At 46.9% G+C, this 56,457-nt stretch carries 57 protein-coding genes and 1 pseudogene (1 of these 58 only partly in view); 16 read left to right on the plus strand and 42 right to left on the minus strand.

Annotated elements, in window-relative coordinates:
* The 11 genes and pseudogenes from AC5SLM_RS05620 to AC5SLM_RS05670 form a co-directional block, all read right to left on the minus strand.
* Positions 1–652: pseudogene (locus tag AC5SLM_RS05620) on the minus strand (hypothetical protein); the annotation flags it as partial.
* A gap of 41 nt (positions 653–693) precedes the next feature.
* Complete coding sequence (locus AC5SLM_RS05625; RefSeq protein ID WP_495249956.1) at positions 694–1,767, minus strand: bifunctional 3,4-dihydroxy-2-butanone 4-phosphate synthase/GTP cyclohydrolase II; 1,074 nt, start codon at positions 1,765–1,767, stop codon at positions 694–696.
* A gap of 14 nt (positions 1,768–1,781) precedes the next feature.
* Entirely contained in the window at positions 1,782–2,345 is a 564-nt protein-coding gene (gene ribA, locus AC5SLM_RS05630) for a GTP cyclohydrolase II (RefSeq protein WP_495249957.1), read from the minus strand.
* Positions 2,342–3,016 carry a winged helix-turn-helix domain-containing protein gene (locus tag AC5SLM_RS05635; protein ID WP_495249958.1) on the minus strand — a complete coding sequence of 225 codons (675 nt, stop codon included), beginning with the start codon at positions 3,014–3,016 and terminating at the stop codon, positions 2,342–2,344. The genes ribA and AC5SLM_RS05635 overlap by 4 nt, the downstream gene beginning before the upstream one ends.
* Before the next feature lie 24 nt (positions 3,017–3,040).
* Positions 3,041–4,927 (minus strand): methyl-accepting chemotaxis protein, encoded by a 1,887-nt coding sequence (locus AC5SLM_RS05640; RefSeq protein ID WP_495249959.1) that lies wholly within the window; start codon positions 4,925–4,927, stop codon positions 3,041–3,043.
* A gap of 158 nt (positions 4,928–5,085) precedes the next feature.
* The gene (locus AC5SLM_RS05645) at positions 5,086–6,342 is read right to left on the minus strand and encodes an OprD family outer membrane porin (RefSeq protein WP_495249960.1); all 1,257 of its coding nucleotides are present in this window, start codon (positions 6,340–6,342) and stop codon (positions 5,086–5,088) included.
* A 185-nt stretch (positions 6,343–6,527) separates the two neighbouring features.
* Positions 6,528–7,190 carry a winged helix-turn-helix domain-containing protein gene (locus AC5SLM_RS05650; protein WP_495249961.1) on the minus strand — a complete coding sequence of 221 codons (663 nt, stop codon included), beginning with the start codon at positions 7,188–7,190 and terminating at the stop codon, positions 6,528–6,530.
* Positions 7,191–7,193: 3 nt separating this feature from the next.
* Positions 7,194–7,814: a cytochrome c3 family protein gene (locus AC5SLM_RS05655; protein WP_495249962.1), complete on the minus strand. Its 621-nt coding sequence runs from the start codon at positions 7,812–7,814 to the stop codon at positions 7,194–7,196.
* Complete coding sequence (locus AC5SLM_RS05660) at positions 7,811–8,245, minus strand: cytochrome c3 family protein (RefSeq protein ID WP_495249963.1); 435 nt, start codon at positions 8,243–8,245, stop codon at positions 7,811–7,813. The genes AC5SLM_RS05655 and AC5SLM_RS05660 overlap by 4 nt, the downstream gene beginning before the upstream one ends.
* Positions 8,246–8,247: 2 nt before the next feature.
* Entirely contained in the window at positions 8,248–9,801 is a 1,554-nt protein-coding gene (locus tag AC5SLM_RS05665) for a flavocytochrome c (protein ID WP_495249964.1), read from the minus strand.
* A 349-nt stretch (positions 9,802–10,150) separates the two neighbouring features.
* Entirely contained in the window at positions 10,151–11,701 is a 1,551-nt protein-coding gene (locus AC5SLM_RS05670; RefSeq protein WP_495249965.1) for a flavocytochrome c, read from the minus strand.
* 303 nt (positions 11,702–12,004) lie between these two features.
* Here AC5SLM_RS05670 and AC5SLM_RS05675 point away from each other — a divergent pair, with 303 nt between their 5' ends.
* The 5 genes from AC5SLM_RS05675 (at position 12,005) to AC5SLM_RS05695 (ending at position 16,638) form a co-directional block, all read left to right on the plus strand.
* Positions 12,005–13,123 (plus strand): ABC transporter substrate-binding protein, encoded by a 1,119-nt coding sequence (locus AC5SLM_RS05675; RefSeq protein ID WP_495249966.1) that lies wholly within the window; start codon positions 12,005–12,007, stop codon positions 13,121–13,123.
* A gap of 121 nt (positions 13,124–13,244) precedes the next feature.
* Complete coding sequence (locus AC5SLM_RS05680; RefSeq protein ID WP_495249967.1) at positions 13,245–14,141, plus strand: branched-chain amino acid ABC transporter permease; 897 nt, start codon at positions 13,245–13,247, stop codon at positions 14,139–14,141.
* Positions 14,142–14,154: 13 nt separating this feature from the next.
* Entirely contained in the window at positions 14,155–15,186 is a 1,032-nt protein-coding gene (locus AC5SLM_RS05685) for a branched-chain amino acid ABC transporter permease (protein WP_495250377.1), read from the plus strand.
* Positions 15,183–15,950, plus strand: a complete 768-nt coding sequence (locus AC5SLM_RS05690; protein ID WP_495249968.1) for an ABC transporter ATP-binding protein — start codon at positions 15,183–15,185, stop codon at positions 15,948–15,950. Before AC5SLM_RS05685 ends, AC5SLM_RS05690 begins: the two co-directional genes overlap by 4 nt.
* Entirely contained in the window at positions 15,943–16,638 is a 696-nt protein-coding gene (locus AC5SLM_RS05695) for an ABC transporter ATP-binding protein (protein WP_495249969.1), read from the plus strand. The genes AC5SLM_RS05690 and AC5SLM_RS05695 overlap by 8 nt, the downstream gene beginning before the upstream one ends.
* 9 nt (positions 16,639–16,647) lie before the next feature.
* Here AC5SLM_RS05695 and AC5SLM_RS05700 read toward each other — a convergent pair whose 3' ends face one another.
* Positions 16,648–17,199: a 6-carboxytetrahydropterin synthase gene (locus tag AC5SLM_RS05700; protein ID WP_495249970.1), complete on the minus strand. Its 552-nt coding sequence runs from the start codon at positions 17,197–17,199 to the stop codon at positions 16,648–16,650.
* Positions 17,200–17,280: 81 nt separating this feature from the next.
* Complete coding sequence (locus tag AC5SLM_RS05705) at positions 17,281–18,105, minus strand: virulence RhuM family protein (RefSeq protein WP_495249971.1); 825 nt, start codon at positions 18,103–18,105, stop codon at positions 17,281–17,283.
* A 203-nt stretch (positions 18,106–18,308) separates the two neighbouring features.
* On the opposite strand from AC5SLM_RS05705, the gene AC5SLM_RS05710 reads away from it, so the two are divergent.
* The 3 genes from AC5SLM_RS05710 to queC all read left to right on the plus strand — a co-directional run bounded on the left by AC5SLM_RS05710 (position 18,309) and on the right by queC (position 20,140).
* Entirely contained in the window at positions 18,309–18,758 is a 450-nt protein-coding gene (locus AC5SLM_RS05710) for a hypothetical protein (protein ID WP_495249972.1), read from the plus strand.
* A gap of 126 nt (positions 18,759–18,884) precedes the next feature.
* On the plus strand, positions 18,885–19,463 hold the full coding sequence (locus AC5SLM_RS05715; protein WP_495249973.1) for a 7-carboxy-7-deazaguanine synthase QueE: 579 nt from the start codon (positions 18,885–18,887) through the stop codon (positions 19,461–19,463).
* Positions 19,463–20,140, plus strand: a complete 678-nt coding sequence (gene queC / locus AC5SLM_RS05720) for a 7-cyano-7-deazaguanine synthase QueC (RefSeq protein WP_495249974.1) — start codon at positions 19,463–19,465, stop codon at positions 20,138–20,140. The genes AC5SLM_RS05715 and queC overlap by 1 nt, the downstream gene beginning before the upstream one ends.
* A 55-nt stretch (positions 20,141–20,195) precedes the next feature.
* On the opposite strand, the gene AC5SLM_RS05725 is transcribed toward queC, so the two are convergent.
* Positions 20,196–21,149 carry a Cj0814-related protein gene (locus tag AC5SLM_RS05725; protein WP_495249975.1) on the minus strand — a complete coding sequence of 318 codons (954 nt, stop codon included), beginning with the start codon at positions 21,147–21,149 and terminating at the stop codon, positions 20,196–20,198.
* A gap of 1,578 nt (positions 21,150–22,727) precedes the next feature.
* On the opposite strand from AC5SLM_RS05725, the gene AC5SLM_RS05730 reads away from it, so the two are divergent.
* The 3 genes from AC5SLM_RS05730 to AC5SLM_RS05740 all read left to right on the plus strand — a co-directional run bounded on the left by AC5SLM_RS05730 (position 22,728) and on the right by AC5SLM_RS05740 (position 27,534).
* On the plus strand, positions 22,728–23,192 hold the full coding sequence (locus AC5SLM_RS05730) for a methyl-accepting chemotaxis protein (RefSeq protein WP_495250378.1): 465 nt from the start codon (positions 22,728–22,730) through the stop codon (positions 23,190–23,192).
* Positions 23,193–23,390: 198 nt separating this feature from the next.
* Entirely contained in the window at positions 23,391–24,473 is a 1,083-nt protein-coding gene (locus tag AC5SLM_RS05735; protein WP_495249976.1) for an efflux RND transporter periplasmic adaptor subunit, read from the plus strand.
* 1 nt (position 24,474) lies between these two features.
* Entirely contained in the window at positions 24,475–27,534 is a 3,060-nt protein-coding gene (locus tag AC5SLM_RS05740; RefSeq protein WP_495249977.1) for an efflux RND transporter permease subunit, read from the plus strand.
* On the opposite strand, the gene AC5SLM_RS05745 is transcribed toward AC5SLM_RS05740, so the two are convergent.
* On the minus strand, positions 27,506–27,778 hold the full coding sequence (locus tag AC5SLM_RS05745) for a metal/formaldehyde-sensitive transcriptional repressor (RefSeq protein WP_495249978.1): 273 nt from the start codon (positions 27,776–27,778) through the stop codon (positions 27,506–27,508). The genes AC5SLM_RS05740 and AC5SLM_RS05745 overlap by 29 nt on opposite strands.
* Positions 27,779–27,849: 71 nt before the next feature.
* On the opposite strand from AC5SLM_RS05745, the gene dmeF reads away from it, so the two are divergent.
* Complete coding sequence (gene dmeF / locus AC5SLM_RS05750) at positions 27,850–28,773, plus strand: CDF family Co(II)/Ni(II) efflux transporter DmeF (RefSeq protein WP_495249979.1); 924 nt, start codon at positions 27,850–27,852, stop codon at positions 28,771–28,773.
* 60 nt (positions 28,774–28,833) lie between these two features.
* Here the strand turns inward: dmeF and AC5SLM_RS05755 are convergent, their stop codons facing one another.
* Positions 28,834–29,274, minus strand: a complete 441-nt coding sequence (locus AC5SLM_RS05755; RefSeq protein WP_495249980.1) for a hypothetical protein — start codon at positions 29,272–29,274, stop codon at positions 28,834–28,836.
* A gap of 155 nt (positions 29,275–29,429) precedes the next feature.
* Here AC5SLM_RS05755 and nudC point away from each other — a divergent pair, with 155 nt between their 5' ends.
* A complete protein-coding gene (nudC, locus tag AC5SLM_RS05760; RefSeq protein ID WP_495249981.1) occupies positions 29,430–30,317 on the plus strand; it encodes an NAD(+) diphosphatase in 888 nt (295 codons plus the stop codon).
* Between the two features lie 16 nt (positions 30,318–30,333).
* On the opposite strand, the gene AC5SLM_RS05765 is transcribed toward nudC, so the two are convergent.
* From AC5SLM_RS05765 to AC5SLM_RS05780, 4 genes are read right to left on the minus strand one after another with little or no spacing between them, the layout of a single operon-like run.
* Positions 30,334–31,389 (minus strand): hypothetical protein, encoded by a 1,056-nt coding sequence (locus AC5SLM_RS05765; RefSeq protein ID WP_495249982.1) that lies wholly within the window; start codon positions 31,387–31,389, stop codon positions 30,334–30,336.
* A gap of 22 nt (positions 31,390–31,411) precedes the next feature.
* Positions 31,412–31,807 carry a VOC family protein gene (locus AC5SLM_RS05770; protein ID WP_495249983.1) on the minus strand — a complete coding sequence of 132 codons (396 nt, stop codon included), beginning with the start codon at positions 31,805–31,807 and terminating at the stop codon, positions 31,412–31,414.
* 47 nt (positions 31,808–31,854) lie between these two features.
* Positions 31,855–32,436, minus strand: a complete 582-nt coding sequence (locus tag AC5SLM_RS05775; RefSeq protein WP_495249984.1) for an NAD(P)H-dependent oxidoreductase — start codon at positions 32,434–32,436, stop codon at positions 31,855–31,857.
* Entirely contained in the window at positions 32,433–33,104 is a 672-nt protein-coding gene (locus tag AC5SLM_RS05780) for a dienelactone hydrolase family protein (protein WP_495249985.1), read from the minus strand. The genes AC5SLM_RS05775 and AC5SLM_RS05780 overlap by 4 nt, the downstream gene beginning before the upstream one ends.
* 153 nt (positions 33,105–33,257) lie before the next feature.
* Between AC5SLM_RS05780 and AC5SLM_RS05785 the strand changes: the two genes are divergently transcribed.
* Positions 33,258–34,232 (plus strand): hypothetical protein, encoded by a 975-nt coding sequence (locus tag AC5SLM_RS05785; RefSeq protein WP_495249986.1) that lies wholly within the window; start codon positions 33,258–33,260, stop codon positions 34,230–34,232.
* A 152-nt stretch (positions 34,233–34,384) separates the two neighbouring features.
* Here the strand turns inward: AC5SLM_RS05785 and AC5SLM_RS05790 are convergent, their stop codons facing one another.
* The 9 genes from AC5SLM_RS05790 to soxC all read right to left on the minus strand — a co-directional run bounded on the left by AC5SLM_RS05790 (position 34,385) and on the right by soxC (position 42,292).
* The gene (locus AC5SLM_RS05790; protein ID WP_495249987.1) at positions 34,385–36,268 is read right to left on the minus strand and encodes a methyl-accepting chemotaxis protein; all 1,884 of its coding nucleotides are present in this window, start codon (positions 36,266–36,268) and stop codon (positions 34,385–34,387) included.
* Positions 36,269–36,391: 123 nt separating this feature from the next.
* Positions 36,392–36,835, minus strand: a complete 444-nt coding sequence (locus AC5SLM_RS05795) for an MOSC domain-containing protein (protein ID WP_495249988.1) — start codon at positions 36,833–36,835, stop codon at positions 36,392–36,394.
* Complete coding sequence (locus AC5SLM_RS05800; RefSeq protein ID WP_495249989.1) at positions 36,832–37,302, minus strand: hypothetical protein; 471 nt, start codon at positions 37,300–37,302, stop codon at positions 36,832–36,834. Before AC5SLM_RS05800 ends, AC5SLM_RS05795 begins: the two co-directional genes overlap by 4 nt.
* A 17-nt stretch (positions 37,303–37,319) precedes the next feature.
* Positions 37,320–37,862, minus strand: coding sequence for a thioredoxin family protein (locus AC5SLM_RS05805; protein ID WP_495249990.1), 543 nt, complete (start codon positions 37,860–37,862; stop codon positions 37,320–37,322).
* A gap of 6 nt (positions 37,863–37,868) precedes the next feature.
* The gene (locus AC5SLM_RS05810) at positions 37,869–38,846 is read right to left on the minus strand and encodes a DUF302 domain-containing protein (RefSeq protein ID WP_495249991.1); all 978 of its coding nucleotides are present in this window, start codon (positions 38,844–38,846) and stop codon (positions 37,869–37,871) included.
* Between the two features lie 13 nt (positions 38,847–38,859).
* Complete coding sequence (locus tag AC5SLM_RS05815) at positions 38,860–39,255, minus strand: thiosulfate oxidation carrier complex protein SoxZ (RefSeq protein ID WP_495249992.1); 396 nt, start codon at positions 39,253–39,255, stop codon at positions 38,860–38,862.
* A 3-nt stretch (positions 39,256–39,258) separates the two neighbouring features.
* Positions 39,259–39,714, minus strand: coding sequence for a thiosulfate oxidation carrier protein SoxY (locus AC5SLM_RS05820; protein WP_495249993.1), 456 nt, complete (start codon positions 39,712–39,714; stop codon positions 39,259–39,261).
* 12 nt (positions 39,715–39,726) lie between these two features.
* Positions 39,727–40,908 carry a c-type cytochrome gene (locus AC5SLM_RS05825; RefSeq protein ID WP_495249994.1) on the minus strand — a complete coding sequence of 394 codons (1,182 nt, stop codon included), beginning with the start codon at positions 40,906–40,908 and terminating at the stop codon, positions 39,727–39,729.
* Positions 40,886–42,292 carry a sulfite dehydrogenase gene (gene soxC, locus AC5SLM_RS05830; RefSeq protein WP_495249995.1) on the minus strand — a complete coding sequence of 469 codons (1,407 nt, stop codon included), beginning with the start codon at positions 42,290–42,292 and terminating at the stop codon, positions 40,886–40,888. Before soxC ends, AC5SLM_RS05825 begins: the two co-directional genes overlap by 23 nt.
* Before the next feature lie 473 nt (positions 42,293–42,765).
* Between soxC and AC5SLM_RS05835 the strand changes: the two genes are divergently transcribed.
* The gene (locus tag AC5SLM_RS05835) at positions 42,766–43,596 is read left to right on the plus strand and encodes a DUF4197 domain-containing protein (RefSeq protein WP_495249996.1); all 831 of its coding nucleotides are present in this window, start codon (positions 42,766–42,768) and stop codon (positions 43,594–43,596) included.
* A gap of 29 nt (positions 43,597–43,625) precedes the next feature.
* Here AC5SLM_RS05835 and AC5SLM_RS05840 read toward each other — a convergent pair whose 3' ends face one another.
* The 13 genes from AC5SLM_RS05840 to AC5SLM_RS05900 form a co-directional block, all read right to left on the minus strand.
* Positions 43,626–43,829 carry a YgaP family membrane protein gene (locus AC5SLM_RS05840; RefSeq protein ID WP_495249997.1) on the minus strand — a complete coding sequence of 68 codons (204 nt, stop codon included), beginning with the start codon at positions 43,827–43,829 and terminating at the stop codon, positions 43,626–43,628.
* Between the two features lie 227 nt (positions 43,830–44,056).
* Entirely contained in the window at positions 44,057–44,635 is a 579-nt protein-coding gene (locus AC5SLM_RS05845; protein WP_495249998.1) for a hypothetical protein, read from the minus strand.
* Between the two features lie 555 nt (positions 44,636–45,190).
* A complete protein-coding gene (gene mnmA, locus AC5SLM_RS05850; RefSeq protein ID WP_495249999.1) occupies positions 45,191–46,216 on the minus strand; it encodes a tRNA 2-thiouridine(34) synthase MnmA in 1,026 nt (341 codons plus the stop codon).
* Positions 46,213–47,412 carry an aminotransferase class I/II-fold pyridoxal phosphate-dependent enzyme gene (locus AC5SLM_RS05855; RefSeq protein WP_495250000.1) on the minus strand — a complete coding sequence of 400 codons (1,200 nt, stop codon included), beginning with the start codon at positions 47,410–47,412 and terminating at the stop codon, positions 46,213–46,215. The genes mnmA and AC5SLM_RS05855 overlap by 4 nt, the downstream gene beginning before the upstream one ends.
* Before the next feature lie 162 nt (positions 47,413–47,574).
* Positions 47,575–48,837, minus strand: a complete 1,263-nt coding sequence (cobA, locus tag AC5SLM_RS05860; RefSeq protein ID WP_495250001.1) for a uroporphyrinogen-III C-methyltransferase — start codon at positions 48,835–48,837, stop codon at positions 47,575–47,577.
* Positions 48,810–51,089, minus strand: coding sequence for a ferredoxin-like domain-containing protein (locus AC5SLM_RS05865; protein WP_495250002.1), 2,280 nt, complete (start codon positions 51,087–51,089; stop codon positions 48,810–48,812). The genes cobA and AC5SLM_RS05865 overlap by 28 nt, the downstream gene beginning before the upstream one ends.
* Positions 51,086–51,484 (minus strand): M67 family metallopeptidase, encoded by a 399-nt coding sequence (locus AC5SLM_RS05870; RefSeq protein ID WP_495250003.1) that lies wholly within the window; start codon positions 51,482–51,484, stop codon positions 51,086–51,088. Before AC5SLM_RS05870 ends, AC5SLM_RS05865 begins: the two co-directional genes overlap by 4 nt.
* Positions 51,481–52,287: a HesA/MoeB/ThiF family protein gene (locus AC5SLM_RS05875; protein ID WP_205458939.1), complete on the minus strand. Its 807-nt coding sequence runs from the start codon at positions 52,285–52,287 to the stop codon at positions 51,481–51,483. Before AC5SLM_RS05875 ends, AC5SLM_RS05870 begins: the two co-directional genes overlap by 4 nt.
* On the minus strand, positions 52,284–52,490 hold the full coding sequence (gene thiS / locus AC5SLM_RS05880) for a sulfur carrier protein ThiS (protein ID WP_495250004.1): 207 nt from the start codon (positions 52,488–52,490) through the stop codon (positions 52,284–52,286). Before thiS ends, AC5SLM_RS05875 begins: the two co-directional genes overlap by 4 nt.
* A gap of 132 nt (positions 52,491–52,622) precedes the next feature.
* Positions 52,623–54,038, minus strand: coding sequence for a sulfate adenylyltransferase subunit CysN (gene cysN, locus AC5SLM_RS05885; protein ID WP_495250005.1), 1,416 nt, complete (start codon positions 54,036–54,038; stop codon positions 52,623–52,625).
* A gap of 1 nt (position 54,039) precedes the next feature.
* Positions 54,040–54,948: a sulfate adenylyltransferase subunit CysD gene (gene cysD, locus AC5SLM_RS05890; protein WP_495250006.1), complete on the minus strand. Its 909-nt coding sequence runs from the start codon at positions 54,946–54,948 to the stop codon at positions 54,040–54,042.
* A 145-nt stretch (positions 54,949–55,093) separates the two neighbouring features.
* Complete coding sequence (locus tag AC5SLM_RS05895; RefSeq protein WP_495250007.1) at positions 55,094–55,795, minus strand: phosphoadenylyl-sulfate reductase; 702 nt, start codon at positions 55,793–55,795, stop codon at positions 55,094–55,096.
* A gap of 10 nt (positions 55,796–55,805) precedes the next feature.
* On the minus strand, positions 55,806–56,030 hold the full coding sequence (locus tag AC5SLM_RS05900; protein WP_495250008.1) for a DUF2061 domain-containing protein: 225 nt from the start codon (positions 56,028–56,030) through the stop codon (positions 55,806–55,808).
* 148 nt (positions 56,031–56,178) lie between these two features.
* Here AC5SLM_RS05900 and AC5SLM_RS05905 point away from each other — a divergent pair, with 148 nt between their 5' ends.
* Positions 56,179–56,457, plus strand: partial view of a hydrolase gene (locus AC5SLM_RS05905; protein WP_495250009.1) — the 5' end (the start) only. 291 nt of this gene lie beyond the right edge of the window; only the first 279 of its 570 coding nucleotides appear in the window; its start codon is at positions 56,179–56,181; its stop codon lies off the right edge, out of view.

A 56,457-nucleotide genomic window follows, 5' to 3' on the forward strand; every position in this document is an offset into this window, starting at 1 on the left:
TTTGGAACAAGCTTTGCACGCGCGCGGCTTCCTCTTTGGGAAAGTGGCTTGAAGCGACATTGGGATTAAACCACGTTTTTTGCGGGTCGTCGATGCGCGGGATGATGCGGAAAATATACCACCCGTACACCATAAAGCAAACGTTGAGCCGCTCATCCACTTTCAACACATCCTTGTCAAACAAGTTACGTTCAGCGGGTTTTTTACGGTTAGCCAGTTCGGCGTGCTTGGCGAGTTTGTACGCTCCTTCTGGGGTATTTTCAAAAAAATCCCGATAGGCCGCGTGTTTTGCTTTTCCCTCAACCCCTAAAATCTTTTTAAGCTCGAGATGGGACACTGCAATCATGGGCTGGGCTTTCCATGCTGCAGGGGCACTGACCATCCCTAAGACTACCTGATTGGCCCCCATGCCCTCATAACTGCTCTTACGGTACACCTTGTTAAGCACATCATGGGCGATGGTGTCGATGGGTTTCATGCGCCCATCGGCTCCTTGAACGACGATGGTGCCAAAGTGGTTCGCGTGAGTAAGGTCAAAGCTTTTAAGAAACGGGAGGTGTTCTTTGTACTCTTGGGCGGAAAGAGAACATGGAATACCAAGGAGCCCAACAAGAATAATAGTGCCAAACAAAGCTTTGATACGTGCGCTCATGGGGTTCCTTGGATACAAACTGGGTGCCCCCTTGGGGGGGCTTAGTAGGCGAGGGTCTTGGCTGGCTCGAGGTGGTTGATAATTTCTAATCCAAATCCACCAATACCCACGAACTCTTTTGCACCACTCGTACTTAAGAGTTCTATTTTTGAAATGCCCATCTTTTTGATAATCTGTGCTCCGATGCCGTATTCTCGCATTTGGCGCATGTTTTGGGCACCCCCTTCCATAAACACGACGATTCCCCCGTATTGTTGCACATACGCGATGCTCTCAAGAAGCGTGGTGCGCTTTTCATCGTTTTCCAAGAGGGCAATATCGGATGTAATGGTGTGAAATTTTACCGCCATACTCTCTTTAGGCTCACCAAAGGCGTAGACAGTGTGTTGGTTGTCGAAATGGTCTAAAAAATCCACCTTCCGCGCAAGTACTCCCATGAATTCCACCCGCGATTCGCACACCTGACGGATGAGTGACTCGTGCATCATGCGGTACTCCACAAGGTCGGAAATATAGACCATATTTAGGCCGTATTTGCCGCAAAAAAGATCCAAATCGGGGCGCCTTGCCATGTTGCCATCTTCTTTCATGATTTCACAAATCACCGCGGATTCTTTAAGTCCTGCTAACGCGCACAAATCAATCGAACCCTCCGTGTGGCCTATGCGCGCTAACACCCCGCCCTCTTTGGCGATGAGGGGAAAAATGTGACCAGGACGCACCAATTCCGTGGGTTTTGAATGCGCATCGGCAAGGATTTTTATCGTCATGTCGCGCTCAAAAGCAGAGATGCCCGTCGCCGCGCTTTTGGCATCCACAGAAATAGTAAAGGCTGTCTCGTAGGAAGAGTCGTTTTCTTTGACCATGGGCACAAGTGCCAGCCTCTTGGCAATCTCCCCAGACACAGACACGCAAATGAGCCCTTTGGCGTGGCTCGCCATGAAATTGACTTTTTCGGGGGTTGAAAGCTCTGCAGCATAGACCAAGTCCCCTTCGTTTTCGCGGTCTTCATCGTCCACCATCACGACCATCTTGCCTTGCTTGATGTCTTGAATAGCTTGGTTGACGCGTTTGAGCGCTTGGAGTGATTTTTGGTCATTTAAAATTGCATTCATTGAGTCGTTCTCCTTTAGAGCATGTGCCCCATTTTTTCTTTTTTGGTAGAAAGGTAGTGTGCATTGTGGTTATTGGAGGGCATGATGATGGGCCACCGTTCCACAATGGTGATGCCCTTAAGGGCGCTTATTTTTTTGGGATTATTGGTCAAAAGCCTGATTTTATCAATGCCAAAATGGCCCAAGATGATTTCCGCCATTTCGTAGGTGCGCTCGTCATTTAAAAAGCCAAGTTGGTGGTTTGCCTCGATAGTATCAAGGCCTTGGTCTTGGAGTGCGTACGCATTGACCTTATTGAAAAGGCCGATGTTGCGCCCTTCTTGACGCAAGTAAATGACCATGCCGCCGCGCTTTCCAATGGCCGCAAGAGCGTATTCGAGTTGGTCTTTGCAGTCGCACTTAAGAGACCCTAAGGCATCGCCTGTGAGGCATTCGCTGTGGATACGCACCAAAGGAATCTCCCCAAAAGGTTCTTTGAAAATCGCTAAATGCTCCTTGCCACCCTCTTTAAAAGCTTGAATCTGAAAGGTTCCAAAGCGTGAGGGAAGATGAGCAACGTGAGAATGGGTCGGGTTCATGGGTTTGCCTTAAATGTAGAAAGATGGGTAATCTGATACCCCTCACCCCGCACGGTACCGATGAGGTCGATGGGAAGCTTGGCCCGAAGCTGTTTCACAAGGGCTCGGATGCTCTCAGGACTGACAATTTCATCGTTATAAACAAGCGAAATAATTTCATCACACGTCATGAGGTTGGGGGATTTGAGAAAAAGATGCTTCAGTAAAGTTGCCTCTTTTTTTCCCAAGGAAATGGCTTGGTCGTGGTAATGAAACATCCATTTTTTGCAATCAAAATAGACATCTTGCGCTAAAAAGAAACGCTCGTCATTCCACACATTGCAAAGCTTGTAAATCTTCCATGTCATCTCTTGGGTGTAAAAATCTTTCGCAATAAAATCGTCATAAGAAAGATAATAAAGGGCTTTGAGCGTGTCGGGGTCAAAATCTTTCTCCAAAATGAGCAAAATCGGCGCAACGCCTCCGTTGGCGCGGATAAAATTTAGGATGCGCGGATTGGTAGGCTCTTTGAGGTTTAAAATAAACAGCGCATACGCATCCAAAAATTCCTCTTTAAAAACCTCTTCTTCGGTTTCCACGCACTTAAACTCCAACTTTTGACGGTACATATTCATGCGCTCAATGATGGCAGCGTGAAGGCTAACATCAGGTTCTTGGAGAAAAATATGCATCATCCACCTCGTCTGCATGGCGTCTTAATAGACTTTAAATTGGCTAAGTTCACTATCGAGTTTATTTGCCATGGTCGCCAAATGTTCACTCGCTTGCGCGACTTCTTCGATGCTTCTCGCGTTCGCACTGGCGATGGTTTCTATCTCTTTAATCTTGGCAATCATCGCGCTCACTGACGTGTTTACATGTAAGGCATCTTGAACGTTTTTTTGGTTACTTTGGATGTTGTGTTGCAAGATAGTAGCATTTTCATTGACCACGCCTTCCAAGCTTGAAGAAATCTCCGAAAGGGAAAGGATTTCTTTGGAATTGCTGTCCATTTGCCCTGAGGCATCGGCGATGGATTGGACGACGATGTTGATGGTCGTGTTAATTTCCCCAAGGCTTTTTTGGGTACGCTCGGCCAGTTTTCGCACCTCATCGGCTACCACCGCGAACCCACGCCCATGGTCTCCTGCGCGCGCGGCTTCGATGGCGGCGTTAAGGGCAAGCAGGTTAGTCTGGTCGGCAATATCGGCGATGACCGTTAAAACATTTTTAATCTCTTCGGTATTTTGGCTTGTTTTTTGAAGCTGTGAAGCAAGCTCTAACTCCTTACGAGAGCTTTCTTGAAGCTGGGTATTAAGCGTGTCCATTTGCGCTTGGATTTGCTGGAAGTTGTTGCTAACGGTGCCAAGTTGTGCGCTGTTGTGCTGCATGGTTTCAACGGAAGTTTTCATCCCATCAAGCACGGTTTGTCCCGTATTAACACCCTCGCAAACCAACGAAACCTCATCCTCAGAGCGCTTTCCAACCGATAAGGAAGTGGAGGAGAGTTCTTGGGAGATGGCCGTATTTTCCGAACTGCTCTCTTTGGCGCGAATGAGTAAATTTTGAATTTGTTCGATGAAATGATTCACCGAAGCGGCGATGTCGCCTAGTTCATCTTTACTCTTTACATGTAAGCGTTGGGTCAAATCTCCCTCGCCAGAGGCCAAGCTTTGCACCATGGCACGCAAGGCTTGCAAGGGTTTAAATTGCCATGTGAGCAACCCGTACAATCCCAAAATACCCACCACAAAAAAGAGTAAGCTAACCCATAAAAGTTTATTGGTTTGGGCGTTAAGGTTGGCAAACGCTACGTTTTGATCAAGGTTAACAAGCACCTTCCATCCTGTTGCTTCTACGGTGTCAAAGGCTAAAATCTTCGCACTGCCATCAATAGTAAAGGTAATAACGCCCGATTTTTTACTGTAGATTTCATCCTCAGCCCACTGTAATTCTTTTCTTACCTCACCCAACTTTTTCCCCTTAAACTCTGCAATAGGGTGAAAAATATTGTTGCGCTCAGCATCTGAGATGGAGGAAAATCCCCCCTCAAATTTTGTTTCGAGTACTTTTTTCTCAATATCTGCTAAGGGCACCACTAAAAAAGCGATATTTTCACCCTCAATAGGGGCCGAAACTGTGATGATAGGCATGCCAGGGCGCACAGGGTTATCATGGGGTGGCGAATACGAAGGCTTAAAGCCGTTGGCTTTGGTGGTGCGGTAGACCAACTCTCTTTCCATGACCTCGGCACTGATTTTTACCTGAGGCATGACATGCACCGCTTCTTCGCCCTTAAAATAGGCGATGCTCACCGCAACCCCCGCAGTATCTTTAGCTTGCGCCAAATGTTCCCGCACGCGTGCAGGTGTTTTTTCCTCCAACGCAAGGATGCTTTTACCAAGCGCTACGGAGATATCTTTTCTGTGCACAAGCCAATCATCGATAATATGCGCCAACGCACCAACTCTTCCTTTAAGGGCTTCATGAATTTCAACCGTTGCCGTTTTTTCCATCATGGCATGATTAATCACCAAAAATACACCAAACCCCGTCACTATCCCGCCCATAATAGAAAGAATAATCTTTTGCTGCAACCTCATCCATGCCCCTTTTTTTAATTTTACAAGAGTTCTTGCAAAAATGGATTTGCAAGAAGTTTCACTATTTTATCACCATTTCGTGACCAAATAGTGACCTTGCACGTAACGGATGCAAGGTCACCCTCTTCTAGGATACGTTTACATGTAACGCAAATTTTCTAAAACCGGTACGTCACGTACCACTTTGCATAGGTAAAATCATCTTTGTCTACATTATCATCGTACTTGGCATACCCTGCCCAAACCCGCGTGCTAAACCCTTTTAGCAATCCTGCAAAAGCGTAGTTCACATCGATATTTACTTCGGTTGCTTTACCCAGCTTAGTACCAGAATTCGCTTTACCCTCACTGCTTTGTTTAAAATGACCCACTTTTACAGCACTGCGCAAGGCTTTGATGCCAAAATTGTGCGAAGCCTCCAAAGAGATAGCCTCCGTGCCTGCAAAAATAGCGTTATTAACCAGCATGGAGGTATCCAAAAGCGCATCAGGCACGTGGCCTAAAGTACTAGGAAAATCCGCGTCATCGTCCACAGACGTATAAGCAGCTTTTAGTGCTACATCAGCAAGGGTCGTCATAGCCCTCATGCCATAAAAAGAGGTATCTTTTTTACCTGCCGCGTCAAAATCCGCGCCACCCCACAGCACACCCAGCGTCAAAGGAAGTTCAATGGGTAGCTTGTAATCCGCACGGGCGTAGTATTGGTCAAACCCGCCAGCAGTCATCACAGGCGCGTCACCGTTGTTGGTTTTTTCGTTGGTAGTGAGGTATTGGCCCTCAAAGGTCACGCCCTTAAGGCTCGTGTTTTTAACAAACACGCTGTAGAGAGGTTTTTTATAGTGCACATCTTCTTGCACGATACCGCCGTTTGAATCGCTCCCGTAGCGCTTGTTCCACTCTTTAATGTAAACCAATTTCACCATCGTATCGGGAATTTCATTGACCGTAAGCACCGCGCCTGTGAAATAATCTTCCAAAGGCCACGCCGCACTGCTCATCAACAACGGAAGCTTAATGCCTTGACGACCCACCATAATGTTTGAATTCAAGAAAGAGTATTGCAAGTAAAAGTTATGCAAGTGGGACGCACTAACAGAGTTGCGCGTATCGTCTTCGGTGGTGTTTTTTTTGTGAATCTTTAAATCATGGCCTGATTGAAACCCAAGGCCCAATTTAAACCCGTAAAAATCATCGGTGAGGTATTTCATCTCCACGGCAACAGAGCCAACATTGGAGTTATTGGCCGGGTCATTGGGTTTTAGTGCCGCCGCGTCCGAATCGGTACCCGCAGAATAAACAAATTTAAAGGCCCCGCTAAATTTTCCATTTTTAAACGCATCTTCTAAGGATTCACCCGCTTGCGCCATGGTGCCCAGAGCCACGAGCGCTGCTAAGGATAAATGTATCGCTTTCATAATTTCCCCTTTGTATTACCTACATGTACACCCCAAAGCCCGTGTTGGCCCATGGCCCCAAGGGCTTTGGTGGTATGACATTTTTGGCCCTCTTTTACAAGAGAGCGCCTGTGCCGATAGCCCATTGAACAAAACACTCATGTGAATCTTACCCACGACGCAAGGGCGTTTTGAGACGCAAAAGGCTATTCGCCCCGTTTCACGACCCGATACCCTTCGCCCTTGACGGTTTCGATAAAATTCAAAGGAATCTTTCCTCTAAGTTGGCGTACCAGTGAGCGTATACACTCTTCGCTCACGCTTTCTCCACGGTAGATGTAATACACAATGTCCGCGTAAGAGATCACGCACGGCGACTTGACCAGTAAAAATTTCAACAACAACGCCTCTTTTTTACCCAACGTTATCTCCTCTTCCCCGTGGATAAACTGCAAATGTTTGCAATCAAAATAGGTCTCTTGGGAGAAGAAAAATTTATCATCGTTCCAAATGTCACACAGTTTATAAATCCTAAACATAATCTCTTCAGGAAAAAACGGTTTAAAAATAATGTCGTTATACGAGTGGTAGTAAAGGGTTTTGAGCTTTGGAGGGTCAAAGGTGGGCTCCAAAATGAGCAAAATGGGGGCATCGCCCCCATTGTTGCGCAAAAAATGCATCAAAGATGGGTCGAGAGGATTAGAAAGATTTAAGGCAAACAGCGCATACTCGGACAATACCTCAGCATGGTCTAAAAGTGCCTCTTCGTGTTGCACTTTATGCACATAGATTCTCAATCGGTACCGATTTAAACACGCCTCAATCCGCTCTTGCAATGCCCTGTCTGACTCAAGAAGAAAAATTTTCATTTTTCACTCTCCCTTTTTAAACGCCTTTGCCAATCCTTTTTCTACTGCCTCTTTTTCTTCGTCGAACTTACCCTCATAGTATTGGTACTCAGGCTTATAATAATTCAACACGCTTCGTAGCCCTTTGTGCCCTGCGCTTATATGGCAAGACGCACAGCTAATCTGCTTGTCGCTCCCTAGTAGCGCGTGGTAATGGGCATGCATTTCTTGCCCTTTGGGGCTAATAAAGGCATTGGTTTTGTAGTTACTGTGGCATGACGTGCACCCATCGTCGTAGACAAATTTCTCACGGTGTGCGCGTTTTTCGTACCAGTCAATGCCATCCACATCTCCAAAAAAGTGAATCGCCCCTTCCACAACACCATTTTTCGCTTTGGTGAAGATGTAGTTAAAGACATTATCATGGGGCATGTGACAGCTCACACAACTTGCCTTAAACCCGCTCTCACCCGCTCCACCGTGCACGTCTGCGTGGTAAGCTGATACCATCGGCGCCATCTCGTGGCACACGATACAAAACTTATCATCACTCGTGCGATGAAGCCCTTCATAGGTTACCCATGAACCAAAAAGTCCTAAAAACACGCCGATTGCTCCTGCGGCTATGAGTATGCGTTTTTTCATGGTGTTGGCCTCATCCACAAATCGATATCGTGCTCATGGCACTCGGTACACATATTGGTCGAGGGTTTATGCTCATTGTGACACTCATCACAATACAAGGTAGGCCCATCGTGGATAGAGTTGTGAGGGTTCACCTTAAGCTTATCCATAAACGCTAACCGCTCCGCCATATGTACTTTACTTTGATGACAGGAAGTACATCCCTCATCACCTATATACGTAAACTCCTTGGGGTTATCCCCTTGGCCCACATGGCAAAACGTACACTCAAAAGAGAGTTTTCCATGGTGGGATTTGAGGGGATATTCTTCTCTAAGCTCAGGCGTAACGACCACGGGAGTCAGGGAGGAGCTTGGCTCACTCCCGACTAAGGCCATCACGCCCAGCATGAGAAAAACCCCAGCAATTGCTAATATTTTTCCGCCACGCATTGTTAAATATTTTCTCCTGCAATCATGCCGAAGGTCAAGCAATCTGTCACCGCGCAACTCCCTAGGCGACTCGCACCATGGGTTCCACCAGTCACTTCTCCTGCGGCATAAAGGCCGGGGATTGGTTTGTTGGTGTTGGCTGAAATCACTTGGGCCTTGGTATTAATTTTTACGCCGCCCATCGTGTGGTGAGGTTTTGGAGAAAGGCGCACACTGTAAAAGGGCCCTTTCATGTCGATACACTCACCATTAAACGCTGCAACAGGCTTACCAAATTCATCTACGCCTTTTTTTACACCTTCGTTAAACTTCGCAACACTCTCTTTGAGCGCCGCCGCGGGAATCTTGCGATCTGCTGCGAGCTCATCAAGGGTGTTGTATTTTTTCATCACACCCGAGGTCAACCCTTTTTCCACTTGAGGAATGATTTGGGGATCAAAGGTGTTATACGTGCCAATAGCCACAGGGAAGGCTTCTGGGGCTTCTTTTAAGATGCGATACTGTGCATCTGCACGGGTTTTACGGTCAGCTAGTTCGTTCATAAAGCGCTTTCCGTTACGCACGTCTACGGCGATACCAAATTTAAACAACCCTTGCTGGGTAAGTTGTGGTGCTACGCCAAACCCACGCTCATCTGGGCTCGCCCAAGGGCCTTCTTGAATCCAATCCACTTGCACAGGAAGGGCACCAATTTGAAACGCTTTGAGCATGGCACCCGCGGTGGCACCTGCGTGGTTAGTGGTATCTGAATTATCAGGAATCTGTGGGTTTTGAAGCTTGCGGTACATGCGGTCTGCACTAAAGCCACCCGAAGCTAGCACAACGCCTTTTTTCGCTTTGAACGCTTTTTTCTCACCTGTTTTGTTTTCAAGGTCATCACTAAAAAGCTTCGTATCAAAGCGATAATTTGTGCGTGCCACAACACCGACAACGCCACCTTTAGCATCTAACACAAAATCATCAAACTTAGTACGGCGGTAGATTTTGCACCCAGGCAATTTTTCTACAAATTCGCTCATGGGTTTAATGATACCCGCACCCGTCATGTCGCTTGTAACAATCGTTCGTGGCACAGAGTGCCCGCCAAACCAAGAGGGTTTTTCGCCCAATTTATACTCAGCACCACACTCTTGCGAGAAGGCAAACGCATCGCTTGCGCGTGCTGCGATGACTTCCAAAAGCTCTACGTGATTGATGCCAAGGCCCGCCTTAAGGCTATCGGCGATAAAACGCTCCGCCGAGTCTTCGATGCCAAATTTCTTTTGGTCCGCATTGTTTGGAACCGCAAACGCGCCTCCATTGATGGCGGAGTTGCCCCCAATGCGTCCCATTTTTTCAAGGATAAGCACGCTAAGTCCGCGCTGTGCCGCCTTGGCAGCAGCTGCGAGACCCGCAAACCCTGTACCAATCACAATGACGTCATATTCTTCGTCAAATTTGACCTCTTTTTCTACAGGGGCAGCTGCATAAGCATTGCTTGCACCAAAGACGGCTAACCCTGTGCCAAGTGCGCCAAGTTTAAGGGCATCTCTTCTGGATAATGTTTCTTTCTTCATCTGTAACTCCTTTTGTGTGGTCGTGCTTTGTTCGTTAACAATTTTAACGCCACACTGTGAGATGTTACGTGAGATTTTGAAAGTTTATTGAATTGATAAACTATATTATAATCATCAGATAATTATAAGTTAAAATCTCACATCTCCCTAAATAGAGCCATTTGAACAAATTTTAATCTTCCAAATATAGAAGAAAATGCCTCTCTTTAGAAATCTTCTTTTTATTTTCTTGCATTAAATGCACTATTTTTACGAATTACCATATTAATTTATTGGTAAAAGTTTATTTTCATAAATAGCCACTTGCGCCATTTTTTTCGCAAGTGGCCTCGGGCTTTTTGGAGCCTAATTAGATGCTTTCACCCGCAATCATGCCAAAGACAAGGCAGTCCGTTACTGCCACTGTGCCCAAACGGCTAGCCCCGTGGGTGCCGCCTGTTATCTCTCCCGCAGCATAAAGGCCGGGGATTGGCTTGTTGGTATTGGCCGAAATGACCTGTGCTTTGGTGTTAATTTTTACGCCACCCATCGTGTGGTGAGGCTTGGGTGTAAGGCGCACACAATAGTATGGGCCCTTCTCTTCGATGCCTTTTCCTTCAAAGGTTTCAACGGGCTTGCCAAATTCATCGACTCCTTTTTTAACCCCTTCGTTAAACTTCGCCACGCTCTCTTTGAGCGCCGCTGCAGGGATGCCATAGGCCGCCGCCACTTGGTCAAGGGTGTCAAATTTTTGCATCACTTTGGTTTGCAAGGCTTTGTCGATTAAAGGATAGAGTTGTTCCCCAAAGGTATTGTAGGTGCCAAACGTCACAGGAAAGGCCTTGGGGTCTTCGCGAAGAATCTTAAACTCTGCGTCCGCACGGGTTTTACGGTCGGCTAGCTCGTTCATAAAGCGTTTTCCGTTGCGCACATCCACGGCGATACCGTGCTTAAATAACCCTTGTTGGGTCATAAGTGGCGCGATGCCAAACCCGCGCTCATCGGGGCTTGCCCATGGGCCAAACTGAATCCAATCTACCTGCACAGGAAGAGCGCCGATTTGAAACGCTTTGAGCATCGCGCCCGCGGTGGCACCCGAATGGTTGGTCGCATCCGCGTCGTCTGCGATGCGGGGGTCTTGGAGTTTTCGGTAGATTTTGTCTGAACCAAAACCGCCAGCGGCTAATACAACGCCTTTTTTGGCTCTATATGCTTTTTTCTCACCTGTTTTGTTTTCAAGGTCATCGCTGTAAAGGTTGGCATCAAAACGGTAATTTGTGCGTGCCACAACCCCAATGACCCCACCCTGTGCATCTAGCACAAAATCATCAAACTTGGTACGGCGGTAGATTTTGCACCCAGGGAGTTTTTCTACAAACTCTACCATAGGTTGAATCACCCCTGAACCGCTCATGTTTTCTGTTACTAGGGTGCGTGCAACGGAGTGGCCGCCAAACCATGCAGGTTTTACATCTTGCCACTTGGCACCGCATTGAATCGAAAACTGCAACGCATCATCCGCGCGCGCTGCGATGGTCTCTAAAAGTTCTACGTGGTTAATGCCAAGACCCGCTTTTAAGCAGTCTGCGATAAAGCGCTCATTGGAATCCTCGATGCCGTGTTTCTTTTGAAGGGCCATGTTAGGCACCGCCATCCCGCCACCATTGATGACCGAGTTGCCTCCGATGCGTCCCATTTTTTCAAGGACAAGCACTGAAAGCCCACGCTGTGCCGCTTTAGCCGCTGCAGCAAGTCCCGCAAAGCCTGTACCGATGATGATGACGTCAACTTCTTCGTCAAATTTGACCTCTTTTTCTGTTGGAGCCGCTGCGTAGGCATTGCTTGCACCAAATACGGCCAATCCCGCACCAAGTGCACCAAATTTGAGCGCGTCTCTACGCGATAAGGTTTCCTTCTTCATGTGTAACTCCTTTTGTGTGGTAGTGTTTTGTTCAGTTAAAATTGTAACAACCCATCGTGATATTTAATGTGTTATTTAATTTATAAACTACTATATTTTATTAAGTAAATCACAAAAATCACTTTTACATGTAAGAAGGAAAGCGAAAAGGGAAAAAAGGGGCTGTTTTAGTGCGCGTGGGGCAAAAAGAGTTATGTGTGAGCTTGTAGCATTTTTAAGCAACTGGGCGTTTTTTGTGCATAAAAACGCCATCAACAAGGCTTGGCTTGTGTAAAATACAAAAAACTTTATTAAGGAGCGTCAATGAAACGATTGAGTGTTCTTGCTACTTCGGTTGCATTAGTGTCCTCTTTGGCTGTGGCTAAGGAGATTAAAATTGGTGCAGTTATGCCCATGAGTGGCCCGCTAGCAGCTTACGGTCAAACCACCTACGAGGGGATCGAACTCGCCAACAAACTTCAACCAACGCTTAAAAACGGCGACACCATTAAATTGGTTTTGGTAGACAACAAAGGCGACAAAGTAGAAACCGCTACGGCAACAACACGTCTCTTGAGTTCTGATGGCGTGGTGGGTATTTTGGGCGCATTAACCAGTACTAACACCGCTCAGGTTATCGCTGTGGCAGAAAAACGCGAAGTGCCCATCATCGCCGCAGTGGCGACCAATGACCAACTCACTGAGCGGAGAAAATTTGCCAACCGTGTGTGCTTTATGGACTCCTTTCAAGGGGCCGTGGTAGCCAACTATGCCTTTAAAGATTTGGGCCTTAAAACCGCCGCAATCATCACCGACCAAGCACAGGTATACTCCTTGGGACTCTCAAAAGCGTTTGAGGAAGCCTTTAAAGCAGCAGGTGGAACGGTCGTGAAAAAGGTTACCATCAGTTCGGGAGACAAAGATTTCCGTGCAGCCGTTTCCCAGATGAAAGGGGCTAATCCTGAGTTTATGTTCCTACCTCTTTACCACCCCGAAGCCTCTATGATTGCCCGCCAATCCAAACAAGCAGGGCTTGATATCCCCATGTTCTCAGGCGATGGCGTTTCCAACCAAACCTTCATTGACCTTGGTGGCAATGCTGTTGAAGGGTACATGTTTACTGACTTTTTTGACTACTCCGCCCCTCCAACCCAAAAGTCTAAAGATTTCATGGCCGAATACGAAAAAGCCACAGGCAAAAAAGAGTTAGGCTCCTTTACTGCCCTTGGTGCGGACACGTACTACCTTATGGTTGATGCCATGAACCGTTGTGATGACCCTACCGATTCTATTTGTATCAACACACAAATCAAAGCTACCAAAGGCTTTGAGGGCGTCAGTGGCGTGATTAACCTCGACGAAAAAGGCAACGCGACGCGCTCTGCTGTTATTAAAGAAATCAAAGACGGCAAAGCCGTATACAAAGCAACTGTAAACCCCTAAACCACGGAGACTAGCTAGCACCCAAGGCCCATACGCGCCTTTGGGTGTGGGCGTCTCCAAAGCTTTACATGTAAAGCCCTTTGGAGACGCCCAGTGTTATTTTGACTTGCTTGGAGAGTAGATGGAATTCACAACGTTTATGCAACAAATGATAAACGGGTTTAGTTTGGGAAGTATGTACGCACTCGTTGCTATCGGATATACGATGGTGTATGGTGTGTTGCGGCTAATCAACTTTGCCCACGGTGATGTTTTGATGGTAGGTGCCTTTTTAGGCTTTTTTGGAATCGCAGTGCTTGAACTTCCTTTTTTTGCTGCGGTTATTCTAGCGATTGCGGGTTCCGCTCTTTTGGGTGTCATGATTGACCGCATTGCCTACAAACCCTTGCGCGACGCGCCGCGTATCTCCCTTTTGATTACTGCTATTGGCGTGAGCTTCTTTTTAGAAAACATCTTTAATGTCGTCTTTGGCGGCGTTCCTAGAGCCTTCCCCGTGCCCGATTTTACCGAACAAATCATCTCTGTGTCAGGATTGATGTTTTCTGTGGCATCCATCATGGTGCCTATCGTGACGCTTATTTTACTGGCCATTATTTTGCTGATTTTGTTTAAAACCAAATACGGCATGGCCATTCGCGCCCTTGCTTTTGACGCCCAGACGGTCAATTTGATGGGCATTGATGCCAACCGTATTTTTGCGGTGGTCTTTGCTATTGGCTCTGCACTAGCGGCGGTGGGCGGCATCTTTTGGGCGCTTAATTACCCTTCGGTTGAACCCATGATGGGCGTGCTCATCGGCCTAAAAGCGTTTGCCGCAGCAGTGGTAGGCGGCATTGGAAGTGTCGCTGGCGCCGTGCTTGGAGGGCTTATCATCGGCTTTACTGAGGTGGTGGTGATTGCGTTTTGGCCAGATTTAGGCGGCTACAAAGATGCTTTTGCCTTTGTGTTTTTGATACTGGTTTTACTCTTTAAGCCCACAGGGATTTTAGGGTATGACTTTGAAAAATCACGGTTTTAAGGAGGCGGGCATGATTTTATCTCAACGTAAAATGTTGCACCTCTTCTTTTACGGAGTGGCGATTTGGTTTATCTGGTTTGCCCAAACCACACTGGATGAATACTCCATACGCATCCTAAACAACATCGCTATTTTTATGATTTTAGCCGTCAGCTACAACCTCATCAATGGCGTCACAGGACAGCTTTCCCTTGAACCCAATGGCTTTGTAGCCATCGGCGCGTACGTGGCAGCGATTATCTTGCTAGATGCGGACACGATGCTCTACCAATACTACATCGAAGACCCCAGTCCAGTGGTGCTTGCCATCTACAGCCAAAGCTTTATCCTCGCCCTTTTGGCCGGGGGGATTGTCTCTACCTTTGTGGCACTCATGCTTTCGTTTCCTGTGTTTCGGGTGCGCGGGGATTACTTGGCCATCGTAACACTGGGCTTTGGGTTTATCATCCGCATTTTAGCCATCAACAATCCCCACATTACCAACGGTTCATTGGGGCTTAATGACATCCCCGAATACTCCAACCTCTACTGGACAGGGGGCATCGCCCTTGTGGCGGTGACCGTGATTTTAAACATCATCTACTCCAAGTACGGTCGCGCCATGAAAGCCGTACGGGATGATGAAGACACCGCCATTGCCATGGGGGTCAATACCTTCAAAATCAAAACCCTTGCCTTTTGCACCAGCGCCTTCATGGAGGGCGTGGGCGGTGGCTTGTTGGCGTGTTTGCTCACCAGTATTTCGCCAGACTTGTTTACGTTCTTCCTCACGTTCCAACTGCTCATTATTATTGTTTTGGGGGGCCTTGGCAGTACCACAGGGGCGATTGTTGGGTCGATTTTGGTTATCGGGGGCGCAGAATGGATGCGCTTTTTGGATGAACCCATGGCGTTGTTTGGGTTTGAAACGCCCGCGATGCCAGGCATGCGCATGGTTATTTTCTCGGTCATTTTGATTTTGGTCATGCTCTTTGCGCGTGAGGGAATCATGGGCAAAAAAGAGCTGTTTGATCACTTTGGGAAAAAGAAAGGAGGGAAGTCATGATACTGCAAGTCAAGCATGCCACCATGCGTTTTGGCGGTGTAGTAGCGGTCAACGACACCTCTTTTACCGTCGCTTCCAAAGAAATTTACGGCCTCATTGGCCCCAATGGTGCGGGCAAAACCACGATGTTTAACATCATCACGGGAAACTACCTCGCCACGGAAGGGAGCATCCTTTTTCGTCAAGAAGAACTCAAAGGCATCAAGCCCCACAAAATCGTCCGCAAAGGCATTGCGCGTACCTTTCAAAACATCCGTTTATTTAAAAGCATGAGCGTGCTGGACAATGTGCTCATTGGGTTTGATTTTCAAGCGCGGTACTCCTTTTTAGAAGCCATTACACGTTTGCCCCGTTTTTTTGGCGAAGAAAAGCGCATCCGCACCAAAGCCTTCGAGATTTTACACTACCTTGGGATTGACCATTTAGCACACCACAACGCGACAGATTTGAGCTACGGGCAACAACGCAAGGTGGAAATCGCGCGCGCCCTTGCCACCAACCCTGAACTGCTTTTACTTGATGAGCCTGCCGCGGGGATGAACCCTGTGGAAACCAAGGAGTTAGCGGAGCTTATCTTTAAAGCCAGGGAAGATTTTGATTTGACCGTTTTGCTCATTGAGCACGATATGAAATTTGTGAATCACCTGTGCGACAAAGTACTCGTGCTTGATTATGGCAAAACCATCTTTGAGGGCAAGCCTGCGGATGCTATTCAAAACAAAGAGGTGATTGCCGCGTATTTGGGGGATTTTAAACATGATTAGGGTGAAAGATTTACATGTATACTACGGCGTGATTGAAGCGGTCAAGGGCGTCTCTTTTGAGGTGCCTGAGGGGAAGATTATCTCACTTATTGGCTCCAACGGTGCGGGCAAAACCTCGACGCTAAATGCGCTTTTGAACCGCGTCAAACGCAAAGGCGAAGTGGTGTTTTCAGGGTTTCACACCGACAAGCACAAAACCCACACCCTTGTACAGCATGGCATCTCTTTGGTGCCCGAGGGCCGACGGGTGTTTATCAACCTTACCGTCGAAGAAAACCTCCGCATGGGCGCGTTTAACAACGACGAAAACTACGAACACCTCAAAGAAACCATGTACGAACTTTTTCCACGCATCAAAGAAAAGCGCCACCAAATGGGAGGCACCCTTAGCGGAGGCGAACAGCAAATGCTCGCCATCTCACGAGCGCTCATGAGTGAACCCAAAGTGTTGATGCTTGATGAACCAAGCTTAGGGCTAGCGCCCAAGGTCATCGGCGAAGTGTTTGCGACCATCGAACGTCTCAAAAAAGAGGGGATTACCATCTTACTAGTAGAGCAAAATGCCTTTGCCGCGTTAAAGATTTCTGATTACGCGTACGTGATGGAAAACGGGCACATCGTCATGGAAGACGTGGCCGCTTCGCTTGTAGGAAACGACGAGGTGCGTAAAAAATACCTCGGCGGGTAAAAGAAATCCTTACATGTAAGGCTTGTCGCTGTACACCACGCTTCTGCTTTTGGGGGTTTCTAAAAATTCTACATGAGAGACCTTCACGTCAAGGCGCTGCATTTTGCGCGCGATGATTTCCATGAGCCACGTGGAAATGTTTTCGCTTGTGGGGATGAAATCCACGATGATGTAGCCCTCGTACATTTCACGTATGTGCTCAGGGGCACCTTGGATGCGCGCAAGGTCAGGAGTGTGGTAGCCCGCTTCGTGGGCGATGAGCCCCGATTTGTCTTGAAAGTGGGGCAAAAGGGTTTCAAAGAGTGGGTCGTGGATGTCGATGATGAACTTGTGGTCAAGGGTGTCGTCTAAAAACTGCTTAAACCAATTGAGGTGGTGAAAATCTGTCACCATGCCATCTTTAAGCACCTCGCTTTGCAAATGCACAATAACCTTGCCTTGATGCCCATGCAAATGTCGACACGCCAAGCACCCCGTGAGAGCAAACTCGCTCTCAAGCTTTTGCGACCATACGCGGTGTCCGTAACAAAAATCAAATTCTTTGCTGATTTGCCATACCATCGTGCGCCTTTTTTGAAATCCTAACGCAAAAGAGCTTTTGACGCGCTTTTTAGCCCCCTTATACCCACGGGCTGGGGGAAACTAGCGGAGTATATCGCCTGAGGAGAGGTTCATCTTATTAACCGCAAACACCTTTTTGCCCAAATCCTTCAAACTTGCGCCAAAGTGGTAGACCGCACCATCACAAATCAAAAACCTGTCATGAAAATTTTTGGCAATATTAACCTCAAGGTTGCCGTATTGTTTGTTGTATTTTTCTATGTCTAGGCGCAGTTGCTTGGATATGCTTTGTGTGTAAACGGTAAATGTTATCGTTTGATTTTTCGCAAACAGCGTTAAGATGGATTCATCTATGTAGTTGTCAATTAAAACTATCGAAGTTTTCGCGCGTTTGATTAGCTCCGACAACAATACATAAGCATCAAATATTTGTCCATCATAAAATATACCATGCTTAAGCTCCAAGCTTGCGTTATTAATATGAGATTGAATGGCTGCCACATCACTTTCAAGGGCCGAAAGTCTGTGTTCTGTGATTTTGTGCGTGTTGATAGCATACCCATTTTGGATGTAGTTTTTAAGGACTGATGTTGCCCATTTTCTAAACTTTGTAGCAGTTATGGAGTTTACTTTATAACCGATTGAGATAATCATATCAAGATTATAATGCTCCAAATTCCGTTCAACCCGTCTATTGCCTTCATTTTGAACTGTCAAGAAAAACTTGACAGTTGAATCTTTATCCAACTCTTCATCTTTGTATATGCGATTAATATGAAGGCTTATATTTTGTTTTGTAACTCCAAATAACTCACCAAGCTGTTTTTGAGTGAGCCAAATCGTCTCCTCATTTACTGGCACCTTTAGTTCAATTTCACCGTCACTATAAACCACCACATCGGACATATTCAACTCCCTTGGGTATTTATAAAACTATAGTGGATTTCCAATAAAATATCAATTTATAATAAAGATATTAAAATAAATACTCAATATAATATATCGCCTCGGCAGTAAAATGTAAAAGAACTTTTGGGGTGCTTTTTTTGCTTACATGTAGATTGATTTATGGACGATATTCGGCTATAATTTACAAAAAGGAGTGCGTCATGCGAAAAAGTGAAGCTTTAAAGATTTTAAACATCCCCACAAGCACACTCAAAGAGTGGAGCAAACCCGCCCACTCCAAGCATAAACTCTACTTGCTCATCAAGCATACCGATGCAAAACAGGCTCTTTGTGCCATCACCCAAAACGTGCCAACGCCTATTTTAACCCTCCTTAATCGAAACATCAAAACACAAGAGCATTTTCATGACGATGAGATTTTTAAACTGTTTTCAAAAAAAAGCTACGCCAAACTCACCCCAAGGGAGCGTGTCGCCTTTGCAAAATTAGTACGCGAACTTGACCAGACCACGTCGCTCCCACAGCTTTTTTTGCACAATATCACAACCCCTAAAGCCTTTTTACACCTCTTTCACGGCTCTCCTTTTGCCAAACTAAGCACTTTTTCTTCCTTTGCTTCGGCACTTGCCAAGAGGTGTTTGCATGATTGATTTTTCTAAGCAAGCCTGCATGTTGGGCCTCGCCATAGAGGCATTAACAAAAGAGTGCAAAAGAGCTTTTGACGTGCTTTTTAGTCAAGGTGGGTTACACTTTTGCATTCCAATTGAAAGTATGTGATGGTCAAAGTAGTTGATGTGTTTTACTCCATTCAAGGCGAAGGGGCGCAAACGGGCATGGCGTGCGTGTTTGTGCGTTTATACGGGTGCAATCTTGCCTGTAGTTTTTGCGACGAACCGTTACACAAAGGCACGTATGAGACGCTGGGTTTTGAAGAGATTCTTGCGCGCATCGCGCCTTTTCCCTCCCGCCATGTGGTCATCACGGGCGGCGAGCCAAGCTTGTATGATTTACGAGCATTTATCGGTTTTTTGCAAGGGCACGGCTACCATGTGGCGGTGGAAACCAACGGGTACGATTTTACCAACCTCACAGGTGCCAACTGGGTTACTTACAGCCCCAAAGACTGGAACGCCATCAAGCAAGAAGGATTTGATGAGCTTAAATTTGTCGTTGCGCGCACCTCGCCCGTGGAAAAGATACTCGCATTTTCCACCCAAAAGCCTGTGTTTATCCAACCCCAAAACGCCAAAGACGCGCCCGATTGGGACAATGTGGCCTTTTGCATCAACCTTGTCAAGACCCATCCACAGTTTCGTCTGAGCGTTCAATTGCACAAATTTTTAGGAGTCGCGTAGTGAAAACATCCAAAGCCCTCGTCGTTTTTAGCGGAGGACAAGATAGCACCACCTGCCTAGGCTGGGCGAAAAACCGCTTTGAGGGCGTCGAGACCATCACCTTTGACTACGGACAAAAACACCGCGTGGAAATCATCCAAGCCAAAAAAATTGCTCAGGCTTTACATGTAAACAACACCGTGCTCAGTCTGGATGCCTTTTCACAGCTCAACGACTCTGCACTCATTGATGGCACCAAAGACATCGGCGCGCACCACGGCACACACACCAACCTGCCCGCTTCTTTCGTGCCCAACCGCAACGCCATTTTCTTCACCCTCGCCCACGCCTTTGCCCAAAAACAAGGAATAGAACACATCATCATCGGCGTGAGCCAGACGGATTATTCGGGGTATCCTGATTGCCGTGCGCCCTTTGTGGACGCCCTTGAAAACGCGCTAAACCTTGGTAGCGAAGCGGCCATCACCTTTCACGCGCCCCTCATGCACCTCAATAAAGCCCAAACTTTCGCCCTTGCCCAAACCGAAGGCGTTTTAACCCACGTCATCGACGACTCACACACCTGCTACAACGGCAACCACACCCAAAAACACCCGTGGGGCTATGGCTGCGGCACCTGCCCAGCGTGCGAACTGCGCAAGGCGGGATGGGAGGAGTTTGAAACCCTTTACATGTAAAGCGCATCAGCTCAAATCACATCCAGAACTACAGATGACTAATGATTCTCTTATTTTATGATTTAACGCTCATCAAACTGCCACTCTTGGGTCTTGTGTCGCTGAGCGATAGGTAGGATTTAGCCGAACTGTTTGATGCAAGAGAAGATGTTTTTTGAGACTCTAAGATTGCTTTGTAGCTTTGTGCATCTTGTTGAATGTAGGCATTGACTTCTTCAAGAAGCAAATCCACCAATTCTTGGCTGAACTTTTTATCGGCTGTCATACCGTAGCCTTTTAAGGCCTCATTTAAAAAAGCTTCACCAAAATTACTTTTGGCATACTCTTCGATACTTTGGCCACTTTGGGTAAATTCAAAGTAAGATTGAACATCTTTTACATAGCTTACATCACCTTCCGTTTGCGGAGCAAATAGTCCAACAAAATTACCAAAGAGATTTCCAACGGAGATTTCATTTTCATTGGCATTGCCTTTATCAACTGCAATGCCCATCTCGCTCATCAGCTCTTTATAATCTGAAAGCGAATCCGTATTTTTCCCAGTACTTTCATCTACATATGTTTGCCCCATGCCAAAAAAAGGTAAATTGCCTGTTTGAAAATTACTATTTGAGAGCGTAACGATTGCGCCAGAAGCTTCTTGCACTTTTAAGTACTGACCATGCGTTTGCTGCACACTCACAACATTTCCAAAAATGCTACTATCAATGACAAACGATACGGGCATGTTGTGCATTTGTGAGAGGGTCATGGAACCATCAGAATCAAGGGAATTTCCTGCAATCTTTGAAAAGTTACTCCATGCTTTTGAAAGAGCGGTTATGGGGTCTTGGGAAGAACCCATAACTTGCATACTCTTTGCGACAGTTTCCAATGTTTTTTCGTGTATTTTTACATGGCTTGGGATGCCAGCCGCGGCATTGAAGTCTGCACCAAAGTAACCGTCTTCATCAACCTTAAATCCCCACTGTGTTGAGATGGTAGCTTCTTCTGTGGTGGATGTTGGCACTTCGGCTTGTTGGGTTTGTGTCGTCGGGTAAATGGACGAGGGTATGTTAATCTTCATGGATTGGGGTATATTTGATGCACTCAAAGATGCAATACTACTCATAGCTTACCTCCTAAAGTTAGACAATAGAAGGTAAGCAAGAATCGTACCAAAGTATTATTGTTTATATTGTGGTTTTAAATTTGTTAAAGCAACTTTTACAAATTCAACGCGGGTGGTATTTTTTAAAAGTAACTCTCTTTTTCGCCATTTTTTGGATTTTTTCGCCATTTTATCAACCGAATGTAATTTTTATAACATATAATGCATGGCTATAAAAATTACTCTTAAGGCTTAGGCATCATGCATCAAATGAGTTTAACGAAAAAAATGGTTATCTTTGGTCTCTCAGTGTTTATCTTACTTGCGGGTGCTTTTATCCTCAACCTCTCTTCTCTTAGAAATATTCAAGCGGAATTTGAGACATTTTCTCAAAAGAATCTCGTTGGAAAGATTGCCGTTTTGGAGATAGAATCTGACCTTAATTACATCAGTCGACTTACGCGTGACATCATGCTTGGCAACGCGTACGAGGAGAACCTTAGCAAGCTCCAAGCGTACGTTAAACGCATTGATGGAAAATTTTCAGTGCTCCAAGAAACGCTCACGGGCGATGCTGCCACCCTTAGTGCGCACAAAAAACTGTTGGAAAATACCCACAAAAGCACCATGGCCTTTGCGATGGACGGTTTTACCAAAATGGAAGCCCTAAGGGGCAAAGCGCTCACGCCCGAACTTTTGGCGCAAACTTACCAAAACTACCGCAAAGATGCCACGCCACTGGCCAATGAAAGCAGAAAGCATTTTGAGGAAATCAAAAGCCTCAAAGACAACGAATTTGAAGAAAGAACCGCCTCGTTTGAATCTCAAATCGCTTCGTTTAAGCTCACGCTCATCGTTCAGTCTTTGGTTATTATCGTGCTTATCTTAAGCAGTCTTTTGTTTATTTCGCGCAATATTATTCACTCCATCGCGCGCTTCCAAGAGGGCTTGCTTGGGTTTTTTGGGTTTTTAAATCGCACCTCGTCCGAGGCAAAACTCATCGACCTTGACACCAACGACGAGATAGGCCACATGGCGCGCATCATCAACGACAATATCTTGCTTGTTCAAGAAGGCATCCAAGAAAACGATGCATTTTTGGCACAAGTGAGCCAATTTGCCCAAGAACTTTCCGCAGGCAACATGCTTGCCAAGCTCAACGCCACCCCCAAGGCAAAGCACCTTAGCGAGCTCAAAAACATCCTTGAAAAGATGCAATACGACCTCGAACACGCAATCGCACGCAGTATCCCACGCTTGCTTGAAGTCCTTGAAAGCTACAAACGTCAAGACTTCACCAAGCGCCTTCCCGACGCGTACGCCAAAATAGCCATGAGCGTCAATGGTCTGGGTGAGGAGATTTGTGCTATCTTAAAATCTTCCAAAGAAAACAGCTTGGCATTGAGAGAAAAAGCGCAGAACCTTCAAAAAGAGATGGCTTCTTTGACGGAGGCTTCTCAAAAACAAGCCCAAAGCGTCAAAGAAACTACCACCACCATGCAGCACATCAACGCCTCCATCGTCTCGACTTCCCAAAAAACCCAAGAAGTTTCCGTTCAATCTAACCAAATCAAATCTATCATCGAAATCATCAGTGACATCGCCGACCAAACCAACCTCCTCGCCCTCAACGCCGCCATCGAAGCGGCACGCGCAGGAGAACACGGGCGCGGCTTTGCCGTGGTGGCCGATGAAGTGCGAAAGTTAGCCGAGCGCACCCAAAAAAGTCTGAGCGAAATCAACGTCAACATCAACATCCTCGTGCAATCCATCTCCGACATCGAAACAGCCGTGAGCGAGCAAGCCCAAAGCATCATGCACATTAGCGAGTCCATGGAAGTCATCGATGTAAACACACAAGAAAACGAAGGCATCGCTCAAAATATCAACCTCATTTCGCAAGAAGTCAATCAAATGAGCCATGAGATTTTAGAAGAAGCAAATCGAAAAAAGTTTGAGTAGGCCTGACGCCGCAAAAGAGTCGCGCCCAGTTTAGGGCATCTTTTTGTGTCAAAGAATCACTCCGATTTTTTGACACACCCTTTCTAATAATATTTGCCCCCAAAACGCTACATGTAAGGAACATAACGCCACCCTTCACCCAGTTGGAACTTTATTGCGATATTATCTACTTGTGATTTGTAAAAACAAGGAGAGATAATGCTACGCCGTTTAACTGTAACCATTGCTACACTTTTGATTTTTCTTGGCGGCTGCGCAAACGACCAACAAGAACCCACCGTGACAGACACGCCAAAAATTGTAAAAATCCTTCACCTTAACACAACTGCCTCATACACAAGAAGTGCTGAATTTCCAGCCGAAATCTACGCTTTCAAAGACACCACCATGGCTTTTGAAGTCTCTGGAAAAATCGTCACTTTTACTGTCGAAGAGGGAGAGCGTGTTCAAAAAGGCGACGTAATTGCCGCATTGGATGACACTATCTTTCAAGCAAACTACGCCTCCGCCCTTGCAAACTACACCCAAGCCCAAACAGACTACGAGCGTTATAAAGCACTCTACCAAGCACGCGGTGTTTCCAAAGCAGATTTTGAAAAATTTGAACAAAACCTTAAAAATACCCAAGCCCAATACAAGATTGCTCAAAAAAACCTAGCCAACACAAAACTCGTAGCAGAATTTGATGGAATCATGGCCAAAAAACTGGTCAATGATTTTGCGCGCATCAACGCGAAACAACCCATCTTAAGACTCCAGGACAATAGTGCTTTTAAAGTCAAGTTTTTTGCACCCGAAAAAGAGGTGGTGTCCATCAAGACAGAACTCACCCCACAAGAGCTCTCAAAACACATCGATTTTCATGTTTTCTTGAGTGACCTTCCGCAAGAAGTCTTCACCGCAACGCTTTTAACCATCTCCACAACCGCCGAAAAAGTAACGCGCACCTTTGAAGTGACCTTGCTCATCAAGCCAAGAGCAGGAGTTAACCTCCTTCCAGGCATGAGCGCCAAGGCAAGGGCCGTGGCAAAAGAGGTGCAACCTGGCTCCATCCTCATCCCCTACAAAGCTCTTTTTACCAATGACACCAATAAAACATTTGTCTGGAAAGTCAACAGCGAACAACGTGTGCTTAAGCAAGAAGTGCATCTTGGAAAAATCACAGGAGAGCATGTCGAAGTCCTCCAAGGACTCACCAATGAAGATAAAATCGTCACCTCGGGTGTGGATTTTTTAAACTCGGGTGATGCAGTTCAAACGTATAAAAAACAAGGCAATTAAGATGGATATCGCATCATTTAGCATCAAAAATAGACTGCTTATCTATCTTTTGACGATTTTAGGTATCGCTTATAGTGTTCTTGTCTACGAAAAAATGGGCAAACTCCAAGACCCTGAATACACCATCAAAGATGCGTTGGTTGTCACGTATTACCCTGGCGCATCAGCCAAAGAGGTAGAAGAAGAAGTCTCGGATAAACTCGAAGAAGCCATCCAAAAACTTTCGTACGTAAAAAGAATTCGCACGGAAAATAGTAGTGGAAAGTCCCTTATCATCGTCACCATGAAAGACCACTATGGGGCCAAAGACCTTCCTCAGATTTGGGATGAGTTGAGAAAAAAAATCGCACAAGCTACCCCTTCCTTGCCCCCTAGGGCAAAAACTCCTTTTGTCAATGATGATTTTGGAGATGTGTATGGAGTGTTGCTAGCCGTTTACGGAAACGAGTACACGCATGATGAGCTTAGAAGCTACATCGATTTTCTTAAAAAAGAACTCATCCTTGTGGAAGGCGTGGGCAAGCTAGACACCTTTGGCGAGAAGCAACGGGCCTTGATTGTCGAGATAAGTAGAGACAAACTTGCACATTTGGGGATTACAAAGGAGCAAATCGCCCAAGAACTCTACCTCAAAAATCTTATCCCATACTTTGGAAAAATCACCATCGGCGAAGCCTTCGTTGCCGTAAAAACTGACGGGTTTAGCAGCACCGACGAGCTCTTAAACATTATCATCAGAGGCAAAGAAAGTGATGCGCAAATCTTTTTAAAAGATATCGCAACGCTAAAAGACACCTACCAAGAACCCGCGACCGAACTCCTTCACTACGATGGACACAAGGCGATAGCCATCGGAATCTCTACGATTGAAGGCGGCAATGTGGTCGCTATGGGTAAAAAAATCGATCAAAAACTGCAAGAACTTGAACACCTCAAACCCCTTGGTATTCAACTGGGCGTGATCTCTCACCAAGCCAAGGATGTCGAAGCAGCCATCAATACATTTATGATAAACCTCATCCAAGCCATCAGCATTGTGGTTGTTGTGTTGCTCTTGTTCATGGGGCTTCGCAGTGGGCTTATCATTGGAGCGGTATTGTTTGCCACCATTGCCATCAGTTTTATTTTCATGCCGCCCCTTGGCATCATGCTAGAACGGGTCTCGCTAGGGGCACTCATCATCGCTTTGGGGATGCTTGTGGATAATGCCATTGTTGTTATTGATGGCATTTTGGTACGCATCAACAAAGGCATGGCCGTCAAAGAGGCGGCTTCGCAGACTGTAAAACAAACTGCCCTCCCCCTACTAGCCGCCACGCTTATCGCCATCTTAGCCTTTGGAGCCATTGGGCTTTCTGATGATACCACGGGCGAATACATGCGCTCTTTGTTTTATGTTGTGATTATTTCCTTGAGCCTAAGTTGGATTACAGCGATGACCCTCACGCCTATTTTGGCGGTCAATTTTTTAAAGGCTCCAAAAAAAGAAAAGGGTGAAGAATCGCCCAAAGAAGAGTATGGCTCTTTTGTCTACAAAGCCTATGGCTGGGCACTTGCTTTGGCTTTGCGTCATCGCATCGTGGTTGTTTTATCGGCCATCATCTTATTTGGGATTTCGCTTGTTGGCTTTCCTCTTTTAGAAAAAAGCTTTTTCCCAGACTCCACAAGAGAGCAGATTTTGGTGGATTATTACCTACCACAAGGAAGCTCTATTGAAACAACAGCCGCGTACATGGAAGAGATTGCAAAACAGATTCGCTTGATTGAGGGAGCAGACCATGTCACGACTTTTATAGGCAGCGGTGCCTTGAGGTTTTTACTCACTTACTCGCCTGTGTACCCAAACCCTTCTTACGCACAAATGCTCATCGACGTAAGCAGTTACGAGCAATCTGCGCGCATCATAGAAGAAATCGAGACCTTTGTAAAACATAACTATCCAAGCATCAATGCCTTTGGGGCAAAGTTTATCCTTGGGCCAAGTGAGGGAGGAAGGGTGCAGGCGAAGATTTTTGGCGAAGATTCGGATACCCTTAGGGCTTACGAACAAGAGGTGCTTCGCATCCTCCTTGCTTCACCCTATGCCAAAGGGGTGCGAAGCGACTGGGGCAACAGAGTTAAGCGCATCAAGCCTCTCATTTCCGATGAAAAAGCCAACCTCAACGGCATCACCAAAGATGGTATTGCTAGTGCTATTTTAGACACGTACCAAGGCCGAACTATCGGGGTTTACCGTGAAAATACAGAACTGCTTCCCATCATCCTAAGAGCCCCAAAGGAAGAGCGTGGGGATGTAAAAAACCTTGAAAACATCCAGATTTTCTCTCCTTTTGCAAGCAAAACCATCCCACTTTCTCAGCTTGTCATCGCTTATGAAACTCATTTTGTAGATGATATCATCTACAAGTACAACAGAAAAAAAGCCATCACCGTCCATGCTGAACCCATTTTAGGAAAGCTACCAAACCAATTACTACGCGATGTAAAAGAAAAGATAGAAGCCATCCCTTTTAAGCCAGGATACTACGTGCAGTGGCACGGAGAAGACAAAAACTCCAAAGATGCGCAACAACCCATCCTTAACTCTTTACCTCTTTTTGGTATTGCTATGGTTTTGATTGTGGTGGCCTTGTTTAATTCCATCAAAAAAACCCTGATTATTTGGCTAAGTGTTCCTCTTTCGCTCATTGGCGTTGTTGGAGGCTTGATGATCACAAACCTCTCTTTTGGTTTTATGTCACTTCTTGGATTTTTAAGCCTCTCAGGGATGCTCATTAAAAATGCTATTGTACTCATCGATGAGATTACGCTCAAAAACAAAACCCAAGGTTTAGACGAGGCGATCTTTCAATCAGGTCTTAGCAGGCTTCGGGCCGTCGCTATGGCGGCACTTACCACAGCCTTAGGGATGTTTCCCTTAGCACTTGACCCATTTTTTGCCTCAATGGCCGTGGTCATCATCTTTGGTCTAATGGTCGCAACGGTACTTACCATGATCCTTGTACCCGTGCTGTATTCGCTCTTTTTTTCCACTACTTCACATACGTCCGCAAAAGCGTGATGAGCTTGGCGATTTCTTCGTCGCGCTGGACTTCGCTGACGTGGTTGCCCAAATGCTCTTTGATGTGCCCTTCGATGACTTCATTCATGAGGGAGTTCATCGCTCCACGTGCCGCGCTGATTTGTTGCAGGACTTTGAAGCACTCTTTTTCCCCTTCTAGTGCCTTTTCGATAGCACCAAGTTGGCCTTTTATCTTGCGAACGCGTACGAGTAGTTTTTCTTTATCGGCAATCGTATGGGACATAAGTGCTCCTTTTATTTTCATCTAATCTATACTGGGGTATAGTACCAAAAAATCTTTAAAAAGAAGCCCTCATGAACGCTCTAGCTACCCTTAAAGCCTCTGCCCACTCCCATCAGTTTGACACCGCTAATCCCATCGCAAAGAAAAATGTCCTCTACGCCACGCTATTAACCTTTGTGACGATGCTCGTAGAGATTTTTGGCGGCCTTTACTACAACTCCATGGCCTTACTCGCCGATGGCTGGCACATGAGTTCGCACGTTTTAGCCCTTGGCATGGCGTATCTGGCCTACGTCATGGCGACTAGATACGCCAACGATGTTCGCTTTAACTTTGGCACCTTCAAGATAGAAGTCTTGGGCGGCTACACCAGTGCGGTGTTGCTCGTAGTGGTGGCGTTTTTCATGGCGTTTCACTCCATAGAGCGCATCTTCAACCCTCAAACCATCGCGTACAAAGAGGCGATTATGATTGCCATCGTTGGCCTTGTGGTCAACCTCGTTTGCGCGTGGTTACTCAAAGATGACCACCATCATCACGACCATGACCACGGACACGACCACCATCATGGGCACCAGCATGATGTGAACCTCAAAGCCGCCTACATCCACGTGCTTGCCGACGCGCTCACCTCGGTTTTAGCCATCATCGCGCTCATCGGCGGGATGCTTTGGGGCGCGGATTGGCTAGACCCGGTGATGGGCATCGTGGGTTCGGTACTGGTCTTTGTGTGGGCGATGGGCCTCATCAAACAATCAGGAAAGATTTTGCTTGATGCCAACATGAGCGATTCTGTAGTCGAAGAAATCATCGAAGTTGTAGAAGGCTTGGAAGAAAATGTCACCTTAGAAGACTTACATGTATGGAGAGTCGGCAAAGGCAAATACGGCTGCTTGCTTTCCCTTACATGTAAAGCCCCCCTAAGCCCAGACCACGTCAAACACGCGTTGTCTATTCACGAGGAGCTAGTACACATTTCAGTGGAAATCAGGTAAAAAAAGAGGGATTTTTTGCCTTACATGTAACGAAAATCCTTTACATGTAAGGCGCAAAATTTAGAAGCTAATGTTTTTAAACGCAGGGTCTAGCAAGCCTTTGGCGACCATCGGGGGTTTGGCAACACTCACGCCTTCCACCAACGCCGAAGCGTCTTTGCCTGCTGTGGGGAGAAACAGTGGACACACCTCCACCGAAGCACCCGCTTTAATGAGCCCCCCAAGAGCACTTTTTGGGTTCACAACACTGCCATCAGGCCGCTTCACCGTGCCTGCTTCAAACTCTTTCAGGGCAAGGTTTCCCGCAGGACCACACAGGGTGATGTTAACCGCCTTGTTGTGGTCTTTGATGGTGCTGGTTGAGAGCACCATGCCCATCATTTGGGTCTGAGCGTCCGCTGAGACGATGAGCACATTAAGGCCCTTAATCTCTTGAGCATTGAGCATCGCGGGCACCACCAACGCACCCGCAAGGGCCATCGATAACATTGTTTTTTTCATACACACACCTCCACACAGTTGAGATGGGGAATTATAGCTGTAAATCTTAAACAGACACGCAAATGTAATAAATCAACTTTTCCCACAACCTCTCACCTCCCATCAAACAAGAGGGCGGTATAATAGCGTTTTTTATCATCCCCCTAAGGCTAAAGATGCGAAGAATTTTGCCCTACTTTTCACAAAATCCCCTCGACAGACTAGACCACGAAAGAGCGTCACAAGAAGCCTTTGACACCCTAAAAAACTCCGAACATGCAACGCTAATCCTCTACGATGGAAACGGGATTGTGTGTGATGAAAAACACCATTGTTATTTTCCAGCTACTGTTTTAAACGCGTACAAAGAGGCGCTTTTAGTGCTCCTTGGCACCGAGGGAGAGCGTGCCTATTTTGCTTTACATGTAAAGCAAATCCCTAGTAATGCCACAATCATAGACCTTAGAAATCTCGCCGAACAAAACCTTGTGGAAGAGGAGAAGTTAGGCATCTTCGCACAAGCCCAAAGCGTTCTTAACTGGCACATTTCCCATCAACACTGTGCTTGTTGTGGGGCCAAAACCCACGCGACCTTTGCGGGGTGGAGGCGGGATTGCCCTGTGTGCAAAAAAGAGCACTTCCCTCGCACCGACCCTGTGGTCATCATGCTTGTAACGTACGGGGAGTATTGTTTATTAGGACGCGGGGTAAACTTTCCGCCCAAGCGCTACTCATGTTTGGCGGGGTACATGGAAGGAGGAGAGAGCATAGAAGATGCCGCTAGGCGGGAGCTTTTTGAAGAAGCTGGCATCAAAGGCGGTGAGGTAACTTACATCGCAAGCCAACCTTGGCCTTTTCCCGCAAGCCTCATGATTGGCTTACATGTAAAGGCGCTTTCACAAGAGTTGCGCCTTGATGCAAACGAAATCAGTGACGCGAGGTGGCTTCACAAAGAAGAGATAAAAGCCCTCCTTAGCGGAGATGAAAGCCTTGGCATCAGCACTCCACGCGAGATAGCCATCGCTAGAAACCTCTTAGAGTGGTGGGTGTTTGAGGAGAAGTAATTCCCCACTGCACCCCTTATTGTTCCCTCACCGCATGTTTTATGGCTTCAAGATGCCATATCTTTTGCGCCCTTGAACCTAGGTACCAAAAACTCACAGCAAGAAGTGAAAAGAAAACCGCTTTGTGGGTGCTATCCCAAAAGTACTCAAAAAACCGCGTGTAGAGGTTGATGAAAAGAAAAGTGATGCCAAAGCCGCGGGTCAAGCCATCATCGTACCGCAACCCGTGGTAAATACTCCCAAGAGCCGCCGCCCCAAAAAGCAACGACCAGTGAAAAAGCTCAATCTGCTTGGCTATCTTCCACGCATAAGGGTCGCCGTAATTGCCAAAAATCGACAAAATCCACAACGCCACAAACAGATACAACAACCCCATCGCCCGCGAAGGAAGAAGAAAATCAGCACGACTGACCCAGTGTTTAAACGCATACGTGCTCAGCCCAAGCAGCACTACGCCAAAAAGCACAAAGCGCATGGGGTAATTCATCCCCAGATAGTACGCTCCCCACCCCGAAGCATAGCCTGTCTCAGCACCAAACCAGCTCCCCAAAGAAAGCAGTGCAAACACCCACACCAGCTTAGAAGGAAACCAAAGCCCCAGTGCGCCATACACCAAAGAAGCCAGTAGAAACAGCAACGAAAAGTGTCCCGAACCCGTGTCGATGGCCTTTCCCAAAAAAGCGATAGACAAGGCTGTTGCCACCACGCCAAGGAAAAACACCGCCTCATTGCTATAGGTTTTCTCAGGATTGTTGCGGCGTTTTTGGATGCCAAGAGCGTACAATCCGCCTGCGCACAAGGCAAACACCGCCGACTTGACCCCTTCTGGCGCAGTAAAAAGTCTGCCAAGAAGAGCGATGAGCCACTTGTCCGCAAGCACCGAAGAGAGGGCGATAAGGATGGAACAAATAGCCAACCAAAACGCGTACTTAGCAACCCGCTTCCAATCAAATAGGCTCACCTCGTAAGAACCTAGCAAGGTTTGGGCTTGGTCTTGGGTGATGACCTTCTCTTTTTCCCACATTTCAATGACGTTTTTAACGACGTGGGCCTCTTTTCTTGTGAGCTGCATGGAGGGAGTCCTTATTGCTTGTTTATTTGTAGTACTGTTTAAACTCGAGAGAGGGCTCTTTGTTGGTATACATGTAAAGCACAATGCCATTGGGGTCTAGGATGGCAAAACCTCTATCTCCCCACGGATGGTCCTCAAGGGGCATGATGGGCGCGTTGCCAAGCTGGGTGAGTCTCTCATACTCCCCATCCACGTCCTCCACTTCAAAGTTAAGCATAAGTCCCTCGCCCTTACATGTAAGCTGTTCGGGGTTTTGTGGAGCCATGAATTGCAGTGTGGCCATTTTGCTACCAAAGGCCATATTCACGTACCAACCGCAGTCAAAAATGACTTTGGCATCAAAGTTTTTGAGGTAAAACGCTCGGCTCTCCTCAACCTTGTGGGTGACGATACAAGTGGAAAGATTGTTTGCTTTCATGGGATGCTCCTGTAATGACTGATGCAAATCAAAAACGCTTGTCTTCTTTAAAAAGTGTCCCGTATTTTATGTACAAATCGGGCAAGTTTTTCTTCTGAGAGCTTTTCACTTTTGTACATTGAAAGCATCTGAAAATGGCATTTCTTAGTACAAGCTCCGACTAGGGCATATTTTAAAACTTTTTTTATGGGTTGTCTTAAAATAAAAAAATCGACCCACCAAGCAGCCCCTAGTATCGTAATCACTTTTACTTCTTTTAGGTTTAAAAGGTAAGGCTGGATAAACCCCAAATCCGAAGCATGATTATACGCATGGCCAGGAGCCCACACCCTGTCAAACCAACCTTTTAAAATAGCAGGAAAGCTAAACCACCAAGTAGGGAAAATCAAAACAAGCGATTGGGCCTCTTCTAATTGCGCAATATCGGAGTGAACACCCGAAGAATCAAAAGCTTGCGCGTAATAGCTTTCTCTTTCTTCTTTGGTCAACGCGGGCTGAAATTTTTCCTTATACAAATCCTTCAGGGTGATTTGATACCCTTTTTTTTCGAGATGTTCAATAGTCTTTTTGGCCAGATAAGCACAAAGACTATCCTCTAGTGGATGAGCAAGCACGACTAAGCATTTCAATGACTTTTCCCCCTTGGTAATGGTGTTGAGTATTTGCTTTTTTTATCCGATTTTTGAGGTGCCATGGGTGCCAAAATGGCTGTTTGCTCGCCAAAAATCGCCCCATGAAAAGAGGCATCACGCGGCACATCGCACAGGGCTTGCCTGTACATTTTGTAAGCGTTTGCGTTGTAGTTTCGCGAATATGGGTTCATAAATCCATGCTGTTGCGCCACATGGTGGATGTGTACATTCTCTTTGTGCCTAAGCGCGCAAATGAGCGCTTCGACCAAGAAGTGCTCTTCGGTTTTTGGAAACACCAAACTAACAGGAAAATGGGGTTCTATTTCCGTGCAATGGCGTATTTGTGAGCCGTAAAATAAAACCGCGCCAAGAACATTGGTTGCCTCAAAACACCCTGAGAGCTTCCAGATGGCCGATGCTCCCACGCTAAACCCCAACAAACTTACAGGGCAATGCATGCCCCCAAGAACCTTTGAGAGTTTTTCCGTGTAAGCGTCCAATCCCACATTGTGAGAAAAGTACGCATACGCATCTTTTTCGTTTTCAAATCCCATCATTTTTGAGTCATAAGGGTCAATGAGCGCAACGTCGCCTTGGAGTTCTGACGCAAGCCGCTCTAGTGCGGGAGTTCTTCCAAAAATATCCGAAACAATCAATCGTCGCATGGCTTGTCTTGCTTTTTAGGGGTTTGTTTGGTCGTAAGTATTATAGGAAAAATAGCCTGTTTTTTATCTATGTTGCTCCCAAAAACACGTTTCATAAAACAACGTTTTTAACTTTTTAGCGTTACAATGCACTTTTACAAAAAAGGAGTGATGATGAGAGCCTATCGTATGTTGCTGCTTGTTTTGGTTGGCTTTGTGCTGAGTGCGTGTTCGCTCAAAAGTCCTGATGCGTCAAAAAGTGTCACCACCTCGCATCAAATGGGCCATCAGATGGATGTTCGTTACTACGCGCTCGGGGGCAAATTGATGCAAAAAATCGCCCACCACACCTACCCTGAAGCCTTTGACGCAAAAGGGACACGCTACGCGTGGAAAGCCCTGGGTGGCGATAGCGGCGGCGATGTTTTGGCGGAAACAACCACACAGTGCGATAAAAACGCGGCGTGCATCGACGTATCAACGGTTAATTACATCATGACACAAGCCCCTTGCATCTGGCCCTATGAACACTACTATGCCGTGGTTGGCGTATGTTGGAACGCGACCAATCGAGGGTTGTACTACACAGGAAAAACCGTACACAATGTTCCTTTTTATGCACTCATCGAAAAAGTATACGGAACCTACGGGCTTGATACGGCCAGTGCTTGTTGGTACAGCCTCAATCCCTCCCGTTGCGAGGAAGGCAAAAAGAAATACGCGTGGTCTGCGTGTTTAACAAAAGTACAAGAAGAGATGCCCTGGAGTGTGACAACCACCCTAAAAGCAGAACCCATCAACCCTAGAATAGCCCTTTACCATGAGTTTCTTGAGCAATCAAGCACCAACACCTTGGGCGTATCCTTGGAGGAGGATTACCTCAAAAAGCTTTTTGAGCTAAACATCCAAGAAAAGCTTGGTGAGGTTTCCCAAGAGCAAAAAGCCCTTCTTTTAGGCATTCACCAAACTTATAAAGCCAAAAGAACGCGGAGCAGCAATGCCACGTTTGAACACGAAGAGCACCTTGATGCACTCAATCAACTGTTCAATGAAGAGCTCCAAGAGTACCAAAAAGTCCTAAGTGACGCGGCATACTTCAAACTTTTTGGCGCCCCAAAAGGCGTGAGGTTTGATATAAGAAATCAATAGACTTCTTGTAGTTTCGCAAGAAGTCTAAGCACTAAAGGTGCGCGGGCACTCTGCCGAAGAGAACCCAGTGTTAGCGTAGTTTTTAGAGCTTTGCTCTAAAAATGTGTCTAGACTTCTTGCAGTTTCGCAAGAAGTCTAATAGAGTTGCTTCTTTAGGATTTGAATTTTCCCAGTTCATTATTGAGCGTTTCTGTCATTGAGTGGAGATGTTCAGACGCTTCTGAAACGTTGTCAATGCTTTGGACATTGCTTTGGGAGATGGTATGGATTTTCTCTATCTCTTCTACGATTTTTTGAATATCTTTGGAAGTCTCCACAAAGCTTGCAACGGTTGCGTGTGTATTGCCAAACGCCATGTCGAGGGTTGAGGCTACGGTATTCATGTCATTTTGCAATTCCATTGACACTTCCGCTAACTGATGGACTTCAGAAGCATTTGCCGTGATGTCCGTGTTTGCTTCCATGATGGATTGGACGACGACGTTGATGGTTGCGTCTATCTCCACAAGCGATTTTTGGGTACGCTCTGCTAGCTTTCGCACCTCATCTGCCACAACAGCAAACCCGCGCCCATGTTCTCCTGCGCGCGCTGCTTCGATGGCGGCATTGAGCGCTAAAAGATTCGTTTGGTCTGCGATGTCGCGTATGATGCTCAGCACATCTTTAACTTCGTTTGCATTGTGGCTTACATCATTGAGACGCTGCGCTAAGTTTTGCTCTTTTTTGGAAGTCATTTGCATGGTGTGCTCTAGTTTTTCGACCTTGTTTTTAATCTCTTTGATAATTTTTTGTGTTTTTTCTAAAGCACTTTGAGACTCTTTGGCTTTAGTGACAGAAGCGTCTATGGATTTTAACAAAGAAGCACCTTTGTTTTGTGTATCGGTTACAATTTTGGATTCGACATCGACATTTTTGACAACTTCGGTTGCTGTGCGAGAAAGTTCTTCGGATATGGCGGCATTTTCATTACTGATGCTTTTAGCTTTTTTAACGATTTCGTGCAGTTTTTCAATAAAGTTGTTGATATTGGACGAGACTTGCCCAAATTCATCTGCAACGTGAAAAGTGAGTCTTTGTCGTAAATCACCATCGCCACTCGCAAGTTCATGCGCCATCGTGTTGAGGTTATCAAGGGGCTTCATGAGGAATTTCACTAAAAAGATGACAATAAAAACAGAAACAACAACCATAAAAATACCGATAAACAAAAGCTCTTGGACTTGTTTGTTTAAAAATTCGTACGCCATCGCTTTATCAAACGTAATGCCAGGAATCCATCCTGTCTCTTGGGACGCAGTAAAAGCATAGAGTTTTTCTACTCCTTGAAACGTGTAGTTTGCAAGTCCTATTTTTCGATCACCCATACTAGCCACAAGATCAGGGGCCAACCCTTGCAAACTTTTCCCCAAGAGTTCTTTTTCGGGATGGGCAATGATGATATTTTTAGTATCCGTAAGCACGCCATATCCCCCATTAAAGTTCACTTCTTTGATGGCTTGGGTGATGCTATCAAGCCCAATGTCAATCCCAAAAACACCAATGAGGGTTTTTTCATAGTTAAAAACAGGTGCCATAATCGTAAAGATAGGTTTTCCAGTAGTCGCATCTATGTAAACATCGGTATAGCTAGCACTTTTTGTTTCTTTTGCTTTAAGGTACCAAGGTCTTTTTCTGGGGTCGTAATCATCAGGGAGTTTTGCCCCACTTCCCAAAACCATCGTCCCATCTTCGTACCCGATATAAGAATCCATGGCTCCTAGCACTTTTGTTGAATTTTTCAACATATCCATGAGCATCGATTCGTAAATTTCTTTGGAGTCTTGGTAAGACACGGCGCTGTGTTCTACCCCCTCTTTTTTTGTAGAAAGCCAAAGGTCTATATACTTCGTAAGTGCAGAAGATGCCATTTGGATGCTTGACTCTATCTGTATTACCGTGTTTTTCTTTGTGTCTATGTAGCTGATAATCCCAAAAACACCCAATCCAAGCAACATTAAAGCAGAGACAACGAGTGTTATTTTTGTTTTAAAATACATGTAACGCTCCATTTTTCCAAATTATCGTACAGGGGTATTATGCCAAGATAAGAAAAAATAAAAGCCTAAAAAGCAAGAGAAAAGTAGGAAACACCACCAACTATTTCCCATTTACACAACATTTTAGGCCATTAAATACACGCGCTCCCCTTGGGTGATAACCCCAGGGGCAATCACCTTGGCGAACAGGCCTCTTTTGTCTTTTAAAAGCTTTGGAAGGGTGCTGTTTATTTTTGACAAACTGCTACAAAGTGATGATTTTTGTGCCACCTCCAAAACGACTTCGCCTATTTGCAACTGAACCCCACCCCCAAAGGTGTAAGGGTCAAAATCAAGCAAAATGTTTTCGCCCAACTCCCCCGCAAGAACCTCAATGCCATTTTGTTTTGCTAGTTCGTAGCTATACTGCGCCACCAGCAAAACAGATCTATCGCGGTCTTTGCCCTTAAATTTATCCCCTTGCGGCCCATCAAGTTCAACACTTAACGCCTCTTTTTTCTCTCTCTTTTGCGCACCCTCTTTTGAAACATAAAGGCTTACTACCCTTCCCAATTCTCTATTTTTCATGCGTGATAGTACTCCTGCAGCCCTTGAAACCAAAAATCTGATTCACGTGTGATGGTTAGCGCTTTTCTTTTTTGAAAGTGGGCGTCCATGTCAAAATTTTTATTTTTTCCATAATTGTCTTTGTATTCTTGAATGAGTTTTGCATACTCTTTTTCTCTCATTCCAGCTATTTCAAAGCGAATATGGTCAAAGGTTTGTTTCTCAATGGTGAATTGCTCCCCCTCTAAAAAATGCACATTAATTCCACCATACCGCTCCTCTTCCTCTAGGGTCAAGTTCATTTCAATGTGTGCTCTTATCGTGGCAAACATATTCAAAAATTGGTCGATTGGTGTTGCAAGGGAATTGACGATTACAGGGTTTTTGGGACTATAGCCCCAGCCACCTGAAATGTCAAGCTTTACCCCAAATACATCAAGGATGACTTTAGACGTATCCTCCACAGGTTCAATGTGTTTAAATTCCATGGGCCCTCTTCTTGGTTTTACTCTTTTTCTAATTCTAATTTTTGTATATACGACTCCAAATCCATGCGCTTGTAACTGCCCGTTGACACATAGGAAATCTCAGCAAAATGCTCATTGATATTCCTGTAGCCAACGGCCCTATGAACCACTTCCCCTTCGCCATTCATAAAGAGGGTGGCAGGATAGGCAAAGGCGCCCACGTGTGCCGAAAATGCCTTGTAAGAGCCTTTAAACCCTTTGTACTTTACCATGCCCTCTGTTTTGGTGTACACATCCACAAAGAGAAAGTGTGCATCTATCTCTTTCGTGATGGCATCGTCTTTAAAGTTTTCATCAAGCATGGTCTGGCAGTAAGGACACCCCGGAATATGATGAAAAAACAAGACGTGTTTGTTCTGCTTTTTGGCTTCTTGGACAATCTTATCCACGTTGATGTCAACGCCATAGGCAACCCCCGCAATCAAAAAGAGTAAAAGCATTTTTGCCATGATTCCAAAAGAGTCCAACACTCCTTCGCGCGCGGACTTTTGGCGTACGTACAGGTCTCTTTTTGCGTCCATCTTTGCCTACTCTATCGTAGAATCTATGGCAGATTCAAGAAGATTTTGCGCATCAATGAGTGGGTTTAATGCCTCATCATCGTAAATATTTGTGCTCATTATCCAGTTGTACACAGACGGATACCCCATGCGCGTAAATGCCTCATCTTTTTTCTTGTACATGTACATGGTACAAGGCGCGAATGCACCTACTTCTGGATACGATTTATGCACGGGATAAATAACTTCTAGTTTACAAATAGAATACCCGTCGTAAAATTCATAATCTTCCACCCCATTGGCCACCAAATCCTCTATGATGGGAATAAACCCAGCGATGGTAAAGCCTGCGGATTCGATTTCGCCTTCCACGATTTCTTGGTAGCTAAATTTGGCTTCGTCGATATCGTCAAACTCATTTGCCATCTCAAAGGCAAACCGCGTCACCAACTCACCATCGGGCCTGATGATTTCGTAATTTAGCGTCTCAAATGCGCCCTTTGGAAATGCCTCTTTTAAAGCCTTGGTCATGCTTTCATGCAGTGCTATGAGATCGGGGTTGTTTAGTGGCACGCCTGAAATCCTCGACATGCCATTTAAGGAGAGCGACGAGAGGCTGATTTTTGTGCCATCTTTTGAATACACGGAGGTGCTAAGGGGCGCTAAAAGCCCAAACTCAGGGTAGTCTTTGAGGATTTTTGCCGTGATTGTTGGGTTGTACACAAACATCAATCTGTACATCGCATAATCTTTTCCGCCCTCAAACCTAGCCTCAAAGGAGAGGTTCATATTGTTATTGCCCGCGATGGTAAAGCCGTTTGCCTCAAAAGCTTTTTCGATGCCCTCAACGGTTATTTTTCCATCCTTGTTATCAGCGCTAAACACTCTGATATCGTGGGGTACCTTTTGTCCTTGTTGCCCCAAAGGAGGAGACACTTCCTTTTGACAACCGCTTAAAAATACCGCCAAAAAAAGAGCAAGCACGCCAACGATTATGTTTTTCATGACCTCACCTTATTTATAATTTTGTGGATGCGAGTTCTTCAGATTTTTCGTACGTGTTGCCCTTTCTATCCGTCGCAACCACCGTGAGAAAATCGCCAATCTCAGACTCTTTTCTTTCAATCCCCTGGTCCAATTCACGCCCTGAGAGCTTTTTGCCTACCTTGAAAGTATCGCACTTAAATTGAAACATGAAAATAGGATTTTTGGAGAAAAATTGGCTTGTGGAAATGTCCAAAACAACCGCCTCCCCCACTTTGCCTGTGATGTGTGTGATAAAATTCGCATCATCGCTATTGCCTGTTTTTGACTCTGCTTGCGCATAGGTGGTCATAGGATGAGAAATCGCCATTTTAGCCGTGGCTACGTCGTCTTTAATCTTTAATTTGATTGCTGATATTTTATTTGCCATCTTTTATCCTTCGCATCCGCCAGCTGCAACCCTGGTTCCAACTTTAGCCATGTAGATTTTGCCGTCCATTCCTTCTACAAGCACCATCACAAGCCCATCTTTTGCCATTTTGATTTTCACGCTATATTTTTTAAGGTCGTAAGGACCTACATCATACACGGCAACCGCGCTCTCAGGATTGGCATCTTGAAAGAGCGCTATTGTTTTTGCCTCAAGGGAGGTTTCAAAATCCACAGGAACGGTAGCGCCACTAGAATTAATCCGAGGCACGGTGATTGTTATCAAATCCGACGCAATAACCTCTTTGACGCCATACAAAGCCTGCGTAGCCTCATCTAGGGTTGTCGCCTCCCAAAGCGAAGGTTTTAACTTTCTGTAATCCTCGGCGCTAAGGTCAAGGGGAGCCACCGTGAGGGCGACCAAGCCCCCTGCAAAACTTAAAAAATGTCTTCTGTTCATCTTCGATTCCTCCTATAAATCAAGCATATAATTGACGACTTCTTCGAACGCTTCATCGTCCAAGGATGACCCACCTTTAGGCGGCATTCCACCCTCTGTTCCCTCTATGGCATTTTTTAGCAACGCGGGAAGTCCTTTTTTCAAAAAGGGAGCCCACCCTGCTTTATCACCCGCCTTTGGGGCAACGCCGTTGTCGTGGCACATGGCACAGTCGTTCGCATAAGCAACTTGTGGGTCAAAGCTGACAGCATTATCCTCTTTAGGAGGAAGGTCTCTAAGCACGGACATAGGGGGTTCAAATTCTGTGATTCCGCCCTCAACCCTGAGGATGTTATCGGTTTGTTGGCAGTTTTCCATGCAAGGTGCCTCACCCTTAGCAAGTCTAATGCCACCGTAATTTTCAGCATTTTCAAAAAATGCTCTCACCTTTTCAACGCCATCAGGCCCATCAATGTCTGGAACAAAGCCATGCCTGTTGGGCATCTCTATCTTCATGAATTTTTCACGGTCAAGCTTAAAGGTTTGATTGACTATCTCACCATGCACTTTCATGTCGTTAATATAGAGCATGTAGGCGACCAAAGAGTAAGTTTCATTGTCCGTTAGGGTTTTTGATTTTTGATGGGGCATGGCGTCCCTTATGTACCAAAACAGCGTGCTTGCAACGGGCCAATAGGACCCAAACACCCGCACAGGACCCTCTGCGTTGGGGTTGAGCCATCTGTTGTTTTTGAGGGTTCTTTGCATCTCTTTTGCTCTACCCGCGGCCAAGGCAGGGTAACCGCCCCCACCCGAACCAAAGTCACCATGGCAGGAGAGGCATTTGGCCTCATAGATTGCTTCGCCCTCATCCACATATCCGTACCCCTCAGGAAGACCTGTGCCATCAGGCATGATGTCTTTATCCCACGCGCTAAGTTCATTGCTAGTTGGAATTCTTCCGTGGTTGTAACGTTGTTTTAATCCGCCCTCGTTCTTAGAGACATCCGAATCTTGATAGACTTGCGGGTTTACATAGTAAGGGCCCGTTTTTCCCCCTTTAATGGGGTAATAAACGCCACCGCTAATATCTTTTTTTGCATTCCACAATCCGCTGTACGCCACCTCTTCGTCTTTAGCCTGTGCCGCACTTGCTAGGATGGCTGTCGATAATAAAGAAGCTGCTACTATTTTATACCGTTCTAATTTGAACATGGTTCACCTCCCCATTTTCTGCCACTTCCCAAGACTCAATCGCATTTCTATGGTACACCGACTCGACACCCATGCCTTTGTTCCTGTCTTTTCCATAATCCTCTTTTGCAACCCCATAACCAAAGATTTCTTGGTCAACCGTGGGTTGGATAAACCCTGCATCGTCCATAGCCCGTGAGGTGAGAATAATCTGCTTGCCATCTTTGTTTTTAAAGCCTTTTGGAATGGTGTACATGTAAGACCACCGTGTCCAACATTTTGGCAAAATCAAACCTTTTAGGTTAGCCTTAACGTAATTGTTGCCCCCATCAAAGGACAAATCAACCCGCGTGATAGTCCCCATGCCCGACCACGCCAGACCTTCGATTTCAACCTCATCACCCTCTTTGAGGCTTGTCCACGGCTTTTCAGGAGAAGGAATAACGACGGTGGAGTTGACTTCATTGGCATAAAAATGCTGTACCGATTTTCCCGTTGGCTTTAACGCGGTATATTTTGAAGTTTCCTCTTTTGCGTACCACGGCTCATCGCTAAATTCTAATCGTTTAAGCCACTTGACGCAAAGGTTTCCCTCCCAACCTGGAAGCAAGAGCCGCACAGGGTACCCTTGTTCAGGGCGGAGTGCTTCGCCATTTTGCCCCCACACGAGCATGGCATCATCGAGCACTTTTTCAACAGGAACTGACCTTCCCATTTCCGAGTTATCGCTACCTTCGGCGAGCATCCATTTCGCATTTGGCTTCAAGCCAAGGTCTTTTAAAATCGTCTTAATGTACACACCCGTCCACTCGGCACAGGACATAAAGCCCTTTGCAAATTGAAGGGAGTTGTATTGGGGTCTTCGCCACTCTTGGCCGCCGTTTGCGGGGCACTCTATGAAGTGTGTCCTTGTGATTCTTGGGTATCGTTTGAGTTGTTCCAAGGTTAAAACAATGGGCTTTTCGACCAAGCCATTGATCATCAAACGCCACGCGTTAGGGTCCACATGCGCCGTGCCGCCGTGGCTTCTTGAGAAAAAGAGTCCATTAGGCGTGATAATCCCCTCACTCTCATGAATCGGCGTGACTGCAATAGCCGCCCTGTAGTTACCCGAGGCCAGAAGCTTTGTATTTCTTCTTGTGTTGTTGTGTTCGTATTTGGAAGGGATGCCGTAACGGTTTTTGGTCACGGGGTCTCCCCATGCTTGCCCCCATTCGGGATGGTGCATGATAGCAGGGTCATCCTCCACAGCCTTTAAGGCGCTAGGAACCATCACGCTTGCCGCAGCAATGGCACTCAACGCGCCAGTCTTTCTAAAAAAACCTCTTCTGTCTAGCCCTGCGATGTCTTCATCCTTGGCTATAGACGTAGAGTTTCTTTTCAGAACTTCTTTAAGCTTCTCCACCGTTTCTCCTTATGTTAAGCATTCTTGGGACAACCAAGTCTACCTCAGGAGGTTTAAAAAGGTGTTGAGGTATATGAAATAAATTTTAATTTATAAGAACAAGTGTTGATTTTTTACTAAAAACTGACAATAGGGTAAAAAAATATCAAAAAAGCAAACCTATAGCACAAGGGTAAAAGCTCTATTTTACGGGCTATTCTCGTGCTATTGGCAAGGAGTGTTGAAAAAAGAGATGTATTTTTGAATAATAAAGTAAAATACTCAAGATAAGCATCAAATAACCAGAAAGCATCGTGCCTGATACTCCAAAAACAAAACCCTACGCTACCGCACAAGGGATTAAATAGTTTAAATCTTTCCCCTTCTCATGCACAATAAAGCAGTTTTAAGTGCTTATTTAAAGCAAACCCTATACACTACTTGCATTGACAAACAAAAACTTCAAACACGCCCTCACAAAAGGAAATATCCCGATGAAACCCCTTTTAAACATACTACTAGTTGCCTCTTTAGGCGTGGTTTCTTCCAATGCTTTTGACCTAAACAGTTTCTTAAAAAAAGGAACCACCCTCCTTAAATCTTCAGACAACCCCGATACCACAACTTCGCTCTCCACGCTAAGTTCCCATGAAATTTCCCAGGGACTAAAAGAGGCTTTGCATAAAGGCATCGAGGCATCCATCGCCCAACTTGGCGCCACCGATGGCTTCTACGGCGACCAACTGGTAAAAATTTTGATGCCCAAAAGCATGCAAAATGCGGCAGATTTGGTCAAAAAAGCCGGTGGGGCACGGTATGTGGATGATTTTGTTTTGGCGATGAACAGGGCGGCTGAAGAATCCGTGAGCACCATCGCCCCTCTTTTTGCAAATGCCCTCTCAACCATGAGCCTAGAAGACGCCAAGAGCATCCTCGCAGGTGGTGACAACGCCGCTACTACGTACTTTAAAAACACAACAGGCGCAGACATAGTGGCTGCGGTAGAGCCCATCATTCAAGCCAATATGGAAAAAAATAGCGTCTATACGTATTACACCAATGTAAAAGAGTACTACGACAACCTTAGCCAAAGTGCGCTGGCTACTAGCGTAAAAAACTCCAATCTAGCGGCCATCGCCTCTTCGGTGAGTGGGGTTTCCTTGGGCGATGGGGCGCTTTTAAGTAAGGAAGAGTTGGACGCGTATATGAGCACGAAAACTTCCGAGGGGCTCTTTACCATCATTGCCAAAGAAGAAGAGAAGATTAGAAATAGCATTAGCGCCAGAAGTACCCCCTTGCTAAAAAAAGTCTTTGGGGCACTCTAGGGGTGGGAAATAAGCCTTACATGTAAGGCTTATTTTTTAGGAATATCACACTTTTTGGTGATGATGCAAAGAGGGCAAAAGTTTAACAACCCTGCAACCAAAGGGATAATCCCAAGAAAAAACCAAGGCGCATAAGAGGCTTTGCCTAGCAAAACAATCCCCACAACAATCAAAACAGAGCCCAACACAATACGAAACTTTTGGCAAAATGATCTGATTTTATTAAAATTCATTGGCTACTCCTTGGAGTGATTTTTGAAACTATACTCCCCTTGACAAAAAATACCGTAAAGTAGAAAGAGTATGATGATTTTATTTGATTATTTTAAGGTTTTATACGTCATGTTTGCGAATTTGGTTGCTTTTAGAAGAAAGAAAGAGATAAGATAGGGATTTGGGGCGTTCAGTATTCTGCATCAGTACTAGATCATTCCTAAAATTTTATTTATTTTTACGATATTTACAACACGGCATCCTTTACCATTTGCTTATATACCCTTTCGATACAAAGTCTCGCAGCCTCCTCGGGAGTATTGACAACCCAACCAGAAAACTCCCAACCCCCCTTATATTTATAGTCTGCAGAATAAAGACGACGTCCCTGCGCATCTCGCACAACAACAATCAAAGTGCTATTTTGCCAAGTAAAAGATCCCCCAGAACTCACCGTATTAGCTTGCCCTTGGGCTACAGCAGAATTATAATATGTATTCCCAGTGTACCAACCAGAGCCATAAACTTGAGCATTTGCAGTTGTGGTTGATGACCCTATAAAAGCACTTTCACCTTGGCTGGAAAATGTTATCTCTATTGTGCCTTTTCCTTTTTCATTTTCTGCAATGTCCAAAGATTTGCTAAATTCTTGAACCGCGAACTCATACACTAAAGACGATAAGTTTAGCGATGGAGTTCTCACCTGAATTTCATAGGAGCCATAATGCGACAACTTTAAAGCTCCTTCGTTTCTTATATTGGTTTGTATCGATGAGCATCCCGCCATAACAAAAATAACAGCAATAAGAATTAATATTTTTCGCATAAATTCTCCTATTATCACTAGAATACCATTCATTCTACTACAGGACTCTTTTTGTGCTTTTGAATTACTTATCCATATGCCTAAAAACAGCTACTTATTTTTAGTAGCTTACACTTGTGTCCAATTTTCTACTTTTTTATATAACTTACTAACTTTTTTATACAATTTTTCAAAATGTTCATTGGCCTCACTTGCATTTAAGAGCTGCCGCTCCTCCACTTTTTGAGTATTATATTCCAGAAGCTTCTGCATAAAGACATCAAAAAACCCAACGGAAAAAGAAGAGATATAATCAACGACACGACAACCACATCCAATAGTCGGTTAGGGAAAAAGAAATAGGATAAAAGAATCAAAAATGCTAAAACTATTTTTAACATTTTTACCCAGTTACATAATTTTAAAGCTGCCTCAATATCACCCTCAAGCAGTGTATGTTTCAAATTTGGCACAAACATTCCTCCCTTTGATTTGCTAGAAATTATAGAGCAGCAAAACACAGCAAAACATTAAAACGAGGGCCTTACATGTAAAGCCCTCAAGAACGCACGATTTTTACTCTAGCCACCCGCCACCTAGGACTTTGTTCTCTTGGTACACTACAAGGGCTTGGCCTGCGGCTACGCCGTAGACGGGGTCTTTGAGTTTGGCGATGATTTTATCACCTTCTAGGCGCACATGAGCGCGGACTTTGGGGCTGCGGTAGCGGACTTTAACGCCGTATTCGCCCTCTTTAAAATCCGCAGGAAGGGAGAGGTTTTGGGCACGCACTTCGTGGGTTTGAAGCTCCTCTTTTTTGCCCACCACAACGGTGTTGGTTTTGGGGTCGGTGCGCAACACATAGTGGGGCTCGTGGGCACCATCGATGCGAAAGCCGCGACGTTTACCCACGGTGTAGTGCATGTAGCCTTGGTGTGTTCCCACCGTGTTGCCTGCTTGGTCCGTAACCATGCCAGGCTCATCCACCTTTACATGTAAGCGCAAAATCTCCATGTAATCATTGGCGATGAAACAGACATCTTGGGACTCTTTGTAGGTTTGAAGGGAACCAAGCCATGGCAATTTTGCTAGCGCGATGGGTTTGAGCTCTTCTTTAATAAGCCCTCCAAGGGGGAAAATCACACGGTCGATGGCTTCTTGGGAAATGCCAAAAAGAAAATAACTCTGGTCTTTGCTCTCATCCACTGCCTCGGCGATGCGCCCCTCTTGCACCTGTGCATAATGCCCCGTGGCAATCTTCTCACACCCCATTTCTAGGGCTTTTTCAAGAGCCAAGCCAAACTTCATGTGCGGGTTACACAAGGCACAAGGATTGGGCGTAAGCCCCGCTTCGTAGGAAGCCACAAAAGCATCGTACACCACCTTTTTAAACGCCGCTTTGGCGTCGATGACGTGGGTGTTGATGCCCAAAAACTCCCCAACTTTTTCCACATTGGCAATGTTGATGGCGTGTTTACTCTCATCTTCGTGCAGTTTTAGGTACACGCCCTCTACTTCATAGCCCGCTTCTTTTAATAAGTAGGCCGTATAACTTGAGTCGATGCCGCCACTTAAAAGCGCGGCAACTTTGGTTTTTTTCATAGTGTCTCCAAAATATCCAATTCTAAATCTTCGGGGTCTTCAAGGCCGATGGAAAGGCGGATTAGCCCTTCGCTCACACCCCACGCCGCTTTTTGGTCGTGGGAAAACTCCGCATAAATGGTGTGGTATGGCGCAATGGCCAACGATTTATTGTCTTGAATGTTCGTGCCGCGTTTAAAAATCTTAAAGCTGTCCATCAGGGCATACGCGGCTTCTTTACTGCCCATATCAAGGCTCAACAGCGCTCCACCTTGACTAAAGGTCTTGGTCGCAAGCCCACAATAAGGCGAGCTTTCAAGCAAAGGATAATGCACCTTTAACCCCTTTTTTTCAAGGGTTTGCGCCAACGTTAGCGCACTCTCACAGCTACGTTTCACGCGCAAGTCTAAGGTTTCAAGCCCAAGGGCCAACAGGTACGCACTTTGGGGTGTAAGACACGCACCAAGGTTGCGGTACGTCTCTTTACGTAGCTTGGCAATGAACGCATTGGGGCCAAATTTGGCGTAAAAAGAGGCCAAGTTGGGTGCCTTTGCCCAGTCATAGATGCCATATTCAAGCACCAAGCCTCCCAGCACATGCCCACCACCGCTGATAAACTTGGTGGCCGAAACCACTTCCACATCCACCCCATGCGCCTTCGCATCAAAGATGTTCCAAGGGGTCATGGTCGTATCTGCCACAAGAGGGATATTGTGGGCCTTCAACACGGGTTTGAGCGCGGCAAAATCCACGACGCTAAGCTGTGGGTTACTCAGTACTTCGCAAAAAAAGAGCCGCGTGTTGGCGTCGATGTGCGCTTCCACTTCGCTAGCGTGCTCCACATAACGCACCTCAATGCCCATGTCTTCAAAGAGGGTATTAAAGAGCGAAATGGTGTTGCCAAAGAGGTGCTTAGTGGCGATAAAATTATCACCCGTTTTTAAAAGCCCCAACAGCACAGCAGAAATCGCCCCCATGCCCGAAGCCATTGCCACCACCCCAAACGCACCGCTAAGGCCACGCACCCTTGCTTCAAACTCTTGGGTTGTGGGGTTTGTGGAACGGGTGTAGGCGTGGTTGGCGGATTGCCCTTTAAATACCGCTTCAAGAGCGGCGGCATCTTGGGCTTCAAAGGCCGCACTTTGGTAAATCGGAAAGCGCATTGCGCCGTGGGCATCTTTGGCGCCCAAACTCAGGGCTTTGGTGGCAAATTTCATCGGTTTTATTCCTTGCTTTAAAGTTTCTAATGGCCCTTAAGGCTGTGAGCGGATTTTCGAGGCCACAAAAGCACTCAGGAAGAGTGCTGGCCGAGAACCCTCGGAGGTTTGCCAAGGATGGCAAACCGAGAATGAGCGAATGGCCTTAAAGGGAGCCATCGTTCAGGCAATACGGTAACTTTTCCCCACGCTTTCTCCCAAAATCAACACAGCAGGTCGGGGTGCCAAAGCGCTCATTTTATCTAAATCTTCCACACAACCGGCTATAACGCTCTCCCCTTCACGGTCAATGTTCGAGACAAAAAGGGCGGGCAAAGCAGGGGAAATCCCCGCGCGCAACAGCGAATCCTTAATCTGGCTCGCAAAACTTTGTGCCATGAGCACCACGACCGTGTGGGCAGGTTTGTTCAAAATCTCCACCCAATCGTCATTAAACCGACTCTCGCGCAAGTGGGCCGAGACAATAGTCATGCCCGTCGAAACACGGCGCAAAGTCGGCACCACACCCGCAGCATTACACGCGGCAAGTGCTGAACTCACGCCGTTGATGACTTCATACGCAATGCCCTCTTCCGCCAAAACGGCCTTTTCTTCGTGCAATCGCCCAAAGACAAAGGGGTCGCCTCCTTTAAGCCGTCCCACACACAACCCTTCTTTGGCGTACGCCACAAGCATGGCGTTGATTTCCTCTTGGGTTTTGGTGTGAAAGCCTTTTTGTTTGCTCACGTCCACCCTCTTACATGTAAGGGGCAACAAGGCCGCAATCTCGGGCGAAACCAGCGCGTCGATGAGCGCCACATCCAAGAGTTCAAAAGCCTTCAACGCACCCACCGTGAGGTTGTCCACACTTCCTGGCCCGCATCCTATCAAAAACACCTTGCCCACGCCGCTTTTAGCGATGGCACGCAAGGTTTGAGGCGAGGCATTTTCCACGCTTCGCGCGTGTTTGAGGCGTTCTAATAGCGGGTCAAGGGTGCGGGGCAATAAACGCTCCACCTTGTCGCGCACCTCTTGGGCAAGGGAAGGCGACGCGCCCGTACTGCTCACCGCCACTTGCAACGCACCCCGCACGCACAGCGCACTAAAGTAAAAATCACACAGCGGCGGCACGTCCACGACGTTGAGTAAAAACCCGTGGATTTGCTTCAATGCGACCAATTCCTTAGCCACCTCAGGGTTGCCCGTCGCGTCGATTACCACTTCAAAACCCTTTACATGTAAGGGTTCAAAAGGCATCACAACCACGGGTTTATCGGCAAAAAAAGCATCGCAAACCGCTTGGGCCATGACTTCGTATGCAAAGCCCACTTTATCCATGGCCCGCGCTTTTTGGGCGGCGATTTTCCCCGCCCCGATGAGCAAGGTTTTCTTAGGCGTGAGCGCGACGCTTAAGCAGGCTAGGCTTTGATGATGCGTACGCGCCATGCTGCGCCTTCTTTAGTGATGGCTTCCACCTTGTGGCCTTCGCTTTGCACAGAGCGGGGCACATTGTCGATGGGCGCGCCATCATCCAGTAAGATTTCCAACACTTCACCCTGCCCCATTTGGGCAAGGTCGTTTTTGGTTTTGACAAAGTTCATGGGGCACGCCACGCCACGGTAATCTTTTTCCCGCACAGCGCTAAACGCCGCTTTGGGTGCTTCGGGCGCCTTGGATTCTTGGGCTGTTTTTGCCCCCGCAAAATTAAGCGTGTGGTCCATGCGCTCATAAAGTTTGAGCACTTCTTCGGCCAACTCCACCGCGCGCTCGTCCGCTTCACCTTCTAGTAAAGTGCCATAGTACGCATTGAGCAAGGTCGTATCTATAAAATGTTTTTTAAACAGCCCCAGCACTTGCGCCTCATCTCTGGCATCTTCCCCGCGGGTCACAAGCAACATGCGCGCGCTTAAAAAGCGGATGTTGGCGTAGTCGGTACTTTCTTCTTTGAGTGCCGTTTGCAAGGCTTTTTTGTCCGCCTCAATCAAATCATACATCCCCGCACTGCACTCCCCAGAACCCCGCCCTTTCAAGGAAAACAGCTCTTCGCAATTGTAATCAAAGTAAGGGTTTTTGTCCTTTTTAAAGGAGGGCACTTCTTGAAACTGCCCTACGATGGCTTCGACGGCTTTTGCTCCGCCTGCTTGGGTAATCCACGCGTGAAAATTGGCGTGGTTTTTCACATGCTTGCGCCACTCTTCCAACACTGCCTCCACAAACGCGGGCACAAAAAAGGCCGCCACACTGCCACATTTAATGGCAAAAGCACTGCCAAGGCCCGTGATACTGCCGCCCACAACCACGTTGTACGCAGGGTACGAATAGCCCTCATGGCGCGCCACTTTGCCAAAAAACCCAAGGTCTGCCACAAGGTGCTTGCCGCAACTGTTAGGGCAGCCAGAAAGATGGATTTTAAACCCATCTAACTCCCCGTAGCGCTCTTGCATGCCCGCTAGCCTTTCGTGGATAGCTTCCACCGCTCCACGAGGTCTAGCGATGCCAAGTTGGCACGTCGCCGCACCCGTACACGCCACCATGTCCCCAAAGAGGGTGGGCAGTTTGGAATCAGGCGAAAGCAAAGTGATGACCCCATGCAGCCCAAGCAATTGCTCGGGGGTGAGGTTGCGCACGTAGAGGTTTTGGTCGCTGTTAAAGCGCACCACGTCTTCGCCTATTGCCTCAAGGGCATCGGCAAATTTTAAAGCATGTTCAAAGTGAATATCCCCTAGGTAAATAGGCACTTTACAGCCAAAAAGCCCCGCTTGTTTTTGGGCAAAGGCGTAGCGTTTCCACCATGTTTCATAGGAAGCTGGAGGGGTAAAAACACTGGGATTTGCAGGCTCTGAGGGAGAAGTAACAAGGTCGATTTCCCAATCCCCTTTGGCTTTAACCTCGGCCAATTCTTCTTCCACGTAAGCGCGAAAGGTCTCTTCGCCTAGCTCCTCAATCAAAAAGCGCAAGCGTGCGGCGTGTTTGTTTTTGCGGTTGCCATGGCGGTCAAAGACTTGCTTGATGGCTTGGGTGTAGAGGTGGATTTCCTTTTCAGGGATAAACTCTGCAAACAAACTCCCAAGGCGAGATTTAGCCCCCATGCCCCCTGCCACATACAGCGCAAACCCGCACTGCCCGTCTTTGACTTTGGCGATGAACCCCACGTCACTGATAGTCGCGTGTGCGCGGTCCGCCTCAGAACTGCTAAAGGCGATTTTGTACTTTCGGGGCAAGTTGTACGAGTCCGTGGAAGCGAGGATTTTTTCGCTCAACGCCTTTACATGTAAAGAAAGGTCAAAGGCTTCATCCTGCGCGATGCCCGCCAACGGGTCAGCGGTGATGTTGCGCACCGTGTTTCCTCCGCCGCCACGTCCGGTGAGCCCCACTTCGTGCAAGGCACTCATGATGTCGATGATGGAGGTGATGTTCACGTTGTGCAACTGCACGCCGCCTCGCGTGGTGATGTGCAAGTGCTCGTGGGCGTATTCCTTAGCAAGCAAGGCTACTTGACGTAACTGTGCGGGGGTGATTTTCCCGCCAGGAAGCTTGATGCGCACCATATACGTGTCTGCCTCGCGCTGTTCGTACACGCCAAAAGGCACGCGCATGGTTTTAAAGGCTAGCGCATCCAAATCACCGCGCAAATAGGCGGCATGTTGTTCTTTAAATCTCGCAAAATCCTCATGGATTTGGTGTGGAAAATGGCTCATGGTACTACCTTTATCGTTTCGGGAGTAACCTCCCCTTTGACGATGCGAAAAGATTTCACATCGGGTTCCTCCCCCGCAAGGGAGACAATGACATAACTGACACTGGGGTCATAGGCAAGCTTAATGTCCTCTTGCGAGGGGCGCGCGGGCGTGTTTGGGTGGGAATGGTACACACCCATAAGCGTTAACCCCTCGGCCTTCACGCGGTTGTATGCGTTAAACTGCTCCTGTGGGTCAAAGGTGTAATGCTCAGGGCTGGCGTCCACATTGGTCATGGGAAGCGCGTACACCACTTCGCCCGCTTTTCCTACCAAATACCCGCACGCTTCATTAGGCAAATCCCGCTGGGCGTGGGCTTGGATGGCCTCAAAGGCCGCTTTAGGGAAAACAATCATCGCTTCATCTCACATACCACGGCTTCGTAGTCGCGCACGTGGGTGATGCCCGTCCCGCCGCACACGCGACACGCGGGGTTTTTGGCAAGGTTGATGGTACGAAACTGCATGGTTTTGGCATCAAAACTGAGCAACTTGTTGTGCAACAATTCGCCCACACCCGTGATGTATTTAAGCGCTTCGGTGGCCTGAATGGTGCCAAGCATCCCCGCCACGGCGCCCAAAATCCCTGCACTCGAACACGTGGGCACGGCGTTTGCAGGTGGAGGGGCGTCAAACACACACGCATAGCACGCGCTCTCATGGGGCGCGATGGTCATGGTCTGACCTCCAAAGCGTAAAATCCCTCCGTGCGAGTAGGGTTTTTTGGCAAGCACGCACGCATCATTGATGAGAAATTTGGCGGAAAAATTATCCGTTCCATCAATGATAAAATCGTACTTACTCACCAGTTCCACAATGTTTGACGCGTCCACCATCCTCTGGTATGTTTCTACATGTACATGGGGGTTAATGGCCTCGATTTTACGCTTTGCCGAGAGGACTTTAGGGGTGCCAATCTCCGCAGTGGTGTGGATGACTTGACGTTGCAAGTTGCTTAAATCCACCACATCCCCATCCACAAGGCCGATGCGCCCCACTCCCGCCGCCGCCAAATACAGGGCAATAGGCGAACCAAGACCGCCCGCACCGATGATGAGCACGCTTGCGTCCATAATCTTCTCTTGCCCTTCGATGCCCACATCTTGAAGCAAGATATGCCGCGAATACCGCTCTAGTTCCTCATCGCTAAACGCTCTCATGCGCCCCCTCCCATGAAGTATAAAAAGTTAATGGTATCATTTTCTTGTATCAAGGTGGAAGCGTAGGTTTCTTGACGAATAAATACGCCATTTATCTGCACGGAAACCGTTTCAGGCATCTCCACGTTTTCAACTTTTAGTAACTCCACTAAATTCAACCCTTCGGGAACTGTTTTTGTTTCTTCATTTATAATCACGTTCATCGTTATCCCTTTCATATTTTGAATACGCTTTTAAAGCAAAGCTCCAAAAGCTACGTTAACACTGGGTTTCCTTCGGCAGGAAGCCCGCGCACCAAGGGTGCTTTTGCTTGCAAAATGAGTTTTGCAAGAGGGTTATATGGTAAAGTCTTCACGTACGCTCACGTCTTTGGCTTCCCAGTGGGGGAAATGTTTGCGCACAAAGGCGTTGAGCTCTTTTTCGTATTCGCTCACATGGTGGACTTGCTGCACACTTTTGGCTTTACCCACAATCATCCCCACGCCCACGGTTTTGTTGGTGTATCGTTCGATGAGAATGAACCGTCCCGTGTTGCGGTTGGCCTCATAGGTGTCGCACAGCACTTTAGAAGAGAGCACCACTTTTGCCTTGCCGATGTCATTGAGCCCCAAGGTTTGGGCGGGGTGTTCTTCTTGGGTGTTGACGTCTTTGCGAAAGAGCACCTCTTCCACAAACCCGCTCACTGTGCGCGTGCCTATTTTGAGCTCATAGGGCATCCCGAGGCGCAAGGGCGCGTCGCTCATCCACACTAGGGTTGCCTCAAAGGCCGCACACACATCTGGCACGTCGTGGGCATGCACAAGCACATCGCCCCGACTCACATCGATTTCATCTTCTAATGTCAACGTCACCGCCATGGGCGCAGTGGCACTCTCTTGCTCCCCATCATAGGTCACGATAGAAGCGATTTTAGAGGTTTGCCTTGAAGGCAACACGCGCACGGAGTCTCCCACGCGCACTGTGCCACTAGCCACCGAACCGCTAAAGCCCCGAAAGTTCAAATGGGGGCGGTTCACCCACTGCACAGGAAAACGAAACGGCGCTTCGGCTTCTTGGGCTTCGGGGACGGTTTCTAGGGTTTCAAGCAAGCTCTCTCCCTCGTACCACGGCATGGCAGGGCTTTTGGAAGCCACATTGTCCCCCTCAAGGGCACTTAGAGGAATAAACACCACATCTTTGATGCCAATCTCTCCCGCAAAGTGCAAATACTCCGCCTTAATGCGCTCAAATACCTCTTGGGCGTACCCCACTAAGTCCATCTTGTTGATAGCCACGATGGTGTGGGTGATGCCAAGTAGGCGCGTGATGTAGGAGTGGCGCCGCGTTTGAGTTTGGATGCCATGCCGCGCATCGATGAGGATAATCGCCGCATCGGCAGTGCTAGCCCCCGTGGCCATGTTGCGCGTGTATTGCTCATGACCAGGCGTATCGGCGATGATAAATTTACGCTTGTCGGTCGTGAAATAGCGGTACGCCACGTCGATGGTAATGCCCTGTTCGCGCTCGCTTTGAAGCCCGTCCACAAGGAGTGCCAAATCCACCCGCTCGCCTGTGGTGCCCACTTTTTTGCTTTCCCTAGTAATGGCTTCCAATTGGTCTTCAAAAATCATCTTGGTGTCGTGCAACAACCGCCCAATGAGCGTGCTTTTGCCATCATCCACGCTCCCGCAGGTGATGAAACGCAACATCGCCTTGTTCTCGTGGGTTTTTAGGTAGCCCAAAATATCGCTCTGTATCTGTGGTGTGTGCATCTTAAAAATACCCCTCTTGTTTCTTTTTTTCCATCGACCCCGACTGGTCTGCGTCGATGAGCCTGCCTTGACGTTCGCTGGTTTTAGTCAGCAGCATCTCTTGGATGATGTCTGGCAAGGTGTCCGCTGTGGAACTTACCGCGCCCGTGAGCGGGTAACACCCAAGGGTACGAAACCGCACGCTCTCATACCGTACCAATTCGCCCTCACGCAAAGGCACACGGTCATCGTCCACCATGATTTTCATGCCATCGCGTTCAACAATGGGCCGTTTTTTCGCAAAATACAAGGGCACAATGGGGATATTTTCCAGAAAAATATACTGCCAAATGTCCAGTTCTGTCCAGTTAGAAAGAGGGAAAATCCGCATGCTTTCCCCTTGGTTGACCCGCGCGTTGTAGAGGTTCCACAATTCAGGGCGTTGGTTTTTGGGGTCCCAACGGTGAAAGGCATCCCGAAAGGAAAAAATGCGCTCTTTAGCACGGCTTTTTTCTTCATCACGCCTTGCACCACCAAAGACCGCGTCAAATTTGTACTGGTTTAACGCTTGTTTGAGTCCTTCGGTTTTCATGATGTCCGTGTGGAGCTTGCTCCCGTGGCTAAAGGGCCCCACCCCTTGGTTTACACCCTCTTGATTGACATGCACCAACAACTCTAACCCAAGCTCGTTAATGCGTGCATCTCGAAAGGCAATCATCTCCTTAAACTTCCACGTCGTGTCTACATGTAAGAGTGGAAAAGGCGGTTTTGAAGGGTAGAAGGCCTTTAATGCTAAGTGCAACATCACCGAACTGTCTTTACCGATGCTATACAACATGGCAGGATTATCAAACTCCCCCACCACTTCGCGCATAATGTGAATAGACTCGGCTTCGAGTTTTTTCAGGTGACTTAACCGATGTTTTTCCATACGTTCCCTTTTTGTGCTAATAAACTGCGCCCATGAGCGGATTTTCGAGGACAAAAAGCGTTCAGGAGAACGCTGTCCGAGAACCTCGGAGGTTTGCCATGGACGGCAAACCGAGAATGAGCGAATGGGTGCAGTTTATCAGCACTTACTTTGCGTGCAAACCACACTCTTTATGTTCAGGATCTTCCCACCACCATCTGCCACTACGCACATCTTCGCCCTCTTTCACCGCGCGGGTACACGGCGCACACCCGATGCTCGGGTACCCTTTGGCGTGCAAGGCGTTCACTGGCACGTTGTGGGCACGCACGTATTCCCACACTTCCTCTTCGCTCCACTCAATGAGCGGATTGAGCTTCACAAGGCCATTGGCCTCATCCCACTCGATGCATTCCATCTGTTCTCTTGTAACCGACTGAGCCCGACGAAGCCCCGTAATCCACACATCAAGCCCCGCAAGGGCACGTTTTAACGGCTCGATTTTACGCACATAGCAACAGGCCTTACGCTCTTCAATGGACGTGTAAAAGCTAAACATCCCTTTTGCGCTCACCAAAGGCTCCACCAATTCGGCTTTGGGAAAAAACACTTCCAATGGCTTGCCATAATAGGTGCGTGTTTTTTCCAAAAGGGCGTAGGTTTCAGCGGGAAGCCTGCCTGTGTCGAGGGTGAAAATGCGTGGATTGGGATGGGTTTTGTACAACAAATCACTCAATACCTGATCTTCCACGCCCAAAGAAGAGGCGAAAGCAATCTTTACATGTAAGGTATTTAAAAAGTACTCTAGCACCTCTTGGGTGGTTTTTCCTTGGGTTGCTTGGCGCCAAATGGCGATTTTATCTTTCATGCTTTTCCTTTTAGATGTGGTATTCCGCTTCGGGCTTGGCCTTGCCAAAACTGATGCGATTCCACGCACGCTCATGGCCGTAGTACAAAAAGGTTTTGGTCACCAACTCAAAAACCCCGATGGACACCGCTGCTGTCGCACTTCCTGTAACAAGCCAACTGATAAGAATAGTATCTAGCGTGCCTGTGGCGCGCCATGAGATGGCTTTTGCGATACTGCGTTTATGCTGCTCCATAAAAGTCCTTGGGGATAATTTGGCGAAATAATAGCGTGATTGAAGTTATTTGTCAAGTTTGTTGATTGATTTAGTCAAGTATAAACTCTCTTGACTTACATGTAAGGCTTTTTTCGGTACCCTTAGGGCTTCAAAACAGGAGGAACCCATGCCCACTCGTGAGGAAGCTTTCACCTTACTTTCTGCTTACAACGGGGACGCCCTTGTCACCCACGGCTTGGCTGTTGAGGCGGCCATGGCCCACTTTGCCACACTTTTTGGCGAAGACTCCAAGTACTGGGGGTTGGTAGGATTGTTGCACGATTTGGATTATGAGCAATTTCCCGCGCAACACTGCTACAAAACCCAAGAAATCTTGCAAGAAAAGGGTTATGATGAAACGTTTATTCGTGCTATCATGTCTCATGGCTGGGGCATTTGCACCGAC

The organism is Sulfurospirillum sp. HTRB-L1 (assembly GCF_059415125.1).

Coding starts and splice junctions, on each gene's coding strand:
- ribA (WP_495249957.1), bottom strand. CDS start 2,345: ATGAACCCGACCCATTCTCACGTTGCTCATCTTCCCTCACGCTTTGGA.
- AC5SLM_RS05665 (WP_495249964.1), bottom strand. CDS start 9,801: ATGAAGAAAGAAACATTATCCAGAAGAGATGCCCTTAAACTTGGCGCA.
- AC5SLM_RS05795 (WP_495249988.1), bottom strand. CDS start 36,835: ATGAAAAATAGAGAATTGGGAAGGGTAGTAAGCCTTTATGTTTCAAAA.
- AC5SLM_RS05660 (WP_495249963.1), bottom strand. CDS start 8,245: ATGCGTGGCGGAAAAATATTAGCAATTGCTGGGGTTTTTCTCATGCTG.
- AC5SLM_RS05740 (WP_495249977.1), top strand. CDS start 24,475: ATGGATATCGCATCATTTAGCATCAAAAATAGACTGCTTATCTATCTT.
- AC5SLM_RS05900 (WP_495250008.1), bottom strand. CDS start 56,030: ATGGAGCAGCATAAACGCAGTATCGCAAAAGCCATCTCATGGCGCGCC.
- AC5SLM_RS05670 (WP_495249965.1), bottom strand. CDS start 11,701: ATGAAGAAGGAAACCTTATCGCGTAGAGACGCGCTCAAATTTGGTGCA.
- AC5SLM_RS05680 (WP_495249967.1), top strand. CDS start 13,245: ATGGAATTCACAACGTTTATGCAACAAATGATAAACGGGTTTAGTTTG.
- cobA (WP_495250001.1), bottom strand. CDS start 48,837: ATGGCGCGTACGCATCATCAAAGCCTAGCCTGCTTAAGCGTCGCGCTC.
- nudC (WP_495249981.1), top strand. CDS start 29,430: ATGCGAAGAATTTTGCCCTACTTTTCACAAAATCCCCTCGACAGACTA.
- AC5SLM_RS05690 (WP_495249968.1), top strand. CDS start 15,183: ATGATACTGCAAGTCAAGCATGCCACCATGCGTTTTGGCGGTGTAGTA.
- AC5SLM_RS05705 (WP_495249971.1), bottom strand. CDS start 18,105: ATGTCCGATGTGGTGGTTTATAGTGACGGTGAAATTGAACTAAAGGTG.
- AC5SLM_RS05865 (WP_495250002.1), bottom strand. CDS start 51,089: ATGAGCCATTTTCCACACCAAATCCATGAGGATTTTGCGAGATTTAAA.
- AC5SLM_RS05780 (WP_495249985.1), bottom strand. CDS start 33,104: ATGCGACGATTGATTGTTTCGGATATTTTTGGAAGAACTCCCGCACTA.
- AC5SLM_RS05745 (WP_495249978.1), bottom strand. CDS start 27,778: ATGTCCCATACGATTGCCGATAAAGAAAAACTACTCGTACGCGTTCGC.
- AC5SLM_RS05800 (WP_495249989.1), bottom strand. CDS start 37,302: ATGGAATTTAAACACATTGAACCTGTGGAGGATACGTCTAAAGTCATC.
- dmeF (WP_495249979.1), top strand. CDS start 27,850: ATGAACGCTCTAGCTACCCTTAAAGCCTCTGCCCACTCCCATCAGTTT.
- AC5SLM_RS05655 (WP_495249962.1), bottom strand. CDS start 7,814: ATGAAAAAACGCATACTCATAGCCGCAGGAGCAATCGGCGTGTTTTTA.
- AC5SLM_RS05835 (WP_495249996.1), top strand. CDS start 42,766: ATGAAACCCCTTTTAAACATACTACTAGTTGCCTCTTTAGGCGTGGTT.
- AC5SLM_RS05765 (WP_495249982.1), bottom strand. CDS start 31,389: ATGCAGCTCACAAGAAAAGAGGCCCACGTCGTTAAAAACGTCATTGAA.
- AC5SLM_RS05875 (WP_205458939.1), bottom strand. CDS start 52,287: ATGAGAGCGTTTAGCGATGAGGAACTAGAGCGGTATTCGCGGCATATC.
- AC5SLM_RS05735 (WP_495249976.1), top strand. CDS start 23,391: ATGCTACGCCGTTTAACTGTAACCATTGCTACACTTTTGATTTTTCTT.
- AC5SLM_RS05675 (WP_495249966.1), top strand. CDS start 12,005: ATGAAACGATTGAGTGTTCTTGCTACTTCGGTTGCATTAGTGTCCTCT.
- AC5SLM_RS05755 (WP_495249980.1), bottom strand. CDS start 29,274: ATGAAAAAAACAATGTTATCGATGGCCCTTGCGGGTGCGTTGGTGGTG.
- AC5SLM_RS05810 (WP_495249991.1), bottom strand. CDS start 38,846: ATGAAAAACATAATCGTTGGCGTGCTTGCTCTTTTTTTGGCGGTATTT.
- AC5SLM_RS05645 (WP_495249960.1), bottom strand. CDS start 6,342: ATGAAAGCGATACATTTATCCTTAGCAGCGCTCGTGGCTCTGGGCACC.
- AC5SLM_RS05825 (WP_495249994.1), bottom strand. CDS start 40,908: ATGTTCAAATTAGAACGGTATAAAATAGTAGCAGCTTCTTTATTATCG.
- AC5SLM_RS05855 (WP_495250000.1), bottom strand. CDS start 47,412: ATGAAATTTGCCACCAAAGCCCTGAGTTTGGGCGCCAAAGATGCCCAC.
- thiS (WP_495250004.1), bottom strand. CDS start 52,490: ATGAACGTGATTATAAATGAAGAAACAAAAACAGTTCCCGAAGGGTTG.
- AC5SLM_RS05870 (WP_495250003.1), bottom strand. CDS start 51,484: ATGATTGTTTTCCCTAAAGCGGCCTTTGAGGCCATCCAAGCCCACGCC.
- AC5SLM_RS05700 (WP_495249970.1), bottom strand. CDS start 17,199: ATGGTATGGCAAATCAGCAAAGAATTTGATTTTTGTTACGGACACCGC.
- AC5SLM_RS05770 (WP_495249983.1), bottom strand. CDS start 31,807: ATGAAAGCAAACAATCTTTCCACTTGTATCGTCACCCACAAGGTTGAG.
- AC5SLM_RS05650 (WP_495249961.1), bottom strand. CDS start 7,190: ATGAAAATTTTTCTTCTTGAGTCAGACAGGGCATTGCAAGAGCGGATT.
- AC5SLM_RS05820 (WP_495249993.1), bottom strand. CDS start 39,714: ATGAACAGAAGACATTTTTTAAGTTTTGCAGGGGGCTTGGTCGCCCTC.
- AC5SLM_RS05635 (WP_495249958.1), bottom strand. CDS start 3,016: ATGCATATTTTTCTCCAAGAACCTGATGTTAGCCTTCACGCTGCCATC.
- cysN (WP_495250005.1), bottom strand. CDS start 54,038: ATGCACACACCACAGATACAGAGCGATATTTTGGGCTACCTAAAAACC.
- AC5SLM_RS05895 (WP_495250007.1), bottom strand. CDS start 55,795: ATGAAAGATAAAATCGCCATTTGGCGCCAAGCAACCCAAGGAAAAACC.
- AC5SLM_RS05640 (WP_495249959.1), bottom strand. CDS start 4,927: ATGAGGTTGCAGCAAAAGATTATTCTTTCTATTATGGGCGGGATAGTG.
- AC5SLM_RS05790 (WP_495249987.1), bottom strand. CDS start 36,268: ATGTATTTTAAAACAAAAATAACACTCGTTGTCTCTGCTTTAATGTTG.
- AC5SLM_RS05840 (WP_495249997.1), bottom strand. CDS start 43,829: ATGAATTTTAATAAAATCAGATCATTTTGCCAAAAGTTTCGTATTGTG.
- AC5SLM_RS05730 (WP_495250378.1), top strand. CDS start 22,728: ATGCAGCACATCAACGCCTCCATCGTCTCGACTTCCCAAAAAACCCAA.
- cysD (WP_495250006.1), bottom strand. CDS start 54,948: ATGGAAAAACATCGGTTAAGTCACCTGAAAAAACTCGAAGCCGAGTCT.
- AC5SLM_RS05845 (WP_495249998.1), bottom strand. CDS start 44,635: ATGCGAAAAATATTAATTCTTATTGCTGTTATTTTTGTTATGGCGGGA.
- AC5SLM_RS05695 (WP_495249969.1), top strand. CDS start 15,943: ATGATTAGGGTGAAAGATTTACATGTATACTACGGCGTGATTGAAGCG.
- AC5SLM_RS05805 (WP_495249990.1), bottom strand. CDS start 37,862: ATGGACGCAAAAAGAGACCTGTACGTACGCCAAAAGTCCGCGCGCGAA.
- mnmA (WP_495249999.1), bottom strand. CDS start 46,216: ATGAAAAAAACCAAAGTTGCCGCGCTTTTAAGTGGCGGCATCGACTCA.
- AC5SLM_RS05625 (WP_495249956.1), bottom strand. CDS start 1,767: ATGAATGCAATTTTAAATGACCAAAAATCACTCCAAGCGCTCAAACGC.
- AC5SLM_RS05710 (WP_495249972.1), top strand. CDS start 18,309: ATGCGAAAAAGTGAAGCTTTAAAGATTTTAAACATCCCCACAAGCACA.
- AC5SLM_RS05815 (WP_495249992.1), bottom strand. CDS start 39,255: ATGGCAAATAAAATATCAGCAATCAAATTAAAGATTAAAGACGACGTA.
- AC5SLM_RS05715 (WP_495249973.1), top strand. CDS start 18,885: ATGGTCAAAGTAGTTGATGTGTTTTACTCCATTCAAGGCGAAGGGGCG.
- AC5SLM_RS05785 (WP_495249986.1), top strand. CDS start 33,258: ATGAGAGCCTATCGTATGTTGCTGCTTGTTTTGGTTGGCTTTGTGCTG.